Genomic DNA, 57,671 nt, shown 5'->3' with positions numbered 1-57,671 from the left:
GCGAGGCGATGAATGGCCGCGCCGGCGTGTGCCGGGATGGAGCGATCCGGCAATCGGGGGGCGGATGGCGAGTGTCGACCGGCGTCTTTTGTCCACGGTGGCGATACGGCAGGCACGCGCGGGCACGGTGCATGACATGACTGGGCCATGAGGGCGCCTGGCGAAAGCGTGCAAGCTGCTCCGTCAAACAATTCCTTGCCAAAACTCGAAGCTTGTTGTTATAGTGAACTTCACTCAAAGGACTCGATCCCATGCACCGCTTTGTTTTCTTTACCGGCTTTTTTTACTTTTGGCTCCCTGCCCCAAGGCGGTTGAGTAAAGGCCGGTGCACGTAAGCGAGAAGCAAGCGAGACCAGCAGATACGAAGAAACCGCCAGCGATGGCGGTTTTTTTTTAGCCGTACTTCTACCCGAACTTCCAGACCGAATTTTCAAGCCATTCGAGCCGCATTTTTCCAGGAGAGCACCATGCAACGCACCGACGACCTGCGCATCCGCGAGATGAAGGAACTGACTCCTCCCTCGCACCTGATCCGCGAATTCCCCTGTACCGAAGCCGCATCCGCCACGGCGTCCGGCGCGCGGGTGGCCCTGCACCGCATCCTGCATGGCCAGGATGACCGCCTGATGGTCGTCATCGGCCCGTGCTCGATCCACGATCCGAAGGCGGCGATGGAATATGCGCGGCGGCTGGTCAAGGTGCGCGAGGCGTTGAAGGATGACCTGGAAATCGTGATGCGCGTGTATTTCGAGAAGCCGCGCACGACGGTGGGCTGGAAGGGCATGATCAACGACCCGTACATGGACAACAGCTTCCGCATCAACGACGGCCTGCGCATGGCGCGCGAACTGCTGCGCGACATCAACGAACTGGGCTTGCCGGCCGGTACCGAATTCCTCGACGTGATCAGTCCGCAGTACATCGCCGACCTGATCGCCTGGGGCGCGATCGGTGCCCGCACCACCGAATCGCAGGTGCACCGCGAGCTGGCGTCGGGGCTGTCGTGCCCGGTGGGCTTCAAGAACGGCACCGATGGCAACATCAAGATCGCCGTCGAAGCGATCAAGGCCGCCTCGCAGCCGCACCACTTCCTGTCGGTCACCAAGGGCGGCCACTCGGCGATCGTGTCGACCAGCGGCAACGAGGATTGCCACGTCATCTTGCGCGGCGGCAAGGCGCCGAACTACGATGCCGCCAGCGTCGAAGAAACCAGCAAGGCCATCGCCGGCTACGGCCTGGCCGCGCGCCTGATGATCGACGCCTCCCACGCCAACAGCTCGAAGAAACCGGAAAACCAGGTGCCCGTGTGCGCCGACATCGCCGGCCAGGTGGCTGGCGGCGACACGCGCATCGTCGGCGTGATGGTGGAATCGCACCTGGTCGCCGGCCGCCAGGACCTGGTGCCGGGCAAGGAGCTGACGTACGGCCAATCCGTCACCGACGGCTGCATCGACTGGGAAGCCAGCGAGCAAGTGCTCGCCCAGCTCGCCGACGCCGTCCGCCAGCGCCGCCTGAAGGGCGAATAAACCTCGAAAGTGTTGTTAAAACTATGGGGACTGTCCCGCCCGGAGGGACTGTTCCCGTTTTCAGGAAACATTTCCTCAAAAAGGGGACTGTCCCCGTTTTTAGGAAACATTTCCCAACAAAAAAAGCGGCGCACGAGGCGCCGCTTTTTAATTGGCCACCGGGCCGCGAGGCCCGGGGTCCATCAGAACCGGTAGGAACCGGACAGGTACAGCTGCCGGCCCAGCGCGCTGGAGTAGGCAGGGTTGTAGCCCATCTGGTGCGAACCGGCGTTACGCAGCGACAGCGGCGGATTGCGGTCGAACAGGTTCAGCACGCCGGCCGAGATTTCCACGTTCGACAGCGGGCGGTAAGCCACCTGGTAGTCGAAGGTGGTGTAGCTCGGCACGTCCAGCGCGGCGGCGTGGCATTCGCCCGGCGAACCGGCGACGATCACGGTGCAGTCATCCACGGTCCATTCCTTGTCGGCGTAGCCGTTGCGGTAGCTGGCGGTCAGCGTGTGCGTGAGCTGCTTGGTCTCGAACGACGTCGAGGCGCGGATCACGTGGCGGAAGCTGACCTTGTTGTCGATGCCATAGCGGTTCAGGCTGCTGGTCCAGTCGTCGCTGGTGCCCGGCACCGTGAAGCGCGAGCGCAGCAAGTAGGTACCGGCCAGGCGGCTGGTCAGGCGGCCGCCCCAGATGTTCTGCTTGTGCGTCAGGTCGTAGTCGATGCCGCGGTTTTCGCGCTTGCCGATGTTGATCGGTGCGAAGATCACGGCCAGCTGGTCGGCGCCGGTGGCGTTGATGTGCTTCGTCGTGTACAGGTACGAGTACTTCATCGGATCGGCGAAGATCAGCGATTCGGACACTTCGTCGACCTGGTCGCGCATTTCCACGTTCCACAGGTCCAGCGCCAGCGACAGGTTGCCGGTCGGTTCCCACACGGTACCGATCGACCACTGCTTCGACTTTTCCGGCTTCAGGTTCGCGTTACCCGAGCGGAATGCCTCGAACTGCGTGCGGCCGACGCCGTTGCAGTACGATGCCAGCGGATGGCCGGTGCCGGTCAGCGGGCACTGGTACGTGCCTTCGGTGACGCCCCAGTCTTCCTGCACGCCGGCGATTTCCTGCATGTTCGCCACACGGAAGCCGGTGCCGGCCGCGGCGCGGAACATCAGGTTCTTCGTGGCCGAGTACTTGGCCGACACTTTCCAGGTGTTGGCGCTTTCGGTATCGCCGTAGGTCTTGCCGCCGACGTTGTCCTTGACGGCGCCGATCCGGTCGTAACGCGCCGAGGCGGTCATTTCCAGGGCCTTCGTCAATGGCATCATCAGCTCGGCATAGGCACCGCTGTTGGCGCGGTGGTAGCCGCTGTCGACGCCGCCGCTTTCCGTGAGGACCTCGGCGTTCTCCGAGATCGGCTCGTAGTCCATGTGGTAGTTGGTGTCGCGGTAGTCGACACCCACGCCCAGCATGGCCGCGCCACCCGGCAGCTTGAACGCTTCACGCGAACCGCGCGCATCCCAGCTCTTCATGATCACGGTCTGCGTCTGGCTCTTGCCCGAGACACCGGTGCCCAGCAGCGTGTTGCGCATCGACGCCGGCATCTCGCCCAGGCCGTAGCTGAATGGATCGATCAGGCCGGCATCCACCGCCGCGCTGAACTTGTTCGCCAGCGGGAAGCCGCTGACGTAATCCTGCGTCTGGCGGTTGCGCGACCAGGTGAACGCGGAGTTCAGGTCCCAGCCGAAGGCATTGCCGTCCACGCCGGCCACGATATGGGTGGCCTTGGTGCCGTAGTCATACGTGCGGTTGCCCATTTCCATCAGGCGGTAGTTCGCGTTCACGCTCGTCACGCCGGCCGCCTGCTCGGCGGTCAGGTACGGCAGGATGTAGCGGTTGTACAGCGACGAACCCTGGGCGATCGAGAACTGCGCCGGCACCGGGGCGATCGCCGAACGCATGCCGGCCTTCGTGAAGGCCAGGTCGTAGAACGCGCGGAAGCCGGTATTGCCCAGCTTCAGTTCGCCCGAGCTGAACACGGCGTCGCGCTTGGTTTCCGGGTTGATCTCGATGGTCGACGAGGAATCGAAGTAGCAGCTGCCGTCGCCGTAGATATCGGCGTTCATCGGCGCGCATGCGCCGTTGTGCGACAGGGCGTACGGGTTCAGGTTCAGCGAGTTCACCGAGCCGTCGGCGGCCGTGTAGCGCACCGTGGCGTTGGCCGGCAGCGCGCGGCTCGAGCCGGTCGCGAATTGCAGTGCCTTGCCGGTGGCCGGATCGGTGAAGTTGATGAAGCCGCTGTTGGCGAAGCTGCGCTGCGAAGCCTTCAGCGACTTCTGCACGTCGTGGCTGGCGGAGAAGAACACGCTGTAGCCGTCTTCGTCGATGTCGCCGAAGCCCTTCGAGATCGAGACCGAGTTCGATGCGCCACCGGAGCGTTCCGGGTTGTTGTACTTGGCATCGATCTGCCACTCGGACGCACCCTTCTTCAGGATGAAGTTGACGACGCCGGCGATGGCGTCGGCACCGTACAGCGCCGAGGCGCCGTCGGTCAGCACTTCCACGCGCTCCACGGCCGACAGCGGGATCGAATTCAGGTCGATCGTGGTGCCGGAGTTGGACGGGGCGATCCGGCGGCCGTTCAGCAGCACCAGCGTGTACTGCTCGCCGATGTCGTGGATGGAAGCCGTGGTGACGCCGCCGCCACCGCCGCCGACCGATGCGGCCGCCGCGGTGAAGCCCTGCATTGCCGGGATCTGCTGGATGAAGTCGGTCACCGTGGTGACGCCGGTCTTCTTGATGTCCTTCTGGTTGAAGGACTGCACCGGCAGCGACGCTTCGGCGGCGATGCGCTTGATGGACGAGCCGGTAATTTCGATACGCTGCATGGGCTGCTCGGCGGCTTCCTGCGCGGTCGCGGCATGCATGCCCATCGCCAGGCTGCCCGCGAACATTACGCGCAGGGAGCGAGACAATACTTTCTCAATCATGAAACTTCTTTCAGGTTATTGCGAACGACAAAGCGGCCGCCGCCCGGATAAGGCGGAGGCCGGCGCAGCCCATGCTGCAACTGGAAGTAACTGTTTTGCAGTAACCACTAGCCCCGGTGATTCTCACAAATAATCACGGGGGGCATATCAAACCATCTAAACGTGCCTGTTGTCAATTTTTGTTCGGCGGATGTAAGTAAAAGTGACGGCGCGCTGCCAAGTTTTGGCAAATGGTCAGCAAGCGGCATGACCAGGCTGGTAGCTATGAAAGTGGATTGTTCACGAATGTACATTGGCCCGCCGGCGACTCTTGCGGAAGACTCGCGGCGGCACGAAGTCCGGCCGTGATGTTGTGTCATCGCCACAAAAAATAGCCACCGTGCGCGGCGGTCCTTCGGCTGGGGCGTCGGGAAACGTCTGCATGAAGTATCCCGGCGGGACCGGATGCGGTGCCCTGGAGGGCGCGGGGCGCGACAGCGCAAAAAAAAGCGCCCCTCGCGGGGCGCCTTTCATAATTGCCGGATGCCGGCTTAGAAGAACTTGTAGCTTGCGCCGATCTTGAAGTAACGGCCGATCGCGCCCGATGCATCCATCGGGTTGTAGCTGATGCCGCCGTAGGTCAGCGGATCGAGCGGGGCGACGCGGTCGAACACGTTGTTGACCGATGCGAACAGCGTGAAGTTCTTGTTCACGTTGTAGCGGGTCGACAGGTCCAGCGTCGTGAACGAAGCGATTTCGCAATCCTTCGTGCCCGGCTGGCCGTTGGCCAGCGTGGACGCGCACGGGCCGCCTTCGAAGTAGATGTTCTTCATCTTGTCGCGCCAGTTCAGGTTGGCATTGAAGTTGAAGGCATTGATGTCCCAGGTGGCGGACAGGTTGACCTTGTTCTTCGGCGTGCCGGCGCAGTTCGACGTGTCGCAGTTGCCGTGCGTGCCGGCGAACTGGTAGACAGTCGTCGCGGACTCCTGGCGCTTCCACGAGGCCACGTGCGTGATCACCATGCCCAGCGTGGCGCGGCCGTAGTCGCCCAGGCGCAGGCGCTGCTTGATGTCCAGGTCGACGCCCGAGATCTCCGTGAAGCTGGAGTTGCGGTACGGTGCCTGGGTCAGGATCAGCGTGCCCGAGTTCGGGATCACCTGGCCGTTCTGCACCAGGTTGTTGTCGTTGCGGATCGCGGTCGGCAGGGCGGCCGCTTCGTTGTACGGCAGCGGGTTGATCTCGTTTTCACGCTTGATCTTCCAGCCGTCCAGCGCCACCGAGGTGCCTTCGAACGGATCCCACACCATGCCCAGCGTCACGCCCTTCGACGTTTCCGGCTGCAGGTTCGCATCGCCGACCTTGACGGCCGCGACCGGAATCCCGCAGTCGGTCTGCGTAGCGCCGCCGGCGGCAGGGGTGTTGTTCGGGCAACGGATCGGGTCGCGCACGGTGGAGGTACCGGTCGATTGCGACGACGAGCTGCCTTCGGCGGCGCCCGGCGCGCGGAAGCCTTCCGTGTACGTGCCGCGCAGGGCGAACGTGCGGATCGGCGTCCACTTCAGGCCGACCTTCGGCGTGGTGGAGTTGAAGTTGTCGTACTTGTCGTAGCGGACGGCGGCGGACAGTTCCAGCGACTTCAGGATCGGTGCCAGGATCTCGGCGTAGACGGCGGACACTTTCGCATCGCCGAACGCAGCCACGTAGGACGAGTTGATCGAGCCGTTCTCGGAACCGGCCAGCGACGGGTTCGTGACCTTCTCGCGGCGGTGCTCGGCGCCGATTGCCAGGCCGATGTTACCGCCCGGCAGGGCGATCGGCAGTTCGCGCGATGCCTTGAAGTCGATCACGGACAGGCTGGTCTTCGAGTGCGACATGGCGTTCACGACCATGGCCTGGTACAGCGAGGCCGGGTTGCGGTGGGCCTGGTCGCCGATGTAGTACGGGAAGTACTGCGAAGCCGGGTTGGACAGCGCCTGGGTCACCACGTTCATGTTCAGCATGTTCGTGTATTCCAGGTCCAGCTGGGAATCGGAGTACGTGAAGCCGGTGTCGTAGTCCCAGCCTGCCAGCGAGCCCTTCACGCCCACGACGAAGCGGCGGAATTCGTTGTCCGCGTTACGCTCGGACGGGCCGATGTCGGCGGCGATGTAGCGCATGCGGGCATTGGCGCCGAACGGATTCTGCGGGTGTGCCGCGGACATCAGGTTCAGGTTGCCGTAGTTGATGAAGCCCTGTGGCGTTTGCGCGTTCGGCGGGAAGGCCACGGTCGGGGTGACCGACGGCGGCGTCATCGTGAAGGCGGTCGAACGCTTCGAGTAGCCCAGTTCCACGTAGGCCTGGGTCGCTTCGTTGATCTGCAGCGTGCCCTTGGTGTACAGGTTCAGGGATTCGATCTCCGGCTGCATGTCGCGCCATTGATCCTGGTAGTACAGGCAGCCGCCGTTCGCGCCGGCCTGGTTCGTGGTGGCCGAGATGCCGGCGCAGCCCGGCAGGTTCACGTAGTTCGTGGTGACCGGGTCGCGCACCATGCCGGTCGGCGACGGGCTGACGCTGTTGGTGCCGTTGATGTAGCCGCCGGCGAACTGCGTGCCGATCGGGAAGCCATACGGACGCAGGTCGCCGCTGCCGATGTAGGCGCGGTCCTTGCGGTCGCTGTTCTTGATGCGGTCGGACTGCATGTACTCGGCGTTGACCACCCAGTTGTACTTGTCTTCGTCCAGGTCGCCCTTGCCGAACGTGACCGAAGCCTTGTTCTGCTTGCCGTCGTCATAGCGCGACCAGCCGGTGTCGGCCTTGAATTCCAGGCCTTGCACGTCCTTGCGCAGGATGATGTTGACCACGCCGGCGATCGCGTCGGCGCCGTAGGTGGACGAAGCGCCATCCTTCAGGATCTCGATGCGCTCGACGATCTGCATCGGCACGGTCGACAGGTCGGTGAAGCTCTTCTGGCCATCGTCGGCACGCGCGAACGGCGCCATGCGGCGGCCGTTCAGCAGCACCAGCGTGGAGGTGGCGCCCAGGCCGCGCAGCGAGATCGCGGTGGAGCCGGCGGCGAAGCCGTTGCCGAAGCCGGTCGGCAGCGAACCGGCGCCGTCGACGGTCAGCGTCTGCAGGTATTCGGAAACGGTGCTCTTGCCCGAGCGCAGCAGCTCTTCGCGGCCGATCACCTGCACCGGCGATGCGGTTTCCGCGGTCGCGCGCTTGATGCTCGAACCGGTGATTTCCACGCGCTGCATGTTCGTGTTGTCCTGGGCCGCGGCCGTGCCTGCCATGCCCAGCGTGGCCATCAGGCCGCCCGTGAATAACAGGCGAACCGAACGGGCCATCATTTTCTCTACCATGGGTACTACCTCCACAAATAATTTCTGATGAGCTACAAAGGCGGCGTTGTGTGCGTATCCGTTGCTCGTGTCCAGGAAGCGCTCCGCTTCCTTGAGGCTGCATGTAATCATTTCGCCTTCGTGACGGTCAAATAAAAAGTTGTCGAAGTGAATTCCCCGGCGCGCGCGACTTATCATTTTATTAATCGAAAGACAAGCAAAGCGTGACAATTTTGCTCACTTGGATATCTTCTGTAATGATCTTCGGCCAACTCTGGGTTTCCTTGTTGAATAGTCGGGAGATCACGCTTGTGGACGAATTGATACACTTCTTGTCGAAAATTTGCATGTAGCAACTTTATTCGGCGCAGGCGGCGTGCCGCCGTGCCGCCGGGTTTTACGTTACCGTTACGTTTTCGCTCCCTGGCCCTTCCATGCTCCCATTCGTCCTGCGCCGCCTGTGGCAGATGCTGCCCACCATGGCCGGCGTGGTGCTGCTGGTATTCATCCTGTTCAACTGGGTCGGCGGCGATCCCGCCTATGTGCTGGCCGGGAAGATGTCGAGCGCCGAGGCCATCGCCGGCATCCGCCGCCAGCTCGGCGTGGACGAGCCGTACCACGTGCAGCTGATGATCTTCGTGCAGCAGATCGCCACCTTCGACTTCGGCCAGAGCTGGGCCACCGGCGAACCGGTGGGGCACATCATCGCCTCGCGCCTGGGGCCATCGCTGACGGTGCTGGTGCCGCTGACGATCCTGGAAACGGCGCTGTGCATCGCGCTGGCGCTGGCGATCGCCTTCGTGCGCGGTTCGCTGACCGACCGCGCCGTGATGGTGGCGTGCACGGCCGCCATGTCGGTATCGATCCTGGTCTACATCATCGCGTTCCAGTACGGCCTGGCGTACCGGCTGGGGCTGTTTCCGGTGCAGGGCTGGGGCGACAGCCTGGCGGAGAACCTGCTGCGCTATGCGCCGCTGCCGATCCTGATCGGCCTGGCCGTCTCGGTGGCGCCCACGCTGCGGCTGTACCGCAGCTTCATGCTCGATGAAGCGAACCAGGATTACGTGCGCACGGCGCGCGCCAAGGGCTTGCCGGAGCGGCGCGTGATGTGGGTGCACGTGCTGCGCAACGCCGCGATCCCGATCATCACGCACGTGATGGCCAGCCTGCCGGCGCTGCTGATCGGCGCATTCCTGCTGGAGCGCTTCTTCGGCATTCCCGGCATCGGCCGCGAAGTGATCCTGGCCGTCGAGCGCAGCGATTTCCCCGTCATCAAGGCGATCACCGTGTACGTGGCGGTTGCCACCATGGTGTTCAACCTGCTGGCGGACGTGCTGTACCGCATCGTCGATCCGCGGGTGCAGCCGGCATAAGGCGACGATGACGATGACGATGACGACGACGACCATGACGACGGCGATGCACGCCAGCCCGGCCGGCCTGTGGAGGCTGGCCTGGCGCCGCCTGCGCGCCGACCGGCTGGCCATGGCGGCGCTGGCCGTGGTGGCCGGCTGGCTCGTGCTGGTGGCGTTGTCCGCCGCCGGGCTGGTGGCCGCCGGCTGGGAGCGCGAGGTGGGTGTCAGCTATGCGCCGCCATCGTTCCTCGGCACGCCGGCGCCGGGCGCGGCGCCGGCCGCCATGCCGGGGCAGCCCCCGCGCGCCAATCCATTCGATCCGCTCGCCGCCGAGATCGCCGCCTTGCGGGCCGGCCTGGCCGCCTCGCCGGAACCGGCACGCGGCGCCGGCGCTGGCGCTGGCGAAGAGGGCGGGCGGCGGGCCACGCTGCCGTTCGGTGCCGACAAGTGGGGCCACGACATCGTGCAAAAAACCATCAAGGGCGCCGAGACGTCCATCGTCGTCGGCCTCGTGGCCGCGTTCGTCGCGGTGGGGCTGGGCACGCTGTGCGGGGCGCTGGCCGGCTATTGCGGCGGCATCGTCGACGACCTGTTCGAGTGGCTGTACAGCGTGTTCACCGCCATCCCGGCCATCCTGATGATCCTGACCGTGGCCGCGGTGCTGCAGACCAAGGGCGTCGGCACGATCGTGCTGATCCTGGGGCTCACCGGCTGGACCGGGCCCTATCGGCTGATCCGTGCCGAATACCTGCGCCACAAGGCGCGTGAATACGTGCTGGCGGCGGAGGCGATCGGCGCTTCGGCATGGCGCAAGATGTTCGCCCATATCTTCCCGAACGTCAGCCACGTGGCGCTGGTGCAGGTCTCGATCCTGGTGGTGGGCTTCATCAAGGCCGAGGTGATCCTGTCGTTCCTCGGCTTCGGCGTGCCGGCCGGCGTGGTGTCGTGGGGCTCGATGCTGAACGAGGCGCAGAACGAGCTGTTGCTGGGGAAATGGTGGCAGTTGACGGCCGCCGCGGCGGCGATGGCGGTGCTGGTGACGGCATTCTCGCTGCTCGCCGATGCGCTGCGCGATGCGCTCGACCCGAGGGTGAAGGGATGAGCGCGCGCCTGCCCGGTGCCCTGCTGGAAGTGCGCGACCTGCGGATCGCCTTCAAGGTGGACCGGCGCACGACGGCGGAAGCGGTCAAGGGCATTTCCTTCGACGTGCCGCGCCATGCGACGGTGGCGCTGGTGGGCGAATCGGGCAGCGGCAAGTCGGTCAGCTCGCTGGCGGTGATGGGCCTGCTGCCGCCGGATACCACGCTGGTCGACCCGGCGGCCAGCATCCGCTTCGATGGCCGCGAGCTGCTGCGCCTGCCGGCGGCCGAGCGGCGCGCGCTGTGCGGGCGCGACATCGCCATGATCTTCCAGGAACCGATGTCGTCGCTGAACCCCGTATTCACGGTGGGTTTCCAGGTCGGCGAAGTGCTGCGCCGGCACCTGGGCATGAGCCGGCGCCAGGCGCGCGCCCGCACCCTGGAATTGCTGGAAGAGGTGGGCATTCCCGAACCGGCCGTGAAGATCGATGCCTATCCGGGCCAGCTGTCCGGCGGGCAGCAGCAGCGCGTGATGATCGCCATGGCGATCGCCTGCGCGCCGAAGCTGCTGATCGCCGACGAGCCGACCACCGCGCTGGACGTGACGATCCAGAAGCAGATCCTGGCCCTGATCGCCCGCTTGCAGCGGGAGCGCGGCATGGCCGTGCTGTTCATCACGCACGACCTGGGCCTGGTGGGGGAGATCGCCGACCAGGTGATCGTGATGCGCCATGGCGAGATCCGGGAGGCGGGCACGGCGGCGCAGGTGCTCGGCGCCCCGCGCGACCGGTACACGCGGGCACTGCTGCATTGCCGGCCGTCGCTGCGGGGCCGGCCGGCGCGGCTGCCGGTGATCGGCGACTATCTGGGCGAGGATGTGGAGGAGGGCGGGCAGGAGGGCGGGAATGAGGGCAATGAACAGGAGGAGAACAGGCAGAAGGAGAGCAGGCAGGAGGAGAGCGAGCGGCGGGCAGAGGCGATCCCGCAGCGCGCACGTGGTACCGCGCCCGACGATGACATCATTCTCGACGTGCGCCACCTGCGCAAGAGTTTTGTCCTCCGCGAGGGGCTGTTCGGCAAGCGCGAATTCCAGGCCGTGAAGGATGTGTCGTTCCAGCTGCCGCGTGGGAAGACGCTGGGCGTGGTGGGCGAATCCGGGTCCGGCAAGACGACGATGGGCCTGACCCTGCTGCGGCTGCACCGGCCCAGCGGCGGCAGCGCGCTGTTCGACGGGCGCGACCTGCTGGCGCTGCCGGACCGCGAATTCCACCCGTATAAACGGCGTATCCAGGTGATCTTCCAGAATCCCTACGCCTCCCTCAATCCCCGCTTCACGGTCGGGCAGATCCTGCTCGAACCGATGCGATTGCACCGGATCGGCGCCGATGACGCGCAAAGGGTGGCGATGGCGCTGGAGTTGCTGGACCGCGTGGGCATGCCGGCGCAGGCACTCCACCGCTATCCGCACGAGTTCAGCGGCGGGCAGCGCCAGCGCATCGCCATCGCCCGCTGCCTGGGGATGCGGCCGGAAATCCTCGTCTGCGACGAATCCGTGTCGGCGCTGGACGTGTCCGTGCAGGCCCAGGTGCTCAATCTGCTGCAGGACCTGCAGGATGAATTCGGCCTGTCGTACATCTTCATCTCGCACGACCTGGCCGTGGTGAAGCACATCTCCGACCGGATCATGGTGATGCAGGGCGGGGCGGTGGTCGAGACGGCCGATGCGGACGAGCTGTACCGTAATCCGCGACATCCGTACACGCGCAGCTTGTTGTCGGCGTTTCCCCGTGGCGTGGAGTAAGATGGCGGGACTATGGCGAACTTGATCTATCTGTTACAGGAATACGGCGTACTGATCGTCTTCATCGTCGTCCTGGTCGAGCAGATGGGCGCGCCGATTCCCGCTTACCCCGTGCTGATCGTGGCCGGCGCGCTGGCCATGAATGGCGGCACCCCGCTGCCCGGCGTGCTCGCGGTGGCGCTGGCCGGCTGCGTGATGGCCGACCTGTTCTGGTTCAGTGCGGGGCGCCGCTACGGCAAGCGCATCCTGAAGCTGCTGTGCCGGATCTCCCTGTCGCCCGACTATTGCGTCTCCCAGACGGAGGACAATTTCAGGAAATGGGGCGTGAAGTCGATGGTGGTGGCCAAGTTCATCCCGGGCTTCAACACGATCGCGCCGCCGATGGCCGGCGCGATGGGCACGCGCCTGTCGCTGTTCCTGGCGTTCAGCCTGGTGGGCGGCCTGCTGTGGAGCCTGACGGGCATCCTGATCGGCGTGTATTTCAACGAGAACATCGACGAGGTGCTGGAAATCCTGTCGACGATGGGCGGCACCGCGCTGGCCGTGCTCGGCATCCTGCTGGCCCTGTTCGTGCTGTTCAAGTATGTCGAGCGGCGCCGCTTCCAGCGCGCCATGCAGACCGAGCGCATCAATGTGGAACAGTTGCGCGCGCTGCTCGATGCCGGCCACGAACCGGTGATGGTCGATGCCCGCAGCGCCACGGCGCGCCAGCTGGACCCGCCGGTGCCCGGCGCGCTGCCGGTGGACGGCAACCTGGCCGCCCTGCTGGGCGCGTTGCCGCGCGACCGGCATATCGTGGTCTACTGCAGCTGCCCGAACGACGTCACCGCCGCCAGCGTGGCCAAGCAGCTGCACGACCAGGGCTATGCGCTGGCCCGGCCGCTGCATGGCGGGCTGGAAGCCTATAACTCCGCCTTCCGGGCCGGCGAGACGATCGTCGTCGGCGAGCAGGTTCCCGCGGTGGATGCACCGCGATAACTTCGGTCCACCCCAACAGCAAACTGCTGGGGTCAGGAAGGAATGCTGGCATGCATGCCAGCACCGTTGCGCAGGCGCGAAGCAGGCTTTGCGAAACCCCCGCTTCACCCCGCCGGGTCTGACCCCGGAATTTGCCGTTGGGGTGGGCTGCACTTCACGGCATCGGAGCCTGTCACCGTTTTTGGTAGTCATACTACCAGCGTGATTTTGCAGTGTTCCCACACTCATCACGCTGTTTGTACCCAAACTACAGCCAACTCTTGCGCGTTAGCCAAGAAATCCGCTAGCATTGGGGTTCATTTTTCTCTCTCGTGCCCATGAACGCCATGTCGACTCCCGCGCAGCAGATCCTCGTTACCGCATTTCCCGGTGGGCCCAGGCTGCTGGCCGACGTGGGCGGCACCAATGCCCGCTTCGCGCTGGAGTCGGCGCCCGGGCAGGTGAGCCACATCCATGTGCTGCCCGGCGCGGAATATCCGACGCTGGCCGCGGCGCTGCAAGCCTACCTGGCGCTGCCGGACGTGGCGGCCGCCGCGCCCGCGGTGCGCCATGGCGCGATCGCGATCGCCAATCCCGTCACCGGCGACTACGTGCGGATGACCAACCACCACTGGGAATTCTCGATCGAAGGAATGCGCCAGGAGTGCGGCTTCGAGGTGCTGGCGGTCGTCAACGATTTCACGGCGCTGGCCCGTTCGCTGCCGTTCCTGGGCGAACACAAGCGCCAGGTGGGCGGCGGCGCGGCGGTGGCCGATACGCCGCTGGGCCTGATCGGCGCCGGCACCGGCCTGGGCGTGTCGGGCCTGATCCCCGGCCCGTCGGGCTGGACGGCGCTGCTGTCCGAAGGCGGCCACGTCAGCTTCTCGCCCGTCAACGAGACCGAAGTGGCGATCCTGCAGTTCGCCTGGCGCGAATTCGAGCACGTGTCGGCCGAGCGGCTGATGTCGGGCGCCGGCATCGAGCTGATCTACCGTGCGCTGGCCGATCACCGCAAGCTGCCGGCCGAGGCGCTCACCCCGGCCGAGATCGCACGCCGTGCGCTGGCCGGCGATTGCGCGCTGTGCGACGAAGCCATCGAAACCTTCTGCGGCATGCTGGGCACGATCGGCGCCAACCTGGCGGTCACGCTGGGCGCGCAGGGCGGCATCTATATCGGCGGCGGCATCGTGCCCAAGCTGGGCGCGCGCTTCGACCGTTCCTGCTTCCGCGCCCGCTTCGAGGCGAAGGGCCGCTTCCGCCAGTATCTGTCGGGCATTCCCACCTTCGTCATCACGGCGGAATATCCGGCCTTCCTTGGCGTTTCCGCAATCCTCGCTGAGCGGCTGGCCGGCTGACCGGGTTATACTTGCCGGTTACCCCATAAATCCGCCTGACACCGCGAATTGCACTTCCCGCGGTTTTATGGAGTACAATGCCCGTCATTGGATGAAACGGCGCCACCCGATCCCGCAACTCTTCCGGGCAGGCCGACAAGGTTTTCAGGTCTTGAAAACACTTCGCTCCATCGTTGACCTAATTTGATAACTGACGCCCGGGTTTGATCACCGACCCAGGCGGCCCCCGGGCTTTACGCCCCGGTGTTTCCGGCAATCCGCTGAGACAATTTACTGAGAAAATTCTCTGAGGTAATCCTCTGAGGTGTTCATTGAATTATCAGCGGAATTTTCCAGCCGGACGCGGCGACCACATGTTGGTATATGGATACAGCTGAGGCGAAAAAAGTCCTCGAAACCGCATTGCTGTGCGCGCGTGAGCCGTTACCGGTGCAAAGCTTGCGACGGCTGTTTGTCGACGCCGACGATGCAGGCCGCCCGCTGGCGGACGGTATCAGCGCCGACGAAATACGGTCCCTGCTGGAGCAATTGCGGCAGGACTGGCAGGGCAGGGGTGTCGAAGTCGTCAGCCTGGCTTCCGGCTGGCGCTTCCAGAGCCGGCCCGAAATGAAGCAGTACCTGGATCGCCTGAATCCGGAAAAGCCGCAGAAGTACTCGCGGGCCACGCTCGAGACACTGGCGATCATCGCTTACCGCCAGCCCGTGACACGCGGCGATATCGAGGAGATTCGCGGCGTGGCGGTGAATTCGCAGACGATCCGGATGCTGGAAGAACGCGGCTGGGTCGATACGATTGGCCACCGCGATGTGCCGGGCCGTCCGGCACTCCTCGGCACCACGAAACAGTTCCTGGATGACCTGGGCTTACAGTCGCTGTCCCAGCTGCCGCCTCTGCAGCAAATCAGCGATACGCAGAACGCCAATTCGATCGAGATGCTCGAAGCCGCGCTGCAGGAGAATTTCGAGAAGGCGGCACATGCCGCCGATGTCACTGACAATGTAGCGCCCGGGGAAGCATCCGCCACCGATGCGGTGCAGGCGCCTGACGCTGAGCCCACGCAAGAAAACACGCATGAACAATACTGAGAACATTATCGAGACCGGCACGCCGGCTGAACCGGCCGTGAAGCCGAAGCGCCGCACCAAGGCGCAGATCGCCGCCGAAGCGGCAGCCGCACCAGTGGCAGCCGAATCCGTGGCAGCCGCCGCGCCGGCGGAATCGGCCGATGCGCCGGCCAAGCCGAAGCGCACCCGCAAGAAGGTCGAAGCCGCCCCCGCCGCGGAAGCGCCAGTTGCTTCTGCTCCGGCCCCTGCTGCTCCGGCCGCTGCTTCCACCCCTGCCGCGGCCGCGGAAGACGCAGCGCCCGTGAAGAAGCCCCGGGCCCGCAAGCCGAAGGCGGAAACCCCGAGCGAAGCCGCCACCGTGGCCGCGCCGGCCCCGGCGGTAGCGCAACCGGCCGCCGAAGTCGCCAGCGCGGCTCCCGAAGCGGCAGGCCACGCGGAAGCGGCGCCGAAAAAGCCCCGCGCGCCGCGCGGTCCGCGCCAGATGCGCGAAGAGCGCGCCGTGCGCGAGGCATTGAAGGCCGAGCAGGCGCCGGCGGCCGAAGCGCAGCCGGCCGAACAGCCGGCCCAGCCGGCCGCCCAGTCCGCCGCTCAGTCCGCAGAGAATGCGGGCACTCCGGTGCAGGCCGAAGCCGCGCCGCAGGAACGCGCCGCGCGCGATGAGGCGCCGCGCCGCGAAGGTGGCCGCAACAAGGGCAGGAACAGGAACGACGGCAATCGCGGCGAAGGCGTCCGTGCCGAAGGCAACCGTCCCGAGGGGAATCGTCCTGAAGGTACTCGTCCAGAAGGTACTCGTACTGAAGGCAGCCGTCCCGAGGGTAATCGTCCAGAAGGTGGCCGCAACGACAGGAATGCGCAGAATCCCCGCGGCAAGGGCCAGGGCCCGCGCCAGGGCGCGCAAGGCCAGCGCCAGGGTAACGGCAAGCTGAGCGAAGCCGATGCCGTGTTCTCGTTCGTCACCTCCGAAGCGTTCGACAAGGAAGACGGCGCCCGCGGCAAGGGCCAGCAAAAGCCGGTGCGCCGCGACCTGACGGCCGAAGACGACGCGCCGAAGCTGCACAAGGTGCTGGCCGAGGCGGGCCTCGGTTCGCGCCGCGACATGGAAGACCTGATCGTCGCCGGCCGCGTGTCGGTGAACGGCGAGCCGGCCCACATCGGCCAGCGCATCCTGCCGACCGATGCGGTGCGCATCAACGGCAAGCTGATCCAGCGGAAAGTGTCCAAGAAGCCGCCGCGCGTGCTGGTGTACCACAAGCCGGCCGGCGAGATCGTGTCGCATGACGATCCGGATGGCCGTCCGTCCGTGTTCGACCGCCTGCCGCAGATGAAGGTCGGCAAGTGGCTGGCCGTGGGCCGCCTGGACTTCAATACCGAAGGCCTGCTGCTGTTCACCACGTCCGGCGACCTGGCGAACCGCCTGATGCACCCGCGTTACAACATCGACCGCGAATATGCCGTGCGCACGCTCGGCGAGCTGGAAGAAGGCATGCGCCAGAAGCTGCTGGCCGGCGTGGAGCTGGAAGACGGCCTGGCGCAGTTCTCCAAGATCGCTGACGGTGGCGGCGAAGGCGTCAACAAGTGGTACCGCGTGGTGATCGGCGAAGGCCGCAACCGCGAAGTGCGCCGCATGTTCGAAGCCGTCGGCCTGACCGTGTCGCGCCTGATCCGCACCCGCTACGGCGCGCTGACGCTGCCGTCGAACCTGAAGCGCGGCCGCTGGGAAGAGATGGAAGAAAACACCGTGCGCGACCTGATGGCCTTCGTGGGCGTCGAGAAGAAGGCCGCCCCCGGTGACAAGAAGGCCGGTCCGGTGGGCGAACGCAGTGGTGGCGAACGCAATGCCGGCGAGCGTAATGGCGGCGAACGCAATGGCAATGGCGGCGAGCGCGGTGAAAAGCGCGGTGGTGGCGGTGGCCGTGGCCGCGAGCGCGACAGCGAGCCGAACTTCAACCGGATGGATATCTCGAACAAGAATGCCGATCCGTTCCCCCAGGCGCCACGTGGCGGCCGTCCGGGCGGCCAGGGTGCCGGCAGCTACTTCGGCGCCGGTTCCGGCCTCGGTCGTGCCGGCCGTGGCCAGGGCGGCGTCGGCCGTGCCGGCCTGGGCGAGCAGGGCAGTGGCCGTCCGCAGCAGGGCAAGAGCGGGCGCCCGCGCCAGCCGGACCCGCTGCAGACCACGTTCGGCTTCGGCGGCCAGCCGCAGCGCCGTGGCGGCGGGCAACCTCGCGGCGGCGCGACCGACCACGGCATGCCGCGGCGCAGAAAGGGGTAAGCCAGGGGTTTCGTGGAGCCTGCTCCACGCCTGGCGAACGGCCCGGCCTTGCAAGGCCGGGACTGGGATAGGGTTTCGGATTGGCTCCTTGATATTTCGCACAGTGTCCGTATATAGGACATCTGCCGGTCCGTGGCGTTGCGAGCAGCGCCACGCGTCCTCCGTTTCTCCGGTTTGCCGCCACCCGGCGGTATAAAAACCAACCTTGACTCTGTTGTAACGGCGTCCGCTTTGCCTATGCGGCATTGCAGCGAAATGGATATGCCGTTATAATAAGCGGCCTAGTAAAAGTTCTCCAAAAGGATAGTTTCCTTAAGGGATTGTTCCCTTGAAGAGCCTGTTCCTCAAAAAGATGCTTTCAACTGGCCAGTAGGACAAGAAGATGGGCAGTTGCCCATTTTTTTTTTGCTCACGGAAAAGTAAGCGCCCAGCCGGCGCCTGGTGAGCGGAAAACAAGCTGTTATTTGAACTGTTTTTTAGCGGGTTCCCGGCGAGTTTGCCGACGGGCCCCGATCTGGAGATTTTCCTTTGCAACTGCCGGAACTGATTGAGAAGACCGTCGCGGGTCTCGGCTACGAACTGGTCGATTTTGAACGGGCCGAGCGCGGCCTGCTGCGCGTGTATATCGATTTCCTCCCTGCGGACGCAGAGGAAAAGGGCCCGATCACGGTGGAAGACTGTGCCACGGTGAGCCACCAGCTGTCGCACGTGCTGACGGTGGAAAACGTGCCGTACGAACGGCTCGAGATTTCCTCGCCCGGCCTGGACCGGCCGCTGCGCAAGCTGACCGATTTCGAGCGTTTCGCCGGCCACGAGGCCATCGTCAAGCTGCGCATGGCGCTGCCGGGCACGGCCAACCGCAAGTCCTACCAGGGCATCCTGCAGGCACCGGAAGGTGACCAGCTGGGTATTGAATTTGAAAGTAAAGATGGTCCTGCGGTGCTGAATTTCACGCTCGCGGATATGGATAAGGCACGCTTGGTGCCACAGGTGGATTTTAGGAGCCGCAAAGCATGAGTCGCGAAGTTTTGTTATTGGTGGACGCGCTTGCGCGCGAAAAGAACGTCGACAAGGACGTGGTATTCGGCGCGCTCGAATTCGCATTGGCGCAAGCCACGAAGAAACGCTATGAAGGCGAAGTCGACATCCGCGTTTCGATCGACCGTGATTCCGGTGAATTCGAGTCCTTCCGCCGCTGGCACGTGGTGCCCGACGAAGCCGGCCTGCAATTGCCCGACCAGGAAGTGCTGCTGTTCGAAGCCAAAGAGCAAATCCCCGATATCGAAGTCGACGAATACATCGAAGAACCGATCGAATCGGTGGAATTCGGCCGCCGCTTCGCGCAGGACACCAAGCAGGTCGTATTGCAGCGCGTGCGCGATGCCGAACGCGAGCAGATCCTGCAGGACTTCCTCGAGCGCGGCGACGCGCTGGTGACCGGCACGATCAAGCGCATGGAACGCGGCGATGCGATCGTCGAATCCGGCAAGATCGAAGCCCGCCTGCCGCGCGACCAGATGATCCCGAAGGAAAACCTGCGTATCGGCGACCGCGTGCGTGCCTATATCCTGCGCGTGGACCGCAACATGCGCGGCCCGCAGGTGATCCTGTCGCGCACCGCGCCGGAATTCATCATGAAGCTGTTCGAGCTGGAAGTGCCGGAAATCGAGCAGGGCATGCTGGAAATTAAATCGGCTGCCCGCGATGCCGGCGTGCGCGCCAAGATCGCCGTGTTCACGGCCGACAAGCGCATCGACCCGATCGGTACCTGCGTGGGCATGCGCGGTTCGCGCGTGCAGGCGGTCACCGGTGAACTGGGCGGCGAGCGCGTGGACATCGTGCTGTGGTCGGAAGACCCGGCGCAATTCGTGATCGGCGCGCTGGCCCCGGCCAACGTGTCGTCGATCATGGTCGATGAAGACAAGCACGCGATGGATGTCGTCGTCGACGAGGAAAACCTGGCGATCGCGATCGGCCGCTCCGGCCAGAACGTGCGCCTGGCTTCCGAGCTGACCGGCTGGAAGATCAACATCATGACGGCCGAGGAATCGGCCGACAAGGCGGCCCAGGAAACGGCGGCGGTACGCTCGCTGTTCATGGAGAAGCTCGATGTGGACCAGGAAGTGGCCGACATCCTGGTCGAGGAAGGCTTCAGCAGCCTGGAAGAAATCGCCTACGTGCCGATCTCCGAAATGCTGGACATCGAAGCGTTCGACGAAGACACCGTCAACGAACTGCGTACCCGCGCACGCGATGCGCTGGTGACGGAGGCGATCGCTTCGGAAGAAGGGCTGGAAGGGATGGACGAAGGCCTGGTCGGCCTCGAAGGCATGGACCGCATCACGGCAGGCAAGCTGGGACTGGCGGGCATCAAGACGCTGGAACAGTTCGCCGGCCTGGCGTACGACGAATTCGGTGCCATCCTGGCGCTGTCGACGGACCGTGCAACTGAACTGATTAAAAATGAATTTGAAGATGTGACCGACGATGAAATGAAGCTGGTCGACGGAAAGTACGACGATCGTGCCAAGGCCCTGCAGGCCAAGGCATGGTCGCTGGCCGAGGCGGCCAAGGCCTGAGCGCCCTGGACACCCCAACCAGCCAAGCTTGTAATTATTCATCTACGCGACACATAGAAAAGAGGACTGAATGGCGAGTAACAACGTAGCCCAATTTGCCACCGAACTGAAGATGCCTGCAGACCTGCTGCTGACGCAGCTGCGATCCGCCGGCGTCGAGAAGAGCTCGGCGTCAGATCCATTGTCGAAAGATGATAAGGACAAGCTGCTGGAGCACCTGCGCCGCACGCACGGCGCGGCAGGTCAGAGCGAGAAGAAGAAGATCACGGTCACGCGCAAGGAAACCAACGAGATCAAGCAGGCCGATGCCTCTGGCAAGACCCGCACGATCCAGGTCGAAGTGCGCAAGAAGCGTACCTTCGTGCAGCGCGACGACCTGCCCGCGACCACCACGCCCGCCCCGGCGGCACCGGTGGTCGACGAAGCCGAGAACGCCCGCCGCGAGGAAGAGGCACGCCGCCAGGCCGAGCTGATCGCCCGCCAGGAAGCGGACCTGCGTGAAAAGCAGGAGGCACTGGCGCGCCTGGACGCCGAGAAGGAAGCGCAAGCCAAGGCCACCGCTGCTGCAGAAGCGGAAGCCAAGCGCCGTGCCGAAGAGGAAGCCGCGAAAGCGGCCGCCGAGAAGGCAGCCGCCGACAAGGCCGGTGCACGCGATGCGCAGAAGCAGGCCGACACGGAAGCCGCCGACAAGAAACGCGCGGCCGACGCCGAGGAAGCGAAGAAAAAAGCCGAGCAGGCCACCAAGGAAGCCGCCGAACGCGCCGCGGCAACCGAGCGTGCCCGCAAGGCCGTGGCCGACGAAGTGGCCCAGATCAAGGCCATGATGGCGCAGCCGCGCCGCGTCATCAAGGCGCCGGAACCGGCACCCGTGGCCGCCAAGCCGGCCGCGCCGGCTGGCACGCTGCACAAGCCGGCCGACAAGAAGCCGGGCACCACCACGCCGGCAACGACCGACAAGAAAGACGATAAAAAGCCGGGCGATCGCAAGTCGATCAAGTCGGCCAACGTGTCGTCGACCTGGTCGGACGACGCCAAGAAGCGCGGCGCACCGGGCGGCGGCAAGGGCCGTGGCACGAGCGCCGGCCCGGCCAGCCGCGATGGCTGGCGTGCCGGCGGCGGCCGCGGTGGCCGTGGCCGCAATTCGCACCACGATGACCGCGAATCGAACTTCCAGGCACCGACGGAAGCGGTGGTCAAGGAAGTGCACGTGCCGGAAACCATCACCGTGGCCGAACTGGCCCACAAGATGGCTGTCAAGGCATCCGAGGTGATCAAGCAGCTGATGAAGCTGGGCCAGATGTGCACGATCAACCAGGTGCTGGACCAGGAAACGGCGATGATCGTCGTCGAGGAAATGGGCCACAAGGCGCATGCCGCCGCCGAGGACGATCCGGAAGCGATCCTGGCCGACCAGGGCGAACAGACGCATCACGAAGCGAAGCCGCGTGCTCCGGTCGTGACCGTCATGGGCCACGTCGACCACGGTAAAACGTCGCTGCTGGACTACATCCGCCGCGCGAAAGTCGCGTCGGGCGAAGCCGGCGGCATCACGCAGCACATCGGCGCTTACCACGTCGACACGCCGCGCGGCATGATCACCTTCCTGGACACCCCGGGCCACGAAGCCTTCACGGCAATGCGTGCCCGCGGTGCCAAGGCCACCGACATCGTCATCCTGGTGGTGGCGGCGGACGACGGCGTGATGCCGCAAACGAAGGAAGCGATCGCCCACGCGAAAGCGGCCGGCGTGCCGCTGGTGGTGGCGATCAACAAGATCGACAAGCCGGGCGGCAACCTGGAACGCGTGACGCAGGAACTGATCACCGAAGGCGTGGTGCCGGAAGAATACGGCGGCGAATCGCCGTTCGTGCCGGTGTCCGCGAAGACGGGCCAGGGCATCGATGCGCTGCTGGAAAACGTGCTGCTGCAAGCCGAAGTGCTGGAACTGAAGGCACCGGTGGAAAGCCTGGCGCGCGGCCTGGTGGTCGAAGCACGCCTGGACAAGGGCCGCGGCCCGGTCGCCACGATCCTGGTGCAGTCCGGTACGCTGAAGCGCGGCGACGTGGTGCTGGCCGGTTCGTCGTACGGCCGTGTGCGTGCGATGCTGGACGAGAACGGCAAGTCGGTGACCGAAGCCGGTCCGTCGATCCCGGTCGAGATCCAGGGCCTGACCGAAGTGCCGGCCGCCGGCGAGGAAGTCATGGTCATGGCAGACGAGCGCAAGGCGCGCGAAATCGGCCTGTTCCGTCAAGGGAAATACCGCGACGTGAAGCTGGCCAAGCAGCAGGCCGCCAAGCTGGAGAACCTGTTCGACCAGATGGCCGAAGGCGAAGTGCAGAACGTGCCGCTGATCGTCAAGACCGACGTGCAGGGTTCGCAGGAAGCGCTGGTGGGCTCGCTGCAAAAACTGTCGACCTCCGAAGTGCGGGTGCAGATCGTGCACGCGGCCGTCGGCGGCATCACGGAATCGGACGTCAACCTGGCGACCGCGTCGAAGGCAGTCATCATCGGCTTCAACGCCCGTGCCGACGCCCAGGCGCGCAAGCTGGCCGAGACCAACGGCGTGGACATCCGCTACTACAACATCATCTACGACGCGATCGAAGAGGTGAAGGCGGCGATGTCGGGCATGCTGGCACCGGAGAAGCGCGAGCACATCACCGGCCAGGTGGAAATCCGCCAGGTCATCCTGGTGTCGAAGGTCGGCGCCATCGCCGGCTGCCTGGTCACCGATGGCGTGGTCAAGCGTTCCTCGTCGGTACGCCTGCTGCGCAACAACATCGTCGTGTGGACCGGCGAGATCGACTCGCTGAAGCGCTTCAAGGACGATGCGAAGGAAGTGCGCGCCGGCCTCGAGTGCGGCCTGTCGCTGAAGAACTACAACGACATCCAGGTTGGCGACACCCTGGAAGTGTTCGAGATTCAGGAAGTGGCACGTACGCTGTAATCGCAGCACCAAGCGCAGCGCTCGGCGCAGCACGCGGTATCCAGGCGGGTGCCGTCCGTCCCGAAAGGGGCGGGCGCCACCCGCCATATTTTTATTGGTAAGACATCATGGCTAAACACAGCAAATCGATCCCCGCGCGCGGCCTGCGCGTGGCGGACCAGATCCAGAAAGACCTTTCCGAACTGATCGCCTTCGAGCTGAAGGACCCGCGCGTGGGCATGCTCACGCTCGCCGAAGTGCAGCTCACGCCCGACTATGCGCACGCGAAGGTGTACTTCACGATGCTCAAGGACGATCCCGACACGGTGAAGAACACATTGGCCGGCCTGCAGGCCGCCGCCGGCTACCTTCGCAACCAGCTGGGCAAGCGCCTGCACATCCACACGCTGCCGCAGCTGCACTTCGTGCACGACACGTCGGCGTCGCGCGGCATGGCGATGTCGGCCCTGATCGACAAGGCCAACGCCTCGCGCGCGGCGGACTACGAAGAAGATACCGGCAAAGAAAATACGGGCGAAGAAAAAGAATGACGGAGGAAGTCAAGGCTGCCCGCGTGAAGCGGGTACGCGACCTGGTCGACGGCGTCCTGCTGCTCGACAAGCCGGTCGGCCTGTCGTCGAACGATGCGCTGATCAAGACCAAGCGCGTGCTGAACGCGAAGAAGGCCGGCCACACCGGCACGCTCGACCCGTTCGCCACCGGCCTGCTGCCGCTGTGCTTCGGCGAGGCCACCAAGTTCTCGCAAGATCTGCTGGAAGCGGACAAGACCTACGTGACGACCGTGCACCTGGGCGTGCGCACCGACACGGGCGACACGGAGGGCCTGGTGCTGGACGCCGATCCCGCGCTGGCGCGCGATCCCGCCACCATCACCGCCGAGGACATCGAGGCGGTGCTGGCGCGCTTCCGTGGCCCGATCGCGCAGGTGCCGCCGATGTACTCGGCCCTGAAGCGCGACGGCAAGCCGCTGTACGAATATGCCCGCGCCGGCATCACGCTCGAGCGCGAGGCGCGCAACGTCGTCATCCACAAGCTGGAACTGCTGTCGTATGAGGCGCCGTTCCTGCGCCTGGAAGCCACGGTCAGCAAGGGGACCTACATCCGCGTGCTGGGCGAGGACATCGGCGCGGCGCTGGGCTGCGGCGCGCACCTGAACGCCTTGCGGCGCACCGGCGTCGGCGCGCTGGTGGCATCGAACATGGTGACGCTGGAGGAAGTGCAGGGGCACGCCGCGCCCCTGTCCCTGCTGGCACCGGTGGATGCGCTGCTGTCGACGTTCCCGCGCATCGAACTGAGCGCCGAACTGGCGAAACGCTTCCTGCAAGGCCAGCGGCTCCCGCTCGGCAAGGAGCCGGAAGTGCAAACGCCGGCACCCTACGAAGGCCGCGTGCGCGTGTACGCGGAAGGGAAACTGCTCGGCACCGGGCTGTTCGAGCAGTGGGCCATCCTGAAGCCCGAGCGCCTGATCGCCGCCGCGCAGGCCTGAGCCGGCGCCGTCACCGGCCCGCGGTCGCCGCGGGCCGGTGTTCCCGTCACCCGTTGCGCCGCCGGCGCGCCATCACTCCCATCACCCCCAGGCCCAGGGCCAGCATGCCGTAGGTGGCCGGTTCCGGCACGGGCGCGGCGACCGACAGGTGCAGGTCGTTGACCGTCCCATAGATGCCACCGCCATCCAGGCCGTCCTGGCCGCCGGACGTGACCGACAGCGACACGATCACGCCATCGGAAACGAAGCCGAGGAACGACGTGGGCGTCGGATGCTCGACCGTGTAGGTGAGCGTGGCGCCGGTGCTGTCGGTCGCCGCGACGATGATGTACGGCGCATCGACGGTGAAGCCGGCGATGTCGCCGCCGAAGAAGAAGCCGCCGGCGCCGGCGATCGGCGTGCCGAAGCTGGAGAACGTCAGCGTGTCTTCGCGCTGCGCGGTGCTCAGGTACCAGTCGATGTCGTTGTCGCTGGCGCCGTAGGCGTTCGTGCTGGTCGGTCCCGTGGTGGCGACATAGGTATAGTCCCCGGCCTCGCGGTGAAACGGCGTGGCGTAGGCTTCGATGTCGAGGTCGTCGTAGGTATCGACGCCGGTGTCGCCGACCGCGGCAAGGTAGGCCGACTGGCTGGTGTACGTGGTGAGCGCGGCATGGGCTGCCGGGCCGGTGATCAGCAGGGCGGCGGTGGCCGCGGCGAGGGTGACTGAACGGTACGTCTTGCGCACAATGTGCTCCTTGTGGAAGTGGATGAGGAAGACTCGGTTACGCCAGTGATGGCTTACTAATGTAGCGCTATCATCGACGGCCGCTCAACAGGAATGTCAAAAAAGATAATAATGATCACAAGAGGGGCGAGCGACCGTTGCAAACGCATGACCGTCCCGGCTCGCTGAGGCGCCAGGGCGGCTGGTGTCGAACACCGGTTTTCGCATGAGGCATCGACGGCCCGACGAAACACCGGTGTCCGACACTTCTTCCGAGTTCACCCCAAGAGCAGACCCCGGGGTCAGACCCGGCGGGTCTGACCCCAGCCTTTCGCTGTTGGGGTGAATGCATGCGCTTTCAATGTGCCGAATGACGCTTGATGTAACGGTATCAGTGTCCGACACCTTTTCCGGATAAAGCGCCCGGAAAAAATGTCCGACACCAGGCCGCGCCGGCTACACGGCCTGCAACGCCAGCAGCAGCTCGGCCGGATCGGCGGGCTTGACGAGGTGCCGGTTGAAGCCGGCGGCGTGCGACTGGGCGCGGTCGCTGGGCTGGCCGTAGCCGGTCAGCGCGATCAGCGTGGCGCCGGCCGTGGCGGGATCGGCGCGCAGGTGCCGCGCCAGCGTGTAGCCATCCATGCCGGGCAGGCCGATGTCGAGGATGAAGGCGTCGGTCGCCGCCAGGTCGGCGCGGCGCAGCGCCGCTTCCGCATCCTCGGCCACGGCCACGTCGTGCCCCTCGGAGCGCAGCAGTTCGGCCAGCACGCCGGCAGCATCCGGATTGTCTTCCACGACCAATAGCCGCAGCGCCCGTGCCGCCGGCCGCCGCGTCTCGGCAGGGGCGCGCGGCGCCGGCGCCGGCACGCCTTCGAGCAGTGGCAGGTGAATCGCGAATTCGCTGCCCCGGCCCGGGCCATCGCTGTGCGCCGTCACGAAGCCGTCATGCAGCATGGTGATGCTCTTCACCAGCGTCAATCCCAGCCCCAGTCCACCCTGTGCCCGGTCGGGGTTGCGTTCACCCTGGATGAACAGGTCGAAGATGTGCGGCAGCAGCGTGGGGGCGATACCGTTGCCGTTGTCGCGCACCGTCACGCGGGCGTGGCTGTCCACCACGTCCAGGTGCAGCGCGATCCGGCCGCTGTGCGGCGTGTACTTGGCCGCGTTGTTGAGCAGGTTGGCGATCACCTGCACCAGGCGCGTGCGGTCGCCGTGCACCCTTGCCGGGGTGTCGGGCAAGTCCAGGTCGAGGGCGTGGCGCCGTTCGTCGATCAGCGGCATGGCCTGCTCGACGGCGCTGGCCACCACCTCGGCCAGGTCGAGGTCCGCCATGTTCAGCTGGACCAGGCCGCGCGTGACGCGCGACACGTCGAGCAGGTCGTCCACCAGGTGCGCCATGTGCCGCACCTGCCGCGAGATGATGTTGCTGGCGGCGATGCGCGTCTTCTCGTCCGCCAGCCCGCCCTGCAGCAGTTGCGCGGCGGTGCCGATCGGCGCCAGCGGGTTGCGCAGCTCGTGCGCCAGCATGGCCAGGAACTCGTCCTTGCGCGCCGCCGCTTCGCGCAGCGCATCCTCGGCCAGCTTCTGCGAATGGATGTCGGTGCAGGTGCCCATCCAGCGGATGATGCGGCCGGTGTCGTCACGCACCGGCAGTGCACGGCCCAGCGTCCAGCGGTACTCGCCGGAGCGGTGCCGCAGCCGGTACTGGATCTCGTACACATCGCCCGTGTCCAGGCTGTGCTGCCATGCGGCCCAGGCGCGTTCGCGGTCGTCCGGATGGAACATCTCGTTCCAGCGCACGCCATCGGTGGAGCCGGGCGGCATGCCCGTGTAGTCGTACCACTGCGCGTTGAAGTAATCGTGCCAGCCATCCGGCAGCGTCGACCACACCATCTGCGGCATGGCGTTCGTGATGCTGCGGAATTTCGCCTCGCTGGTGGCCAGCGCTTCCATGCTGCGCGCCCGCTCGCTGGCCGTGCGGATACGCTCGGCGAATTCGCGCATCAGCGTGACGTCTTCGCCGGCCCACTGGCGCGGCACCGTATCGCTGACGACCAGGATGCTCTTCAGCCGGCCCTGTTCGATCACGGGAATGTCGACGAACGACTGGGCGTGGTGGCGCCTGAATGGCCCCGCGTGCGCCGCCGTGCGGGGATCCTGCGCCACGTCGTGCACCACCACCGCCTCGCCGCGGAGCATTTCGTCCACGAACGAGCCGAAGTCGCGCAGGTGCACTGTGCCCTCCAGCGACGGGATGCCGGGCGTGCACCAGTCGGGCCCCACGTAGAGTGTATCGGTGGCGTCGTTGTAGCGGCCGAAGGAGACCCGGCTCACGCCCAGCACTTCACCCAGGATCTCCAGCGCCGTGCGCACGATCTCGCGCGGCGCGCGTACGTCGCGCCATGCATCGGCCAGGCTGCGCAAGGCATCGCGCCGCGCCGTGCCGCGCATGCGCGCCGTCACGTCCTTCACGTAGTGCACGATATACGCGACATCGCCGGCATCGTCGAGCACCGGCGAATTGACGGCGCTCCAGTACTTCTGCTGGAACAGGGCCGGCTGGCCGGGCAGGGGGATGTCGTAGCGCTGCACCGCCATCTCGTCCGGCGCCCTGGTGTCGAGCACCCTGGCCAGCGAGGCGCGCAGGTTGGCCATGGTGCGCGCGTTGGCCTGCGGATCGGTGGGAAGGGCGGCGAACACGGCGAACACGTCCCGGCCGATCAGCTGCTCGCGCTGCCAGCCATTGGCGCGCAGGAAGGCATCGCTGGCCAGCACGATCGTGAAGTCGGGGGTCAGCAGCACGTAGGGTGCGGGCAGGGCGCCGAACACGGCGGCCGGATCAGGCGTTCGATCGCTCATCGGTATCCAAGGAAGAATCTGGGCATGATGCCAGTCTGGCAACCGCCGGTCGGTGGGCCAGGTCACACAACGCCGGCTGTCTTTGAGCTGTCACAAGCCCATGCTATACTAGTGGGTTCAGTGCATCCGCATTTGCCGGGGCGCCTGCTCAGCAGACGTCAGCTTATGAGTAACTTCACGAGTAACTTCGCGAGTAACTTCACGAATAGCTTCGTGAGTAACTCTACGAGTAACTTCGCGAGTAACTTGACGAGTCAACCGCAGCTTCGGCGTCCCACCCGTTTTTACAAACACAATGACCATGTCTAATACTAAACGCGCAATTCGCAACATCGCCATCATCGCACACGTCGACCACGGCAAGACGACCCTCGTGGACCAGCTGCTGCGCCAGTCTGGCACCTTCCGTGAAAACCAGCAGGTCGATACCCGCGTCATGGACTCGAACGACCTCGAAAAGGAACGCGGCATCACGATCCTGTCGAAGAACTGCGCGGTTGAGTACGAAGGCACGCACATCAATATCGTCGACACCCCGGGCCACGCCGACTTCGGCGGCGAAGTGGAGCGCGTGCTGTCGATGGTCGACTCGGTGCTGCTGTTGGTCGATGCCCAGGAAGGCCCGATGCCGCAGACCCGTTTCGTCACGCGCAAGGCGCTGGCGCTGGGCCTGAAGCCGATCGTGGTGGTCAACAAGATCGACCGTCCGGGCGCGCGCGCCGACTGGGCGATCAACGCCACGTTCGAACTGTTCGACAAGCTGGGCGCCAACGACGAGCAGCTGGACTTCCCGATCGTTTACGCGTCGGGCCTGAACGGCTATGCCGGCCTGACCGAAGACGTGCGCGGCGGCGACATGAAGCCGCTGTTCGAAGCGATCCTGAAGCACGTGCCGGTGCGTGACGACAATCCGGACGGCCCGCTGCAGATGCAGATCACGTCGCTGGACTACTCGTCCTACGTGGGCAAGATCGGCATCGGCCGCATCTCCCGTGGCCGCGTCAAGGCCGGCCAGGATGTCGTCGTGGTCGACGGCCCCGGCGCCACCCCGATCAAGGGCCGCATCAACCAGGTGCTGAACTTCAAGGGCCTGGAGCGCGTGCTGGTCGACGAAGCCGTCGCCGGCGACATCGTGCTGATCAACGGTATCGAGGAAATCGGCATCGGTTCGACCGTGTGCGCACCGGACACCGTGGACCCGCTGCCGATGCTGACCGTCGACGAGCCGACCCTGACGATGAACTTCATGGTCAACAACTCGCCGCTGGCCGGCCGCGAAGGCAAGTTCGTTACCTCGCGCCAGCTGCGCGACCGCCTGGACAAGGAACTGAAGGCCAACGTGGCACTGCGCGTGGCACCGACCGACGACGACACGATCTTCGAAGTGTCCGGCCGCGGCGAACTGCACCTGACGATCCTGATCGAAAACATGCGCCGCGAAGGCTTCGAGCTGGCCGTGTCCCGTCCGCGCGTGGTGTTCAAGATGGTCGATGGCGTGCGCCACGAGCCGTATGAAAACCTGTCCGTCGACGTGGAAGAAGTCAACCAGGGTGGCGTGATGGAAGAACTGGGCCGCCGCCGTGGCGACCTGCAGAACATGGAATCGGACGGCAAGGGCCGCGTGCGCCTCGAGTACCGCATTCCTGCCCGTGGCCTGATCGGCTTCCAGGGCGAGTTCATGACGCTGACGCGCGGCACCGGCCTGATGAGCCACGTGTTCGATGCCTACGCTCCGGTCGACAACACCCGTGGCGAGCTGGCTGGCCGCCGCAACGGCGTGCTGATCTCGCAGGATGACGGCGCCGCCGTCGCCTACGCGATCTGGAAACTGCAGGATCGCGGCCGCATGTTCGTGTCGCACAACGACCCGGTGTACGAAGGCATGATCATCGGCATCCACTCGCGCGACAACGACCTGGTGGTCAACCCGATCAAGGGCAAGCAGCTGACCAACGTGCGTTCGTCCGGTACCGACGAAGCGGTGCGCCTGGTGCCGCCGATCCAGATGTCGCTGGAATACGCGGTGGAATTCATCGAGGACGACGAGCTGGTCGAGATCACGCCGAAGTCGATCCGCCTGCGCAAGCGCTTCCTGAAAGAGCACGAGCGCAAGAAGGCATCGCGCGAAGCGTAATCCTGCCGGCCTGGCCGACATGAAAAAACCCGCCGTGGCGCAAGCCCGGCGGGTTTTTGTTTTTTGTTTTCCTGTCCCGTGGCGCCTTCGCGCAAGTCGCTGAGCGATGCATGGACGCGCCGTGCCATTGGCGGTATAACGATGGCTCACCGCATCGCACCGATAACACAATGACGAGACAAGCCATATGCGCAGGCGCGGCCGCCCTGGCGGCGCTTCTGCTTGCCGGCGCCCCCGCCGCCGCTTCCGCTTCCGCTTCCGCCGCCGTGCCGGCATTCCACAACCCGCTGGTGAAACAGCGCGCCGATCCGCACGTGACCCTGCAGCCGGACGGCTGGTACTACTACACCGCCACCGTGCCGGAATACGACCGCATCGAAGTACGGCGCGCCCGTTCGCTCGATGAACTGGGCAAGGCCGAGGTGCATACGGTGTGGCGCAAGCATGCCAAGGGAGAGATGGGCGCGCATGTCTGGGCACCCGAGATGCACCGGATCGACGGCAAGTGGTACATCTACTTCACCGCCGGCCGCGCGGAAGCGATCTGGGAAATCCGCCTGTACGTGCTCGAATGCGAGTCGGACGATCCGCTGCGCGGGCCATGGAAGGAACGCGGCCAGCTGAAGACGGGCTGGGAGTCGTTCGCGCTCGATGCCACCACCTTCGCGCTGGACGGCAAGCGCTACCTGCTGTGGACCCAGCGCCCGAAGGAAAGCGGCAAGAAGCAGACCGACATCTATATCGCGCCGATGGACACGCCGCTGTCGATCGCCGGGCCGGCCGTGCTGCTGACCGAGCCGGAATACGCATGGGAGCAGGTGGGCCACCACGTGAACGAGGCGCCGGCCGTGCTGGTGAAGAACGGCCGCGTGTTCATGACCTATTCGGCCTCCGCCACCGATGCCAACTACGCGCTGGGCATGCTGACCGCGCCCGTCGGAGCCAACCTGCTGGACCGCAAGTCGTGGACCAAGTCGCCCCGGCCCGTATTCGCCAGCAGCGTGGAAAACAGCCAGTACGGCCCGGGCCACAACTCGTTCACCACCACGGCGGATGGCAAGACCGACATCCTCGTCTACCATGCGCGCAACTACCGCGACATCGCCGGCGACCCGCTGCGCAACCCAGACCGGCACACGCGGGCACAGGTGATCAACTGGAAGGCGGATGGGATGCCGGAGTTCGGCGTGCCTGTGGCGGACAAGTTGCGCTGAGAAGGCTGTGACAGGCACCGTTACGGCTTGCCTGGTGTCTCGTATGATGTCCCTGTCGATTCTTTGGCAAAATTACCGCTGAAGGAAACGGCCAGGCAGAGTGACGTCGATGGTGTCTGAGGCCCCGAGCCTGTGTGTCAGATTGGCGCCTCTGCCTGTTTTTCATTGTTAAGTCCGGACGGTATCTTAGGCTTCGAGCCTGCATACGAGGGTGGTCGACAAATGAATGAGGTAGGTACGCCAGTTGTAGGAATTGATGTCAGCAAAAGCAAGCTTGATATTGCATTGCTGGTGAATGGAAAGCTCAAAAGCAAGGTATTCCCGAACAGCCGGGATGGTTATGCAGAGCTAGGAAAATGGCTGAAGAATCAGGGTGTTACGCTGGATTTGGTCCATGTTTGCATGGAGTCGACGGGAGTGTACAGCGAGCCAGCCGCACTAGCGCTAGTAGACTTGGGGCTGAAGGTCAGCGTGGTCAACCCGGCCAGCGTCAAGGGATTTGGCCAGAGTTTGATCATCCGGAACAAAAACGACAAAGCCGATGCTGCTGTTATTGCGCGTTATTGTGCAGCGATACAGCCAGCGCTGTGGCAGGCCCCGTCGCCTGAGCAGCGGCAGTTGAGAGCGTGGAACGAACACCTGGCGTCGTTGAAGGACATTCGACAGCAACAGGCCAATCGTATTGAAGCGCTCGAGTTCGCTAACCAAGGCGAGGTCGCAGCTCATGCGAAGACGCATTTGAAATGGCTAGACAAGGAAATCAAGCAGCTCGAGAACGACATCGATGATCACATCGATCGCCACCCCGATCTGCAACGCGACGCCGAGTTGATCGAATCCATTCCAGGCCTTGGCCGCGGTACCGCGGCCAAGGTACTCGGTCGTGTGGGTGACCTACGACGCTTTGGAAGCGCCAAAGAATTGGCTGCCTACATCGGTGTAACGCCACGCCAAAGGCAATCTGGCAGCTCGATCAGAGGCAGAACTACGATCAGTCGAATGGGGTGCCGAGACCTGCGAGCGGCTCTCTACATGCCAGCAATGACCGCGATTAGGAAGAATCCACTGCTAAGTGAGTTTGCCAACCGGCTGGAATCTTCTGGCATGGCAAAGATGGCGGTGATCGCTGCCGTCATGCGCAAACTCGTGCACCAAATGTACGGCGTTGTCCGCTCGGGCAAGCCATTTGATCCGAACCATCTGAACAAACAGCTTGAGCTCCAACACGGTATCTGACACTATTTTCGGACGATTCACCCGGAAATAGTGTCAGACACCGGTTTTCCCCGGCGTTCCCGGTCAGCGCACACGAAAACCGATTCCACCCAAGTGCATATTCCGGGTCAGAGAGGAGTACTGGCCTGCAGGCCAGTACCGTTGCGCAGGCGCGAAGCATGCTTCGCGAAACCCCTGCTTCACCCCGGCGGGTCTGACCCCAGCCCTTCGCTGTTGGGGTGAATGCATGCATTGAATGTGGCGGATGACGCTTAACCTAACGGCATGCCGGTCCATTCCTGATCTTCAGCCCAGCTGCGCGAGCCACCGTTCCCGGTATTGCGCCCAGCCCTGCAGCGCGATGGGATCGGCGGCGTGCGAGCGCACGGCGGGGGCGGTGCCCCAGTGCGCCAGCATCCAGCCGCCGCACGTGGTGCCGCTGGCATCGTCGGTGACGGTAACCTGCTGGCCGCGCCGCAGTGCGGCCAGCAGCGGCGCGAAGTGCGGGTTGTTGGTGAAGCTGCCTTCGACGACGATGTCGCCCGCCGAGCCCAGCGCGGTCAGGCACCAGTCGCTCATCAGCACGCAGTACAGCGTGGCCAGCGCGGTGCGTTCGGCATCGGTGGGCAGGGCGGGGCCGACGACGGTGCCCTTGCGCCCGGCGAACGGGCCGCCCGCTTCGGCGAACGCGGGCAGGGCATACGTGCCCTGGTCGATGATCTGCTGCAGGTCGGCCACGCTGCACGGCACCGCGTCCGTGCCGGCCAGCGCGCCGAACTCGCGGCCGCCCATGAAGCGGATGCACGGCACCGGCTGCCCCAGCGCGCTGCAGTTGGCCAGCATGTCCGAGGCTTCCTGCAAGCCGTCGAGCTGGCCGCCGGGCAGGGCGGCGATCACCCACGTGCCGGTCGACAGGATGGCCGGCGGCGCCGCATGGCTGCCCGTCGCATCCAGGTGCCGCAGCAGCGAGGCATTGCTGTCGTGGATGCCGCACACGACCTGGCAATCGGCCGGCAAGCCGAGGCGCTCGCGCAGCGCGGGCAGCACGGGCCCCAGCGCATCCCACGCATTGCGCAGTGGCGGCATCAGCGGGTTCCAGCCCGACTGCTCGACCAGCTGCGAATACTGCTGGCGCGAAGGCTGCCACAAGTCGGTATGGCAGCCGAGCGACGTCACCTCGCCGGCGGCCACGCCGGAAAGGCGCCATGCCCAGTACTGCGGATACATCAGGATGTGCTTCGTGCGCGCGAAGTCGGCAGGGAAGGCCGATGCCAGCCACGCCAGCTGCCGGCCCAGGTTCAGGCCCGCCGGCAGCGACGGTGAATACGTCGTGTCGTAGGCGGGGCGGGCCGCCAGGTACTCGGCACGCTGCGCGGCCGGCGGCTCGAACTCGTAGTCGAGCACCGGCAGTACCAGCCCGGAATCATCGACCAGCGCCGCCGTGGCGCCATGCGTCACCGGCACGATCGCCCGCACCGGCGCGGTGGCCGCGAACTCCGCGATCGTGTCGAGCATCCAGTTCCAGATGCCTTCCGTGTCATGGTGCGGATATGGTCCGTCGCGCAGCACGGTGTTGGCCTTGCGGCGCTCGGCCAGCTGCTCGCCGGCCGCGTCGATCAGCGCCAGCTTGACGTTGGTCTTGCCGATATCGAGGACGATGATTGCCGAAGTTGATTGATCAACGGTCATTTGGCTACTTTCTTTCCACGCAAGAGACGGGGCAGCGCGATCGTCACCAGCAACAGCAGCCCGATCACGATCGTCATGTAGATGCCCGGGATATTGGCCATCGACAGGCCATACGTCACGGTCCCCAGCGTCAGCACGGCCAGCATCACGCCGCCGATGGTGCCGGCGCCGCCGGCGATCGATACGCCGCCCAGGATCACCATCGTGATCACTTCCAGCTCCCAGCCCATGGCGATGTTCGGGCGCGTGCTGCCGATACGGCCCGTCAGCAGGAAGGCCGCCAGGCCGGCCATCGCGCCGGTGAGCATGAACAGCACCATCCGGTAGCGGTCCACCTCGATGCCGGAAAAGCGCGCGGCGACCGGGTTGTTGCCGATCGCGTAGATGCGCCGGCCCCAGCGCGTGGCGTGCAGCACGAACGCGAACAGCGCCGCGAACACCAGCAGGATCACGAATTCGCGCGGGATGAAGTCGAAGAAGTAGCCCTGGCCCCAGTCCGTCATCACCTGGGGGTAGCCGGTGAAGGCTTTATCGCCCAGCACCACGGATGCCAGGCCGCGGAACAGCGACACGGTACCGATCGTGACGACGATGGCCGGCAGGCCGAAGCGCGTCACCAGCACGCCGTTCAGCGTGCCGCATGCCACGCCAGTGGCCAGCGCCACGAACAGCAGCGAGGCGGGCGGGAAGCCGGCGTTCATCGCCAGCCCCATCGCCACCGACGACAGTGCCAGGATGCCGGCCACCGAGATATCGATCTCGCGGCAGATGATCAGCAGCGCCATCGGCAGCGCGATCAGCGCCTTCTCGCTGAAGTTGAAGGTGCCGTCCGCCAGGTTATACGGATCGAGGAAGTGCGGCAGCAGCATGCCGTTGGTGACGAAGGCCAGCAGGAACAGCAGCGCCAGCAGGGTTTCCCATTTGCCCAGCACGCCCTTGATGCCCAGCTTCGGCTGGTCGAGGATGGTGTACCGGGATTTGCCGGCGGCCGGCGGGTTCGCGGGTTCGGTCGTATTGGTGGTGGCGGTCATGGTGTTCACGCGGCGCTCCGGACAGGTGCGGTTGGCGAGGAGTGATTGTCGAGGTGCAGCGGCAGGATCTGCCGGCCTTCCTTCTTGCGGTCGCGGGCGTTGATCAGCACGGCGACCAGGATCACGGCGCCGGTCAGCGCGCTTTGCCAGAACGGCGATACCTTCACCACCGGCAGCGCGTTGCCGATCACGGCCAGGAACAGCGCGCCCAGCACGGCGCCGGCCACGGAACCGGTGCCGCCGGCGATGTTGATGCCGCCGATCACGCACGCGGCGATCACGGTGAATTCGAAGCCGTAGGCGATCTCGGTGTAGGCCACCGCGTAGCGCGCCACCCACAGGTAGCCGCACACGCCGGCCACCAGTCCGGAAATCCCGTAGGTCCACAGCAGCCGCTGCGCCATCGGGATGCCGACATAGCGGGCGCACGACGGCGCGTTACCCACCGCGTACAGGTCGCGGCCGAAGCGGCTGTGGCTGGCCAGGTACCAGGCGGCCAACACCACGATGAACGCGATCCACACCAGGTTCGTCACGCCCAGGAACTTCGTGAGCGGGAAGGCGATGAACGCTTCCGGCATCTGGTGCGACGACACCCACGCGCCGCCGGACAGCACGAACACCAGCCCGCGGTACACGCTCATCGTACCCAGCGTGACGACGATGGCCGGCAAGTCCAGGTAGCCGATAAGGTAGCCGTTGACGAGCCCCAGCACGAGGCCGAGCGCGGCGGCGGCCAGCACGATCACGGGCAGCGGCAGGCCAGGATTGTTGGCGGCCAGCAGGGCGGCGGCCATGCCCGACAAGGCGAGGTTCGACGCCACCGACAGGTCGACGCCGCGCGTGACGATCACCAGCATCTGCGCCAGCGCCAGCATGACCAGCAGCGTGCTGTCCGTCAGCAGGTTGGCCAGGCTGGCACCGGTGATGAACACGGGTGCGCGCATGCCCACGCCGATGATCAATACCACGATGGACGCGGCCAGCAGCATTTCCCTTTTCATTGCTTTCACGCCGCTTCCTCCAGCACGGCGCCCGAGGCGGCCGCGCAAACATTCTCCGGTGTCGCCTCGCCGCGCGCATACACGCGCTCGACGCGGCCCTGGTGCATCACCACGATGCGGTCCGACAGCCCCAGCACTTCCGGCAGTTCGGACGAGACGAGGATCACCGACAGGCCCTGCTGCACCAGTTCGCCGACGAAGCGGTGCACCGCCGCCTTCGAGCCGATGTCGATGCCCTTGGTCGGTTCATCGAGGATGATCACTTTCGGATTGGTGGCCAGCCACTTGCCCAGCACGACCTTCTGCTGGTTGCCGCCGGAAAGTTCGGACACGTTCTGGCGCAGGTGGTGCGCCTTCAGTTCCAGCTGCTCGCTGTACAGCCGCGCCACCCCCAGCGACTCGCGTTTGGCTTTCCCGCCGCGCAGGAACCAGCCCATCTTGTCCAGGATCGGCAGCGTGATGTTGTGCAGGATCGGCATCGTCAGGTGCGCGCCCTGGTGCTGGCGGTCTTCCGGCACGTAGGCGATGCCGTGCGCGATGCCCTCGGCGGCGCAGCCGATCTTGACTTCCTTGCCGTCGATGAGCACCGTGCCGCGCGATGGTTTCGTCAGCCCGAACAGGGCCTGCATCACTTCCGAGCGGCCGGCGCCCACCAGGCCGTAGAAGCCCAGGATCTCGCCCTTCTTCAGCGAGAAGGAGACGTCGTCGAATTCGGTGGGATGGCAGAAATTCCTTACTTCGAGCAGCGTGGCGCCCGGCGTCACGTCCGCCTTCGGATACGCCTGCGTCACGGCGCGGCCCACCATCAGCGACACCAGTTCGCCTTCGGTGATGTCGGCCAGCACGCCTTCGGTGATGTAGTGGCCATCGCGCAGCACCGTGTAGCGGTCCGCCACGGCGTAGATCTCGTCGAACTTGTGGGTGATGAAGATGATGGCCGTGCCGGCCGCCTTCAACTGATTGATGATGCGGTACAGCTCACCGATCTCGCGCTGCGACAGCGCGGCGGTCGGCTCGTCGAGGATCACCACGCGGGCATCCTGCGACAGGGCGCGGGCGATCTCGACGAAGTGGCGCTGCGCCACCGACAGGTCTTTCACCTTCGTGCGCACAGGTAGCGGTACCTCGAGCCGCGCGAACAGCTGCTCGGCCTCGCGTTCGATGCGGCCCCAGTCGATGCGGCCACCCTTTTGCGGCTGGCGGCCCACGTAGATGTTCTCGGCCACGGTCAGCTCGTCGAACATCACGCTTTCCTGGTGCACCGCCGTGATCCCGGCATGCATCGCATCCTGCGCGTTGGCGAACTGCACGCGCTGGCCATTGAGCGTGATGGTGCCTTCGTCCGGCTGGTAGATGCCGGTCAGCGTCTTCACCAGGGTGGACTTGCCCGCGCCGTTCTCGCCCAGCAGGGCCATGACTTCGCCGGCGCGCACCGTGAGTGCCATTTTATTGAGCGCGGTGATGCCGCCGAAGCGCTTGCAGATGCCCTCGAGGCGCAGCACGGCCTCGCCCGCCGGGATGGCACTCCCGGCAGGTGTGTTCGTTGTCTGTTGCATGGCTTAGAAGATCTTGGCGAATTTGTCGACGTTGTCGCGGTTGTACGTGAACGGTTCGGCCATCGCGGCCTCGCCTTTCGCGTCGATCGCGATATTGCCCATCCGGCCCGCGGCGAACTTGCCGCCCGCCTTGGCATCGGGCGCGCCCTTGACGAAGTCATACGCGGCATAGGTGGCCGCGTAGCCCAGGTCGATCGGATTCCAGATCGCGAATTCCTTCACGGCGCCGCTCTTCACGTGGCCGGCCATCTCGGAGGGCAGGCCCAGGCCCGTGACGAACACCTTGCCGACCACGTTCTCGTCGACCACGGCCTTCGATGCCGCCACGATACCGACCGTGGTCGGCGCGATGATCGCCTTCAGGTTCGGGTAGCTGCGCAGCAGGCCGATCGCCTCGCGGTAGCTCTTGTCGGACTGGTCGTCGCCATAGGTGGTGGCCACCAGCTTGAGCTTGGAGAATTCGGGCGTGGCCAACTGCGACTTCATCACGTCGATCCAGATATTCTGGTTGGTGGCCTGCGCCGAAGCGGACAGGATCGCGATCTCGCCGGCGCCGCCAATCGAGCCGGCCGCCATCTGCAGCTGCTTGCGGGCGATCAGTTCGGCGTTGGAAGGATTCAGCTGCATCAGCCGGCCTTCCTGCGCCAGGCCGCTGTCGAACGACACCACCTTGATGCCGCGCTGCATGGCCTTCTTGGCGATCGGCACCAGCGCATTCGGATCGTTGGCGGAAATCACGATCGCATCGACCTTCTGGCTGATCAGCGAGTTGACGATTTCGATCTGCCCTTCGGCCGACGGCGTGGTCGGGCCGGTGTAGATGATTTCCACGTCCTTCAGCTGGCCGGCAGCTTCCTTGGCGCCCGTGTGGGCCGCATCGAAGAAGCCGTTGCCCAGGCTTTTCACGACCATCGCAATGCGGATTTTTTCACCATTCGCGCCACCGGCACCGGCGGCGGCGTTGTCGCTCTTCTGGCCGCAGCCCGTCATGCAGGCCGCGCTGACCGCGGCGGCCAGCGCCGCGTAGATAAAAGTCTTGCGTTTCAATGTGCAGCCTCCGGATGGAACAGCGATGATGCGGGGAAGTCGTAGCCGTGCGAGAACTGCAGCGACGCCACCTGGGTCGGCACGGGCTCCGGCTGCACGGTCACGACTTTCACGCCGGACTGCTCGAGCAGCTGGACGGCGGCATCCGACGCATTGGTATCGGTGATCACGCACGACACCCGATCGAGGCCGCACAGGATCAGGCCGGCCTTCTTGGCGAACTTGGAGCTGTCCGCCAGCACGATCAGTTCCTCGGCCTGGCCGATCAGGCGCTTCTCGGCCTGGATCAGCAGCGGGTCCGCTTCCATCAGGCCCAGCAGCGACAGGCCATACACGCTCATGAACATCTTCGCCGCGTAGTGGTGCTGCGTGATGTCGTTGTCGAACGGCGAAAGAATCACGTTCTGCTCACGGTACACCTTGCCGCCCGGGAGGATCACTTCGTTTTCCGACGACAGCAGCAGGCGCTCGGCCATCAGGAACGAGTTGGTGAGGATCTTCAGGTGCTTGTCGACCAGGAAGTCCGCCATCATGAACGTGGTGGTGCCGCCGTTGATGACGATGGTTTCGCCTTCCTCGCACATGCCGGCCGCGTAGCGGGCAATGGCGCGCTTGCGGTCGGCAAAGCACTGGATGTTGTGTTCGAAGGTTTCGCTCGTGAGCGTGAGGTTGCGCTTCTTCTGCGCCAGGTTCGCCGCGCCGCCGCGGGTGCGGGTCAGCAGGTTGCGCGCGGCCAGCCAGCTGATGTCGCGGCGCACGGTGGCGGGGGAAGCGCTCAGCCATTCGACCAGCTGGGGAACGCTGGCATTCTGGTGCTCGGCGAGCAGTTTGAGCAAACGTTTACGGCGCTTGTGATTCACCATGTTTCCGTCTCCTTGTCGTGATCCTACTTCGCGGCGGATGCCGGGAGTGGTCTATTTATTAAGGGCAAGCCTAAACCCATTCAAAGTGACCGGTCAATCATCCTGCGCTCAAATGTATGATTTTTTCCAAAATGCCTTGTCACGTTCTGATCATTTCGCTCAAGTAAATGATTAATTCATTCTTGGTCACGATGTTGATCGCTTGTGCATTGACACCCCCGAGGGCTCTGATTTCTACTGACTCCGCTTGCTTGACCGGCCGGAAAATGAGCGGAAACGGGGGCAAAACCGAATGCAAATCAACGATGGAGACCACATGAACCAACCGAAGCAGAAACAGCCCATCACGTCGCTGTGGGATGACGCGAAGGCCGCAACGATGAGCGAACCGGAGCTGCTGCTGTACCGCTCCAATTTGCTGGGCTCGGACCTGCGCATCACCAACTTCGGCGGCGGCAACACATCGGCCAAGGTGATGATGGAAGACCCGCTGACGGGTGAACAAGTCGAGGTACTGTGGGTCAAGGGCTCGGGCGGCGACCTGGGCAGCATCAAACTGGATGGCTTCTCGACGCTGTACCTGGACAAGCTGCATGCGCTGAAGAAGCGCTACCGCGGCCTGGAGCACGAAGATGAAATGGTCGGCTACCTGCCGCACGCCACGTTCAACCTGAACCCGCGCGCCGCATCGATCGATACGCCGCTGCATGCCTACATCAACAAGAAGCATGTCGACCACATGCACCCGGATTCCGTGATCGCGATCGCCGCGACCGCCAACAGCCGCGCGCTGACGGAAAAGATCTTCGAAGGCGTGCTGGGCTGGCTGCCATGGAAGCGCCCCGGCTTCGACCTGGGCCTGGACCTGGAAAAACTGTCGACCGAACAGCCGCAGCTGAAAGGCATCATCCTGGAAGGCCACGGCCTGTTCACCTGGGGCGACACCGCCAAGGAAGCCTACGAAACCACGCTGGCGATCATCAAGCGCGCCGAGGAATGGCTGGAAGCGAATATCGCGCAACCGGTGTTCGGCGGCCAGAAGCACCAGTCCCTGCCGCCGGCCGAGCGCGCCGCGTTCGCCGCGAAACTGATGCCCCTGCTGCGCGGCAAGATCAGCAAGACCGAATACAAGCTGGGCCACTTCGAGGATTCCGACACGATCCTGGAATTCGTCAACAGCGCCGACCTGGCACCGCTGGCGGCGCTGGGCACCTCGTGCCCGGACCACTTCCTGCGCACCAAGATCCGCCCGTTCGTGGTCGACTTCGACCCGACCAAGCCGGACTTCGATGCCGTGGCCGCCGGCCTGGACGACGCGCTGGAAGCCTACCGCGCCGACTACACCGCGTACTACAACCGCTGCAAGCGCGACAACTCGCCAGCGGTGCGTGACGCCAACCCGATCATCTACCTGATCCCGGGCGTGGGCATGCTGTCGTTCGCGAAGGACAAGGCCACCGCGCGCATCGCCGGCGAGTTCTATGTCAACGCGATCAACGTGATGCGCGGCGCGAACGGCGTCGACAAGTATGTCGGCCTGCCGGAGCAGGAAGCGTTCGACATCGAATACTGGCTGCTGGAAGAAGCAAAGCTGCAGCGCATGCCGAAGCCGAAATCGCTGGCCGGCCGCATCGCGGTCGTCACCGGCGGCGCCGGCGGCATCGGCCAGGCGGTGGCGAAGCAGCTGCTGTCCGAAGGCGCCTGCGTGCTGCTGACCGACATCGACGGCGGCGCGCTGGAAGAGGCGAAAAGCTCGCTGGCCAAGGTGGCCGGCAAGGACAACGTGGCCACGATCACCGGCAATATCACCAGCGAAGAGCAGGTGGAAGCCGTGTTCACCGAGTCGGCGCTGCGCTTCGGCGGTGTCGACCTGCTGATCTCGAACGCCGGCATCGCTTCCTCGGCACCGCTGGAAGACACCACGCTGGAAGTGTGGGACCGCAACCAGGACATCCTGGTAAAAGGCTACTTCCTGGCCAGCCGCGCCGCCTTCCGCATGATGAAGACGCAGAAGCTGGGCGGTTCGATGGTGTTCGTCGCCTCGAAGAACGGCCTGGTCGCCTCGGCCGGCGCATCGGCCTACTGCACCGCGAAAGCCGCCGAGATCCACCTGGCGCGCTGCGTGGCGCTGGAAGGCGCACCGCTGGGCATCCGCGTCAACGTGGTCAACCCGGACGCCGTGATCAAGGGCTCGAAGATCTGGGACGGCAAGTGGAAGCAGGAACGCGCCCAGTCGAACAAGATCGAGGCGGACGACGTGGAAGCCTTCTACCGCGACCGCAGCATGCTGAAGCGCTCGGTGCTGCCGGAAGATATCGCCGAAGCCGTGTACTTCCTGTCCAGCGACAAGGCCGCGAAGAGCACCGGCAACGTGCTGAACGTGGATGCCGGCAACGCCGGTGCGTTCACGCGCTGATCGCTGTTCAGCCGACGCATCCAGCAGACGCATTTAGCAAGATAATACCAATAGCCAAACGCAAGCCGCCGCGCCCCGTCGCGGCGGCGGTACTTGAAGGAGACGAACATGACCGACATTAAGAATCCCGTGATCGACGCTAATATGGTGGCCGAGCACAACGCGCAGCAGCAGGCGGACCTGCAGGCGGACTACGACGCGCTGGGCGGCATGCTGGCGCGCCGCGGCGTCGACATCGAGAAGCTGACGGCGCTGGCCGGCACCTTCGCCGTGGCCGTGCCGAGCTGGGGCGCCGGTACCGGCGGCACCCGCTTCGCCCGCTTCCCGGGCCGCGGCGAACCGCGCAACGTGTTCGAGAAGATGGAAGACTGCGCCGTGATCAACCAGCTGACGCGCGCCACGCCGGCCGTGTCGCTGCACTTCCCGTGGGACCGCACCGACGACCCGGCAGCGCTGAAGGAAATCGCCGACGGCTATGGCCTGGGCTTTGACGCCGTGAATTCGAACACCTTCCAGGACCAGCAGGGCCAGGACCACACCTACAAGTACGGCAGCCTGTCCGCGCAATCGGGTGCGGCGCGCGCGCAAGCCGTGCAGCACAACATCGACTGCATCGAACTGGGCCAGAAGCTGGGCTCGAAGGCGCTGACCGTGTGGGTGGGCGACGGTGCCAACTTCCCCGGCCAGAACAACCTGCGCGGCTCGCTGGAGCGCTACCTGGACAGCATGCGCGACATCTACGGCGCGCTGCCGGCCGACTGGAACGTGTTCATCGAGCATAAACTGTTCGAGCCGGCGTTCTACGCCACCGTGATCGCCGACTGGGGCACCAGCTTCGCCTGCGCCACGGAACTGGGCCCGAAGGCGAAATGCCTGGTCGACCTGGGACACCACGCGCCGAACACGAACATCGAGATGATCGTGGCGCGCCTGGCGCAGTTCGGCAAACTGGGCGGCTTCCACTTCAACGACAGCAAGTACGGCGACGACGACCTGGATTCCGGCTCGATCAACCCGTTCCAGCTGTTCCTGGTGTTCAACGAGCTGGCTGACGCGGCGGAACGCGCGAAGAGCGGCGCCACGGACTTCAACCCGGCCTACATGCTGGACCAGTCGCACAACGTGACCGATCCGATCGAAAGCCTGATGTCGTCCGCCGTGGAAGTGCAGCGTGCCTTCGTGCAGGCCGCGCTGGTGGACCGCAACGCGCTGCGCGGTTTCCAGGAATCGAACGACGTGCTGAACGCCGCGCAAACGCTGAAGAAAGCCTACCGTACCGACGTGTCGGCGATCCTCGCAATGGCCCGCGTGCGTGCCGGCGGTGCCGCCGACCCGGTCGCCGCGTACCGCTCTTCCGGCTACCGGGACGGCGCCGCCGAGCGGCGCCCGGCCAAGGCCGGCGCCAGCAGCAGCGGGATCGTTTAAGCCTTGACGTTCATGCCTGCCCACGCTTCGGCCGTGGGCGGGCTTTTGCACGTCCGGATGGTGGATTACGGTACCAGGAGCCTGCGCGCCGACAGCGCATGCGTTCACCCCAGAAGCGAAAGGCTGGGGTCAGACCCGCCGGGTCTGACCCCGGATTTTGCACTTGGGTCTGGCATGCAATCCGCCTCCTTGCCATAAAAACACAGGAGGAGACCCATGATTCACTGGCTACGCGCGCTCGCAGCACTCATGCTGTCCGCCGCGTTCAGCATGATGTCCAATGCAACCCACGCCGCTGATTTCAGCGTCGCCAAATACGGCGCGAAACCCGACGGCAAGACCATGAACACGAAGGCCATCCAGGCCGCCATCGATGCCGCGGCGAAGCAGGGCGGCACCGTCACATTCCCCGCCGGTACCTACCTGACCGGCTCGATCTTCGTGAAGAGCAATGTCACGCTGAAGGTCGGCAAGGGCGTCACGCTGCTGGGATCGCAAAACATCAAGGATTACCCGGTGCTGCCCACCCGCATCGCCGGCATCGAGATGAAATGGCCGGCGGCGCTAGTCAACGTCTACCAGCAAACCAACGCGAAGATCGAAGGCGAAGGCACCATCGATGGCGACGGCAAGGTGTTCTGGGACAGCTACTGGACCTTGCGCAAGCAGTACGAGCCGCGCGGCCTGCGCTGGGCTTCCGACTACGATGCGCAGCGCCCGCGCCTGATCCAGGTATTCGACTCGAAGGACGTCAAGCTGGGCGGCGGCCTGCTGCTCAAGCGCGCCGGCTTCTGGACCGTGCACATCTGCTACTCGGAAGGCGTGACCGTCGACGGCGTCATCATCCGCAACAACCAGGATGGCCTGGGCCCGTCCACCGACGGCATCGACATCGATTCCTCGAAGAAGATCCTGGTGCAGAACGCCGATATCGACGTCAACGACGACGCCCTGTGCATGAAGGCCGGCCGCGATTCGGATGGCCTGCGCGTGGCGCGCCGCACGGAAGACGTGGTGGTGCGCGACTCGATCGTCCGCTCCGGCGCGGCTGGTTTCACGTTCGGCAGCGAGACCTCGGGCGGCTTCCGCAACGTCGAGGCCTACAACATCACGGTGCTCGACAAGGTACCGGTCGGCATCCTGTTCAAGTCGGCCCACACGCGCGGCGGCTTCGGCGAGAACATCCGCCTGCATGACTTCACGATGAAGGGCACGCCCGTGGTGCTGCGCGTGACGATGAACTGGAACCCCAGCTACAGCTACGCGAAGATCCCTGACGACGTGAAGGACGTGCCGCCGTACTGGAAGGTGCTGGCCACGCAGGTGCCGAAGGAGCAGGGCATGACCCAGTTGCGCGACGTGCAGATCTGGAACATCACGGCGACCGGTGCGAAGACCGCCTTCGAAGTGGACAGCTACAAGGAAAAGCCGGCCACGCGCTTCACGCTGAAGAACCTGGATATCCAGGCCGAGCAGGGTGGCCACATCTACGATATCGCCGACTGGACATTCGAGAACGCGAAGCTGGCGCTGGGCAAGCCAGTCGAGCTGGAAGACGGCCGGGCCGTGCGCGGCCTCGCCGCAGGCAGCTTCGTCGTGCAGCCTCGCCCGATCAAGGAAGACCCCTCCAAGAAGAGCTTTGAAGAACAGGACAAGTCATGAAACAACGCATGAATCGACTCATGAAGCAACCCATGAAGCAACGCCTTGGCACGCTGGCCGTTGCCGTTCTGACCCTGTGCGCCAGCAGCGCGCTGTATGCCCAGTCGCCGAAGGTCGACTATCCGCAGCCGACCGCCGCGATGCAGGCGATCATCGACAAGGATATCCGCCGCAAGTTCGGCGACGCGCCGGAGGATGCCGGCCCGCTGGCCAAGGACCTGTCGCCGGCCATCACGAAGAAGGATATCGACAAGGTGCTGCGCAAGGTGGCCGACTGGCAGCTGCGCCGCACCATGGAATACACCGACCAGATCTGGACCGCCAGCGTCACCTATGCCGGTTTCATGGATGCGTCGAAGGCGACCGGCGATCCGAAATACCGCGATGCGATGCTGAAGCTGGCCAAGGGCTTCGACTGGTCGCTGCGTGCCGGCCAGTACCCGAACGCGGACGACATCAGCATCGGCCAGATGTACCTGGAGCTGTACCTGCAGGAGCCCAGCCCGGAGAAGATCGCCACGCTGAAGAAGTACCTGGACGTGCTGATCGACCTGGATACGCTGCGCCCGAACGATCCGCGCCTGCCGTGGTGGTGGTGCGACGCGCTGTTCATGGCGCCGCCCGTGTGGCTGAAGATGGCGCAGGCCACCGGCGAGCAGCGCTACGCCGACTACGTGCATGAACAGTGGAAGAAAACCTACGACCTGCTGTACGACAAGGAAGAACACCTGTTCGCCCGCGACACGGCTTACGAGGACCCGAACAAGCGCGAGCCGAACGGCAAGAAGATCTTCTGGTCGCGCGGCGAAGGCTGGGTGATGGCCGGCCTGGCCAAGGTGCTGGAACTGACTCCGAAGGATGATCCGAACCGGCAGTTCTATGTGCAGCAGTTGCAGGAGATGTCGGCCAAGCTGGCCTCCATCCAGGACGAGAACGGCGAATGGCATGCCGGCCTGCTCGATCCGCAGGCGTGGCCGCTGGCGGAAACGTCGGGTGCGGCGATGTTCATCCACGGCATGGCCTATGGCGTGAACAACGGCTACCTGGACGAGAAGACCTACCGCCCCGTGATCGAGAAAGCGTGGACGGCGCTGGTGACGAAGCACATCTACGCGGACGGGCGCCTGGGCGGCATCCAGCAGACCGGCGCCGAGCCGGCTCACTACCGGCCGGCGTCGAGCTACAACTATGGCGTGGGCGGCTTCATGCAGGCTGCCGCCGAACTGAAGAAGATGGCGACCAAATGACGGGATTCAAATGACAGGATTCAAATGACGGGATTTACTACGAAAGCCTTCAAGATGCAGCTGAAACCCGGCGTCGTGGAAGAGTACAAGCGCCGGCACGACGAACTGTGGCCCGACCTGGCCGCGGCGCTCGATGGCGCCGGCATCTTCGATTACTCCATCTTCCTCGACGAGGACACGCTGTCGCTGTTCGCCGTGCTGAAGGTTCGCGACGGCGCGCCGATCGCGGAGCTGCCGCTGCAGCCGGTGATGAAGCGGTGGTGGGACTACATGGCGGAGTTGATGGAGGTGGAACCTGGCAATCGACCCAAGGAGTGGGCGCTGCCGCAGCTGTTCCACTTTGCGGGACGCTCGGTGTGATACGCCTGCCGATTGCTGGCCCATGCTTTCGCCCCAACTGCAAAACCAGGGGTCAGACCCGACGGGTCTGACCCCGGCCCTTCGCTGTTGGGGTAAACGCATGCTCCGTCGGCTTGCAGGCGAGATGAATGCCGTTCGCGCCGCCTACTTCACGTCGTTGTAGGCGGTCGCCCGCGAAATCCCCAGATGCGCGGCCGCGATCTCCATCGCCCGCCGCACTTCGAGAAAACCGGCAGCCTTCAGCTCTCGCATCAGTGCGCGCCGGTCCTCGGCCTTCAGCAGTTGCGGCGACGCCGCCAGGCCGGCCGCGTACTGGTCGATGCGGCGGCGGATCGCCTCGGCATTGGCCGGGTCCAGCGATTCCTGGAAGGGCGCCGCACCGGTGGCGGCGAACTGCTGCAACGCGTTCTGCATCGAGCGGAACAGCGACATGTCCACGTTCAGGCACAGCGCTGCGACATAGTTGCCCTGCGCATCCCTGATCCCGATCGACGTGCTCTTGGCCGGCCGGCCATCGGCGAACCGGTTGGCGTAGTTGGCCACCACCTGCGGATACGCGCTGTCCGCGATGCGTGCCAGCCCCAGTTCGGTGGCCGGATCGCCGGGCGCCCGGCCGGACAGGTTGTTGTGGATGGCGAGGATCGCGTGGTCCGGGTCGCGCAGGTCGTGCACGACCACTTCGCAAAAGGGCGCGAAGGTTTGCGCCAGGCCTGCGGCGATCTGGTCGAGCTGGGCGACCAGCGCGGCGGCGTCGGATTCACTGGGAGACTTGGACATGCCTGACATTGTATCCGCTGGCCGCCGGCTCACCGGCGGCATACTTCGGCCGCTTACTTGGCCGCCGGCGCGGCCGGTGTCAGCAGCCCGCGGGCGCGCAGCCATTCCTCGGCGCGGCGCGGCCATTGCGAGGCGTTGCCCAGGCCGTCGCGCATGCCCATGCCGTGCGAACCCTTCTCGAACAGGTACATCTCGGCCGGCACCTTGTGCTTCGTGAGCGCCTGGTAGAACAGGATACTGTTCTCGACCGGCACCGTGGCATCGGCCTGGGTGTGGATCAGCAGGGTAGGGGGCGTTTGCGCCGTGACCTGGCGGTCGACGGACAGCAGCTGCAACAGCTCGGGCGACGGACTGGCGCCCAACAGTGCCTTGCGCGAACCGATGTGCGCGGCCGGCGCTCCTTCCATTGCGATCACCGGATACATCAGCACGAGGAAATCGGGGCGGGCGCTCACCTTGTCCAGCTCCGCGCCGGTGCGGCCGGCCGGGTTGTCGAACAGCGTGCCGGCGCTGGCGGCGAGGTGGCCGCCGGCCGAACTGCCCATCACGCCGATGCGGTTCGGGTCGATGCCGAATTCCGCCGCGCGCGAACGGAGCAGGCGCACCGCGCGCAGCACGTCCTGCAGCGGGGCGGGGTGGCCGAATTCCTGCATCCGGTAGTTCAGCACGAATGTCGTCACGCCCAGGGTGCTGAGCCAGTTGGCATACTGGGTCCCTTCGCGGTCGACCGCCTGGCGCACGTAGCCGCCGCCCGGCGCCACGATGATGGCCGTGCCGTTCGGCCGGTCGACGGCGGGGCCGACCAGCGTGAGGGTGGGGTTCGACGTGTTCTGGATATAGCCCTTGCCGTTCTGCTCGGGGCCGATATCCTTCATGCCGGGCACCCCTTCGGGCCACAGGGGGAAGACGGTGGGGGCGGAGTATGCGGACGACATGGACATGGCAAGCAGGATCGGAACGACGAATTTTTTCATGACGGGGGAAGTGTAATGATCAAGAAGGTATTGTGCACGGGACTGCTGGCTTTGTGTGTTCCGGCTGGCGCGGCCGAACCACCCGCCAGAAGCTGCAGCACAGCCGAGCCCGTGTCATGGGGTCAGGCACGCTGACACGAGCTGAACGGGACAATAATGCCGAGCCCGTGTCACGGGGTCAGGCACGCTGACACGGGCTGAACGGGACAATAATGCCGAGCCCGTGTCATGGGGTCAGGCACGCTGACACGGACTCGGCAGTAAAGTTCACTTCCGCTTCAGCCAATCCTCCGGCACCGGCACCACCACGATATTCATCGCCTTGCCGTCGGCCGACAGCATGGCCGACTGGATCTGGATCTTCGTGCCGTCGGCATTAAAGGTGGGGTGGGGATGGTCGGCCGCGGTGTCCTTGTGGCCGGTGGTGAGCAGCTTCATCTCGCGCGTCTTGCGGTCGATTAGCCACAGCGAGCGGGAGAAATCGTCGCCGACGGCGAAGCGGCCGTCGGGGGACCCGTGCACGTGCCACAAGCCGCTGCCGGACGGCGTCTGGCCGGCGATCGTCATCTCGCGGGTGCGCAGGTTGACGATGGCCAGGCCGGTCGGCTTTTCGCGCGTGCCGGCATCGCCCCATGCGGCATCCTGCCCGGGGTTCGCGCCGTAGACGCCCGTCGCCGGCGCCGCGACACCGCCGCCGCCATCCTTCACCGGCCGGTGGCCCATCAGCGCCATCGCCACTTCATCCTTGCTGATCACCGCCTCGTGCGTCACCCATTCGTACGGCGCTTCCGGGTACAGCGGGCGCAGGCCGGTGCCGTCCGAACGGACGGTCCAGGTGCGCTGCGGTGACTTGCCCCCGGTCTCCCAGCAGAACACGATCTCGCCCGGATTCCACAGGTTGGCCTGGATATGCCCGATCTGGAAGCCGACCGATACCACGTGCCGGATTTCGCCTGTCTTCACGTTCATCCGTGCGATGCCGTTCGGCCCTGCGCCCATATTGCGCGGGCCGAAGTTAGCCTCGATCTTCGCGCCCGCCGGCAGGTGCTTCGCCGCCGCGTTGCGGCCCACGCGGAAGTACACCCATTCCTCGTCGGCGTCGAGCGCCATGTCGCCGCCTGCTTCCAGCTCGGCCGAAGTGGTGCCGGCGATGCGCTGGTACTCGGCGGCCGGCTTCATCTTGCCGGCGGCGCTGTCGCGGAACACGGCCGCCAGGTCCACCTCCACGATCTGCAGCACGCCTTTGTCGGAGCCCTGCCGCATGAAGAGCAGCTTCATCGACTTCTGCGCCAGGTTCAGCATGCCCGTGTAGCCGCCTTCCGTTACCTGCACCAGGTCGCCGGTGGTTTCGTTGACGGCCATCGCCTCGCCCTTGACACGGTTCGAGCGGAACACCAGCCACTTGCCGTCCGAGGTCCATTGCGGATGCGTCGGATAGATCTTCGAATCTCCCTGCGGCGTGCTGGTAAGGAAGGTCAGCATGGTCCCCGTCACCGGGTCCTTGACGACCTTGCGTTCGGACGGAAAGCGCTGGCCGATGCCGGCATGGGCGGCGGTGCTGAAGCAGAGCGCCACGCACACGGCGGCGCGCAGCAGGGAGGAGGTGTTCATGTGTGTGCCCCGGATCGAAAGGGCCGATTGTGCGCTTGTTCGCTGCGGGGCTTTACTCATCTTCCTGATCGTTTGAAAGGCTGCCGGGCTGCCGCGAAAACCGCTGCCGTAGAATGAGTCCATGAAACGCTACCTCCAATCCCTCTTCCTTTTCCTGCTCTTCCAGTCAGTCGTCCATGCCCAGGCGCCCCTGCCGCCAGCCGCGAATACCGATCCGGCCAAGGCACAAGTCGTGCTGCCGGAACCGGCCAATCCCGCCTTGCCATCGTTAATCCTGATCGGCGATTCCACGGTGCGCAACGGCCACGACGACGGGCAGGGCAAGGGTCCGGCCGGCCAGTGGGGCTGGGGCAACCCGATCGCGAACTACGTCGACACATCGAAGATCAACGTCGTCAACCGCGCCGTCGGCGGCCTGTCGAGCCGCACCTACGTGACCAGCGGCCATTGGCAGCGCACGCTCGCGCTGGTCAAGCGGGGCGACGTGGTGCTGATGCAGTTCGGGCACAACGACGCCAGCGCCATCAACGACACCAGCCGCGCGCGCGGCACGATCCGCGGCACCGGCAACGAGACCGAGGAAATCGACAACCTGCTGACGAAACGGCGCGAGACAGTGCGCAGCTACGGCTGGTACCTGGGTGACTACATCGCCCAGATCCGCGCGAAGGGCGCGACGCCGGTCGTCGTGTCGCTGATTCCCCGCAAGCGCTGGGACGACCACGGCAAAGTGCTCCGCAACGCCGGCGATTACGCGGGCTGGGCGAAGGAAGTGGCGCGCCGCGAGAACGCCGGCTTCATCGACCTGAACGAACTGGCGGCACGCCGCTACGACCAGATCGGCCGCGATGAAGTGATGAAGCTGTTCCCCCAGGTGGCGCCGGACGAAACGGTGCACACCAACTGGGCCGGTGCCGACCTGAACGCGCGGATCGTCGTCGGTGGCATCAAGGCGCTGGGCCTGCAGCCGCTGGTCGGCGCATTGAACGAACGGGGCAAGGCCATTCCTGCCAGCCCCGCCAGCGAGGATGAGCGCCCGGTCGTCGATGCAAAGTCCGTGAAGGCCGAGCAGGCCGCGAACACCGCGCTGCCCACGCTGCACCTGGTCGGCGATTCCACCGTGAAGAGCGGCGGTGCGGGCGGCCATGTGGGCTGGGGCGAGCGCATCGCGCCGTATTTCGACACCGGAAAGGTGAACGTCGTCAACCATGCCATCGGCGGCCGCAGCAGCCGCACCTTCTTCACCGAAGGGCGCTGGAACAGGGTGCTGGAGCAGCTGAAGGCCGGCGACGTGGTGCTGATCCAGTTCGGCCACAACGATGGCGGCAGGATCGGCGACCCGGCCATGAAAGGCCGCGCCTCCGGCCCCGGCACCGGCCCGGAAACCGTGGAAGACAAAAAGCCCGACGGCACGGTGGAGCAGGTGCACACCTTCGGCTGGTACATGGCGCGCTACGTGCAGGATGCGAAAGCAAAGGGCGCGACGGTGGTGCTGCTGTCGCCGGTCCCGCACCGCGACGCCTGGCAGGACCGCCGCGACTTCGAGAACTTCGCCCAGTGGGACCGCGAAGTCGCGCAGCGCCACGGCGCCCGGTTCGCCGACCTGACGATGGCGATCACCGACGGCTACCGGCGCGCCGGCGCCAGCATCGTCGACACGTATTTTTCCGATGCGCGCACGCATACCAACGATGCCGGCGCCGCGTTCAACGCGCAGCGCGTGGTCGCCGCGTTGAAGGGCCTGCCGGGTGGGCTGGTGGATCAATGGCTGTCGGCACAGGGGCGAGCAGCCGGTATTGCAGAAAACCGGTGACAGGCTCCATTTGTTTTTGAAACATTTCTAGGATATCGGAGCCTTGTCACAGTCTTTGTGCGTGTCAGTAGCGCATGCTTCAACCCAGATGCAAGACCAGGGGTCAGACCCGGCGGGTCTGACCCCGGCAGTTTGCTTTTGGGGTGCTATTTTGCTTTCGGCATCCCCTCGCCGATGTAGTACGAGGGCCAGGGCGGCTGGTTGTAGGCGGTGTTCTGCCAGGCGATGGCGGCGCGGTATTGCGGGTCGTGCATCAGCGTGGTCAATTTGTGCGTGGTGGGGATGTCCGTCGAGTAGATGCGCAGGCTGTTGTTGTCGGCGGCGCGCCAGATGACCTCCTCGCGCCAGTCGCCGAACAGGTCCGCCGACAGCGCGGGATTGGCCTTGGTGCCGTTGTTCGAAGCGGCGCCTTCCGCATCGAGCAGCAGGTCGGACTGGCTGCTTTGCCAGTTCCACTTGAAGACCCTGGTACCGTCCAGCAGTTCGCGCTGCAGGTCGCCGTCCCACCACACCATGAAGTTCGCTTGCTGCGGGCGCGCCGGCGCGATCACGTTGCCCTTTGCATCGAACAGGTTCGGCGAGGCGAACGACCACGCCTCGTCGCCCGGGAAGCGGGGATCGATGTCGCCGGCCGCGCCGCGGCCCGTGTCCTTGGTGGCCGGGGTGGACCACAGCACTTCGCCGCTGCGCGCATCGACCATCGCCGCGCCGCGGCCCTGCGCCATCGCCATGTTCTCGTGCACGCCCCACTTTTCCAGGCCGGGCCGGGCCGGATCCAGGTCGCCCACGTGCATCGCATCGCCATGGCCCATCCCGGTGGTCCACAGCGGCTTGCCGTCGTCGTCCAGCGCCATCGCGCCGTACAGGATTTCATGCCGGCCGTCGCCATCCAGGTCGGCCACGCTGAGCTGGTGGTTGCCCTGGCCCGAATAGCCCTTCGGCACGCCGGCCGCCTCCGAATCGAAGTACCAGCGCTGTTTCAGCTTGCCGCCCGCGAAATCGACGGCGGCGATCGTGGTGCGCGCATAGTAGCCGCGCGCGAAGATGGCGCTCGGGCGCTTGCCGTCCAGCCAGGCCGTGCCGGCCAGGTAGCGGTCGGAGCGATTGGCGTAGGCATCGCCCCAGCGCGCTTTCAGTTCGTCGCCGGACGGGTTGTCGCCGTCCTCGCCCCGATTCGATGGATACGGGATGGTGTCCAGCACGCGCCCGGTGGCACCCTCGAACACGGACAGGTATTCAGGGCCCTTCAGGATGCGGCCCATGAAGCCGGCCATCAGCTTGCCGTCGTCGGTGCGGCGCGCGCCGGTGCGGTCGGTCTGCTCGATTTCACCGCTGCCGCTCACCCAGTTGGCGCGCGCGTCGCCGATCACCTTGCCGGCGCCGTCGAGCGTGCCGTCGGCGGTCTTGACGACCAGTTCGGCCTTGCCATCGCCATCGTAGTCGGCCACCTGGAATTGCGTGTAGTGCGCGCCGGCGCGGATGTTCGGGCCCAGGTTCACGCGCCACAGCAGCGTGCCGTCGAGCCGGTAGGCGTCCAGCAGCACGTTGCCGGTGAAGCCCGCGCAGCAGTTGTCCTTCGATTCGCTCGGGTCCCATTTCAGCACGATCTCGTAGCGGCCATCGCCATCGAGGTCGGCCACCGAGGCATCGTTGGCGTTGTAGGTGTATGCCTTGTCGTCCGCGGTGGTACCGCCGGCCGGGCGCTGCAGCGGAACGGTCAGGTAGCCATCGATGGCAAGCGCCTTGCTCGCCGCGCCCTCCGCGCCGTTGCGTACTTCGCGCACTTCATAGCCGCCCGCGCCAGCGGCCTTGTCGTTGAAGTTGGTGGACGTGGCGATGGGTTCCGCGTTCAGCTTCGTGCCATCGCGGTAGACGTTGAAGGCCAGGCCCGGCGCATCGCTCGCCAGGGCGCGCCAGCTCACCAGCGTGCCGGCCTTGCCGCGCACGGCCACGGCGCCGCGGTCGAGTTTTTCCAGCTGCATGGCGGTTTTCGCCGGCGCCATCGCGGTGGCGATCGTTGCCGCTTCAGGGTGGGCGGCCAGTTTTCCCGTGCCGCAGCCGGCGGCCATCGCCGCCAGCGCGACGGCGGCCGCGCAGCGTGTCATCGTTGTCTTCACTGATCTGTCTCCTGCGAGATGAAAGCGGCCGCGGTCCCTCGGAGGGAGCGCAGCCGCATGGTCGTCGAGCGCCGAATGCCGGACGCTTATGGCTTATGGCTCAGGGCTCAAGGTTCAGGGTTGCTGGCCCTGGTACATGAAGCCGCTGTCGTTCAGGCCGAACTTGAATTTCCTGTTCATGTCGATGATCTCGGCGCCGGCCAGCAGCAGCGGGCCGTAGCCATGCGCGGCGCGCGTGCTGGTCGGGCGGTAGTAATAGAACGCCGGGTCGAACGCCATGCCGGTCCCCACGCAGATGCCTTCGATCTCGCCCTTGGCGTTGACCTTCGAGGCCACCGCGTTCCAGGCCAGGTTGGCCATCGGGCCGTACATTTCCTTGTCCAGGTAGCCCCGGTTCACGCCGCGCGCGATCGCATACGCATAGATCGCCGTGGCCGACGTTTCCAGGTACGAGTCGTTACGGTCGATCAGCTGGTGCCACAGGCCGTCCTTGTGCTGGAACTTGGCCAGGCCCTTGGCGTGCGCGCGCAGCTGGGTTTCCACCGCCTTGTAGCCCTTGTGGTTCTTCGGCAGCACTTCCAGCACTTCGACCATTGCCATGATGGCCCAGCCGTTGGCGCGCGCCCAGTGCAGTTCAGGATGGTCGCGCATGCCTTCCACGTAGCCGTGCATGTAGATGCCCAGCTGCGGATTGAACATGCGCTTCGAGAACTGCAGCACCTGCTTCACGGCGTCATCATAGTATTTCGTGTTGCCGGTATCCTTGCCCAGCAGCGCGATGGTCGGCACGCCCATGAACATGTCGTCCAGCCACAGCGTGTTGGTCAGCGGGCGCTGCTTGTTGCCGCCCTTGCCATCCGGGCCGCCGCGCGCCAGCGTGCCGTCCGGCAGCCGGTATTCCTTCTCGGTGACGAACTTGCCGCAGACGTCGACCATCTGGCCGTAGTTCACCGTGGAACCCATCTGCTTCGCCTTCAGGAAGCTCATGCACAGCGCGCCGGCATCGTCCAGCGCGTGCGGATTCAGGAAGCTCTTGATCGGCGCCTGCGCATTCGCCGGATCGGCCTTCACGCCGGGCAGGTAGAGGCGCGTGAGGTCGGCCAGCAGCTGGTGGCGCTTCGTGGTGTATTCGGTATAGCGCTTGTCGCCGGTGGCCGCGCCGGCGGCCAGCATGCCGGCGTACGTGACACCCCATTCATAGCTGGTCAGGCGGAAGTCGCCGGGTTTCAGCACGGCTTCCGGATCGGCCTTGTCCAGCTTCGCGATGGGCGCGCGCGAAGTCTTGTTGATCAACTCGGCCGGCGTGGTGGCATCGAGGTATGCGAACACGCGGTCCATCACGGCCTTCACTTCGGCCGTTTCCATCGCGCGGTACGGGTTCGGGTATTTCACGACGAGCGCGTGCAGCATCGCATCCGCGGCGGCCGGGCCTTTTTCCTGCGGCGGCGGGGCTTCCTGCGCCATCAGTTGCAGGGAAGTGCAGGCGAGCAGCGTGCCGATCAACAGCCGGCCAGCCTTCATCTTGAACGGGGTCTTCTTCACTTGAACAAATGTCTCCGAGGTTAATGGTGGCCGCGCTTGCGATCCATGGTGACAGTAGCCGATATGAAGGGACGGTGCAATGCGGTGAGCGCCGCGGGGCGCTATTGCTCGCATTGTTGATTGGAGAGGGAGAGGGCGTGTTCAGAGGGACTTGGGGGCAATCCCCCGGCGGCGCATGCATTCACCCCGACAGCGAAGGGCTGGGGTCAGACCCCCGTTACCGCCAACGGCAAGCACTGTCGGTAGCGGCGATGGGGGTCTGACCCCGGAATGTGCGTTCGGGGTAGGCTTATCCAAGCGGCATCAGGGGCAGACTCCGGCTGCGCATCGGTGATACGCAACCCCGCGAACAGCCTGGTGCCTACATGCCCGGGCCGAAGCCGCCAGGGGCGAAGCCGCCCGGGCCGGGGCCGCGCGGGCCGTCGCCCTGCGGGCCGCGGAACATGCCGGGATTGTTGCGCAAACCCGGGTCGCCGGACACGCCGCCGAACCGGTAGCTGAGGGCGACGGTCAGCATGCGGCCCTGCTGTTCGCTGTAGCTGACCTGGCGCACGGTGTCGGACACCTGCGTGAACTGGTTCACGTTGCTGTCGAAGACGTCGCGCAGGCTGGTGCGCAGCGACCACTCGCGCGACAGGTTCCAGCTCCACGACAGGTGTACCTGCCAGTTCGGTTCCGTCTCGAACAGGCCGTTCAGCGCGCGGCCCGTGTAGTTGCCGTTCACCTGGAACTGGTGGTCCGGGATGCCGGAATACTGGGCCCGCAACTGCACGGTCGGGGTGTTCTGCGTGCGCTCCGCTTCCACCGAGTAGCGCGCGCCGTCTTCGTTGGTCAGCGTGGCCAGGTAGGACTGGGCGATGCGCCGGAAGCCCAGCGTGGCGCCCAGGTTCACTTCGCGCGACGGGCGGCCCTGCAGGTTCAGGCTGACGCCGTCGTTGGTGCGCGCCCCGAAGTTCACCGATTCGCTGATCACGGCCGTGCTTCCCGGCACCGGCGTGAGGAAGCGGCCCAGCAGCGGGCTGTCCTTCTCGCGGTACACCGACAGGTTGGTGTTCAGCCACGTCAGCCAGGTGTCGGTGTATTTCAGCTCGTACTTGTCGTTCTTCGTGGGCGCCAGGCGCGGGTCGCCCTGCGTATAGTTCTGGTCATCCACGTATTGCAGGTTCGGATTGATGTCGTTCAGCGTTGGCCGGCTGATGCGCCGCGCATAGCCGCCCGTCAGCGAGGCGCCCCGTTCGCCCCAGCCGTACTGCACGTGCAGGCTGGGCAGCAGCTCCTTCGTCGCGTCGCTGGCCGAGTTGTTCTGGTTGATGTAGTCGATGTGGCGGTCCACGCGCTCGTAGCGCAGGCCCGGCAGCACGGCCCAGTTCTCGTCGATCCGGAAGTTCGGCGACACGTAGACGGCATAGGTACGCTCGGTATAGCGGAAGGCGCTGGCACGGTTCTCGTCGATCACCTCCTCGCCGGTCAGCGAATCGATGTTGAAGTAATCGGCGTCGGACTGGCCCGTGGAACGGCCCAGTTTCACGCCGGTCTTCAGGTTGAACATGGGCGAGATGCGCTTCTGGTAGTCGACACTGAACTCCGTCAGGCGATTGCGCGTGTCGTTGCCGTTGGTGCTTTCCGGGCGCGCGCCGGACGGTGGCGCGATCACATAGGTGTTGCGGTTGCGGCTGTCGGCATCGGACAGGTTGCCCGAGGTGCGCAGTTCGGCGTTCAGCT

Annotated in this window: 38 protein-coding genes (1 of these 38 only partly in view); 22 read left to right on the top strand and 16 right to left on the bottom strand. The window is 65.3% G+C overall.

Translation table 11 applies throughout. The annotated features are described in order from the left end of the window. Positions 1–467: 467 nt before the first annotated feature. Complete coding sequence (aroG, locus tag EYF70_RS22865) at positions 468–1,526, top strand: 3-deoxy-7-phosphoheptulonate synthase AroG (RefSeq protein ID WP_131147450.1); 1,059 nt, start codon at positions 468–470, stop codon at positions 1,524–1,526. Between the two features lie 182 nt (positions 1,527–1,708). Here the strand turns inward: aroG and EYF70_RS22860 are convergent, their stop codons facing one another. Together EYF70_RS22860 and EYF70_RS22855 are read right to left on the bottom strand one after the other, a co-directional pair. Beyond that, the gene (locus EYF70_RS22860) at positions 1,709–4,483 is read right to left on the bottom strand and encodes a TonB-dependent receptor domain-containing protein (protein WP_165497777.1); all 2,775 of its coding nucleotides are present in this window, start codon (positions 4,481–4,483) and stop codon (positions 1,709–1,711) included. Positions 4,484–5,028: 545 nt separating this feature from the next. Further along, the gene (locus EYF70_RS22855; RefSeq protein ID WP_229420517.1) at positions 5,029–7,818 is read right to left on the bottom strand and encodes a TonB-dependent receptor; all 2,790 of its coding nucleotides are present in this window, start codon (positions 7,816–7,818) and stop codon (positions 5,029–5,031) included. A gap of 413 nt (positions 7,819–8,231) precedes the next feature. Between EYF70_RS22855 and EYF70_RS22850 the strand changes: the two genes are divergently transcribed. The 12 genes from EYF70_RS22850 (at position 8,232) to truB (ending at position 24,690) form a co-directional block, all read left to right on the top strand. Then, positions 8,232–9,170 carry an ABC transporter permease gene (locus EYF70_RS22850; RefSeq protein ID WP_131147448.1) on the top strand — a complete coding sequence of 313 codons (939 nt, stop codon included), beginning with the start codon at positions 8,232–8,234 and terminating at the stop codon, positions 9,168–9,170. A gap of 19 nt (positions 9,171–9,189) precedes the next feature. Further along, the gene (locus EYF70_RS22845; protein ID WP_229420516.1) at positions 9,190–10,254 is read left to right on the top strand and encodes an ABC transporter permease; all 1,065 of its coding nucleotides are present in this window, start codon (positions 9,190–9,192) and stop codon (positions 10,252–10,254) included. Then, positions 10,251–12,032 (top strand): ABC transporter ATP-binding protein, encoded by a 1,782-nt coding sequence (locus EYF70_RS22840; protein WP_131147447.1) that lies wholly within the window; start codon positions 10,251–10,253, stop codon positions 12,030–12,032. The genes EYF70_RS22845 and EYF70_RS22840 overlap by 4 nt, the downstream gene beginning before the upstream one ends. Positions 12,033–12,044: 12 nt before the next feature. Next, positions 12,045–13,010 (top strand): VTT domain-containing protein, encoded by a 966-nt coding sequence (locus EYF70_RS22835; RefSeq protein WP_131147446.1) that lies wholly within the window; start codon positions 12,045–12,047, stop codon positions 13,008–13,010. A 317-nt stretch (positions 13,011–13,327) separates the two neighbouring features. Further along, positions 13,328–14,344 carry a glucokinase gene (locus tag EYF70_RS22830; RefSeq protein ID WP_131147445.1) on the top strand — a complete coding sequence of 339 codons (1,017 nt, stop codon included), beginning with the start codon at positions 13,328–13,330 and terminating at the stop codon, positions 14,342–14,344. A gap of 363 nt (positions 14,345–14,707) precedes the next feature. Continuing rightward, positions 14,708–15,430 carry an SMC-Scp complex subunit ScpB gene (gene scpB, locus EYF70_RS22825; protein WP_131147444.1) on the top strand — a complete coding sequence of 241 codons (723 nt, stop codon included), beginning with the start codon at positions 14,708–14,710 and terminating at the stop codon, positions 15,428–15,430. Beyond that, entirely contained in the window at positions 15,417–17,678 is a 2,262-nt protein-coding gene (gene rluB, locus EYF70_RS22820) for a 23S rRNA pseudouridine(2605) synthase RluB (RefSeq protein ID WP_131147443.1), read from the top strand. Before scpB ends, rluB begins: the two co-directional genes overlap by 14 nt. Before the next feature lie 528 nt (positions 17,679–18,206). After that, positions 18,207–18,695, top strand: coding sequence for a ribosome maturation factor RimP (rimP, locus tag EYF70_RS22815; protein ID WP_131147442.1), 489 nt, complete (start codon positions 18,207–18,209; stop codon positions 18,693–18,695). After that, positions 18,692–20,257, top strand: a complete 1,566-nt coding sequence (gene nusA / locus EYF70_RS22810; RefSeq protein WP_131147441.1) for a transcription termination factor NusA — start codon at positions 18,692–18,694, stop codon at positions 20,255–20,257. Before rimP ends, nusA begins: the two co-directional genes overlap by 4 nt. 70 nt (positions 20,258–20,327) lie before the next feature. Continuing rightward, entirely contained in the window at positions 20,328–23,204 is a 2,877-nt protein-coding gene (gene infB, locus EYF70_RS22805) for a translation initiation factor IF-2 (protein WP_131147440.1), read from the top strand. Positions 23,205–23,311: 107 nt separating this feature from the next. Next, positions 23,312–23,734 carry a 30S ribosome-binding factor RbfA gene (gene rbfA / locus EYF70_RS22800; protein ID WP_131147439.1) on the top strand — a complete coding sequence of 141 codons (423 nt, stop codon included), beginning with the start codon at positions 23,312–23,314 and terminating at the stop codon, positions 23,732–23,734. Continuing rightward, on the top strand, positions 23,731–24,690 hold the full coding sequence (truB, locus tag EYF70_RS22795) for a tRNA pseudouridine(55) synthase TruB (RefSeq protein ID WP_131147438.1): 960 nt from the start codon (positions 23,731–23,733) through the stop codon (positions 24,688–24,690). The genes rbfA and truB overlap by 4 nt, the downstream gene beginning before the upstream one ends. A 46-nt stretch (positions 24,691–24,736) precedes the next feature. Here truB and EYF70_RS22790 read toward each other — a convergent pair whose 3' ends face one another. Together EYF70_RS22790 and EYF70_RS22785 are read right to left on the bottom strand one after the other, a co-directional pair. Then, entirely contained in the window at positions 24,737–25,414 is a 678-nt protein-coding gene (locus EYF70_RS22790) for a PEP-CTERM sorting domain-containing protein (protein WP_165497776.1), read from the bottom strand. Positions 25,415–25,849: 435 nt separating this feature from the next. Next, positions 25,850–28,252: an ATP-binding protein gene (locus EYF70_RS22785; RefSeq protein WP_131147436.1), complete on the bottom strand. Its 2,403-nt coding sequence runs from the start codon at positions 28,250–28,252 to the stop codon at positions 25,850–25,852. A gap of 301 nt (positions 28,253–28,553) precedes the next feature. Here EYF70_RS22785 and typA point away from each other — a divergent pair, with 301 nt between their 5' ends. The 3 genes from typA (at position 28,554) to EYF70_RS22770 (ending at position 32,836) form a co-directional block, all read left to right on the top strand. Continuing rightward, the gene (gene typA / locus EYF70_RS22780; protein ID WP_131147435.1) at positions 28,554–30,386 is read left to right on the top strand and encodes a translational GTPase TypA; all 1,833 of its coding nucleotides are present in this window, start codon (positions 28,554–28,556) and stop codon (positions 30,384–30,386) included. Positions 30,387–30,556: 170 nt separating this feature from the next. Next, positions 30,557–31,600 (top strand): glycoside hydrolase family 43 protein, encoded by a 1,044-nt coding sequence (locus EYF70_RS22775; RefSeq protein ID WP_131147434.1) that lies wholly within the window; start codon positions 30,557–30,559, stop codon positions 31,598–31,600. A gap of 222 nt (positions 31,601–31,822) precedes the next feature. Continuing rightward, positions 31,823–32,836 (top strand): IS110 family RNA-guided transposase, encoded by a 1,014-nt coding sequence (locus tag EYF70_RS22770; protein ID WP_131147433.1) that lies wholly within the window; start codon positions 31,823–31,825, stop codon positions 32,834–32,836. 285 nt (positions 32,837–33,121) lie between these two features. Here EYF70_RS22770 and EYF70_RS22765 read toward each other — a convergent pair whose 3' ends face one another. Genes EYF70_RS22765 through EYF70_RS22740 form a run of 6 tightly spaced genes read right to left on the bottom strand, consistent with a single transcriptional unit; the run spans position 33,122 to position 40,005 of the window. Then, complete coding sequence (locus EYF70_RS22765) at positions 33,122–34,504, bottom strand: FGGY-family carbohydrate kinase (protein ID WP_131147432.1); 1,383 nt, start codon at positions 34,502–34,504, stop codon at positions 33,122–33,124. After that, positions 34,501–35,535, bottom strand: a complete 1,035-nt coding sequence (locus tag EYF70_RS22760; RefSeq protein WP_131149287.1) for an ABC transporter permease — start codon at positions 35,533–35,535, stop codon at positions 34,501–34,503. Before EYF70_RS22760 ends, EYF70_RS22765 begins: the two co-directional genes overlap by 4 nt. Before the next feature lie 5 nt (positions 35,536–35,540). Further along, positions 35,541–36,539 carry an ABC transporter permease gene (locus EYF70_RS22755; RefSeq protein ID WP_131149286.1) on the bottom strand — a complete coding sequence of 333 codons (999 nt, stop codon included), beginning with the start codon at positions 36,537–36,539 and terminating at the stop codon, positions 35,541–35,543. Between the two features lie 5 nt (positions 36,540–36,544). Next, positions 36,545–38,095, bottom strand: a complete 1,551-nt coding sequence (locus EYF70_RS22750) for a sugar ABC transporter ATP-binding protein (RefSeq protein ID WP_131147431.1) — start codon at positions 38,093–38,095, stop codon at positions 36,545–36,547. Positions 38,096–38,098: 3 nt separating this feature from the next. Next, the gene (rhaS, locus tag EYF70_RS22745; protein ID WP_131149285.1) at positions 38,099–39,085 is read right to left on the bottom strand and encodes a rhamnose ABC transporter substrate-binding protein; all 987 of its coding nucleotides are present in this window, start codon (positions 39,083–39,085) and stop codon (positions 38,099–38,101) included. A gap of 53 nt (positions 39,086–39,138) precedes the next feature. Next, positions 39,139–40,005: a DeoR/GlpR family DNA-binding transcription regulator gene (locus tag EYF70_RS22740; RefSeq protein ID WP_131147430.1), complete on the bottom strand. Its 867-nt coding sequence runs from the start codon at positions 40,003–40,005 to the stop codon at positions 39,139–39,141. Positions 40,006–40,321: 316 nt separating this feature from the next. Here EYF70_RS22740 and EYF70_RS22735 point away from each other — a divergent pair, with 316 nt between their 5' ends. From EYF70_RS22735 to EYF70_RS22715, 5 genes are all read left to right on the top strand, one after another. After that, complete coding sequence (locus EYF70_RS22735; protein WP_131147429.1) at positions 40,322–42,421, top strand: bifunctional rhamnulose-1-phosphate aldolase/short-chain dehydrogenase; 2,100 nt, start codon at positions 40,322–40,324, stop codon at positions 42,419–42,421. Positions 42,422–42,529: 108 nt separating this feature from the next. After that, a complete protein-coding gene (gene rhaI, locus EYF70_RS22730; RefSeq protein ID WP_131147428.1) occupies positions 42,530–43,846 on the top strand; it encodes an L-rhamnose catabolism isomerase in 1,317 nt (438 codons plus the stop codon). A 216-nt stretch (positions 43,847–44,062) separates the two neighbouring features. Beyond that, a complete protein-coding gene (locus EYF70_RS22725; protein WP_165497773.1) occupies positions 44,063–45,508 on the top strand; it encodes a glycoside hydrolase family 28 protein in 1,446 nt (481 codons plus the stop codon). A gap of 32 nt (positions 45,509–45,540) precedes the next feature. Continuing rightward, a complete protein-coding gene (locus EYF70_RS22720; protein WP_131147427.1) occupies positions 45,541–46,755 on the top strand; it encodes a glycoside hydrolase family 88/105 protein in 1,215 nt (404 codons plus the stop codon). A gap of 24 nt (positions 46,756–46,779) precedes the next feature. Further along, positions 46,780–47,115, top strand: coding sequence for an L-rhamnose mutarotase (locus tag EYF70_RS22715; protein ID WP_218943715.1), 336 nt, complete (start codon positions 46,780–46,782; stop codon positions 47,113–47,115). 144 nt (positions 47,116–47,259) lie between these two features. Here EYF70_RS22715 and EYF70_RS22710 read toward each other — a convergent pair whose 3' ends face one another. From EYF70_RS22710 to EYF70_RS22700, 3 genes are all read right to left on the bottom strand, one after another. After that, positions 47,260–47,892 carry a helix-turn-helix transcriptional regulator gene (locus tag EYF70_RS22710; RefSeq protein WP_131147426.1) on the bottom strand — a complete coding sequence of 211 codons (633 nt, stop codon included), beginning with the start codon at positions 47,890–47,892 and terminating at the stop codon, positions 47,260–47,262. Positions 47,893–47,945: 53 nt separating this feature from the next. Then, positions 47,946–48,827, bottom strand: a complete 882-nt coding sequence (locus tag EYF70_RS22705; protein ID WP_131147425.1) for an alpha/beta hydrolase — start codon at positions 48,825–48,827, stop codon at positions 47,946–47,948. Positions 48,828–49,133: 306 nt separating this feature from the next. Next, positions 49,134–50,477, bottom strand: coding sequence for a TolB-like translocation protein (locus EYF70_RS22700; protein ID WP_131147424.1), 1,344 nt, complete (start codon positions 50,475–50,477; stop codon positions 49,134–49,136). 121 nt (positions 50,478–50,598) lie between these two features. Between EYF70_RS22700 and EYF70_RS22695 the strand changes: the two genes are divergently transcribed. Continuing rightward, on the top strand, positions 50,599–52,290 hold the full coding sequence (locus EYF70_RS22695; RefSeq protein WP_131147423.1) for a GDSL-type esterase/lipase family protein: 1,692 nt from the start codon (positions 50,599–50,601) through the stop codon (positions 52,288–52,290). Between the two features lie 146 nt (positions 52,291–52,436). Here EYF70_RS22695 and EYF70_RS22690 read toward each other — a convergent pair whose 3' ends face one another. From EYF70_RS22690 to EYF70_RS22680, 3 genes are all read right to left on the bottom strand, one after another. Beyond that, positions 52,437–54,407, bottom strand: a complete 1,971-nt coding sequence (locus EYF70_RS22690) for a rhamnogalacturonan lyase (RefSeq protein ID WP_229420514.1) — start codon at positions 54,405–54,407, stop codon at positions 52,437–52,439. Positions 54,408–54,521: 114 nt separating this feature from the next. Then, positions 54,522–55,949, bottom strand: coding sequence for a glycoside hydrolase family 88/105 protein (locus tag EYF70_RS22685; protein ID WP_229420513.1), 1,428 nt, complete (start codon positions 55,947–55,949; stop codon positions 54,522–54,524). 361 nt (positions 55,950–56,310) lie between these two features. Continuing rightward, positions 56,311–57,671, bottom strand: partial view of an outer membrane beta-barrel family protein gene (locus EYF70_RS22680; protein ID WP_165497772.1) — the 3' portion only. It continues 1,054 nt past the right edge of the window; the window shows 1,361 of its 2,415 coding nt (coding positions 1,055–2,415); its start codon lies beyond the right edge, outside the window; the stop codon is at positions 56,311–56,313.

It is taken from the genome of Pseudoduganella albidiflava, from assembly GCF_004322755.1.
Classification (GTDB): domain Bacteria; phylum Pseudomonadota; class Gammaproteobacteria; order Burkholderiales; family Burkholderiaceae_D; genus Rugamonas; species Rugamonas albidiflava.
Note: the sequence above shows the minus strand (reverse complement) of the source record. Positions and strands in the feature narration are given on the sequence as shown.

Bases quoted from the DNA above. Each gene is read 5' to 3' on its own strand.
- aroG (WP_131147450.1), top strand. From the start codon at position 468: ATGCAACGCACCGACGACCTGCGCATCCGCGAGATGAAGGAACTGACT.
- EYF70_RS22855 (WP_229420517.1), bottom strand. From the start codon at position 7,818: ATGGTAGAGAAAATGATGGCCCGTTCGGTTCGCCTGTTATTCACGGGC.
- EYF70_RS22850 (WP_131147448.1), top strand. From the start codon at position 8,232: ATGCTCCCATTCGTCCTGCGCCGCCTGTGGCAGATGCTGCCCACCATG.
- EYF70_RS22845 (WP_229420516.1), top strand. From the start codon at position 9,190: ATGACGACGACGACCATGACGACGGCGATGCACGCCAGCCCGGCCGGC.
- EYF70_RS22840 (WP_131147447.1), top strand. From the start codon at position 10,251: ATGAGCGCGCGCCTGCCCGGTGCCCTGCTGGAAGTGCGCGACCTGCGG.
- EYF70_RS22835 (WP_131147446.1), top strand. From the start codon at position 12,045: ATGGCGAACTTGATCTATCTGTTACAGGAATACGGCGTACTGATCGTC.
- EYF70_RS22830 (WP_131147445.1), top strand. From the start codon at position 13,328: ATGAACGCCATGTCGACTCCCGCGCAGCAGATCCTCGTTACCGCATTT.
- scpB (WP_131147444.1), top strand. From the start codon at position 14,708: ATGGATACAGCTGAGGCGAAAAAAGTCCTCGAAACCGCATTGCTGTGC.
- rluB (WP_131147443.1), top strand. From the start codon at position 15,417: ATGAACAATACTGAGAACATTATCGAGACCGGCACGCCGGCTGAACCG.
- nusA (WP_131147441.1), top strand. From the start codon at position 18,692: ATGAGTCGCGAAGTTTTGTTATTGGTGGACGCGCTTGCGCGCGAAAAG.
- infB (WP_131147440.1), top strand. From the start codon at position 20,328: ATGGCGAGTAACAACGTAGCCCAATTTGCCACCGAACTGAAGATGCCT.
- rbfA (WP_131147439.1), top strand. From the start codon at position 23,312: ATGGCTAAACACAGCAAATCGATCCCCGCGCGCGGCCTGCGCGTGGCG.
- truB (WP_131147438.1), top strand. From the start codon at position 23,731: ATGACGGAGGAAGTCAAGGCTGCCCGCGTGAAGCGGGTACGCGACCTG.
- EYF70_RS22785 (WP_131147436.1), bottom strand. From the start codon at position 28,252: ATGAGCGATCGAACGCCTGATCCGGCCGCCGTGTTCGGCGCCCTGCCC.
- typA (WP_131147435.1), top strand. From the start codon at position 28,554: ATGTCTAATACTAAACGCGCAATTCGCAACATCGCCATCATCGCACAC.
- EYF70_RS22775 (WP_131147434.1), top strand. From the start codon at position 30,557: ATGACGAGACAAGCCATATGCGCAGGCGCGGCCGCCCTGGCGGCGCTT.
- EYF70_RS22770 (WP_131147433.1), top strand. From the start codon at position 31,823: ATGAATGAGGTAGGTACGCCAGTTGTAGGAATTGATGTCAGCAAAAGC.
- EYF70_RS22765 (WP_131147432.1), bottom strand. From the start codon at position 34,504: ATGACCGTTGATCAATCAACTTCGGCAATCATCGTCCTCGATATCGGC.
- EYF70_RS22760 (WP_131149287.1), bottom strand. From the start codon at position 35,535: ATGACCGCCACCACCAATACGACCGAACCCGCGAACCCGCCGGCCGCC.
- EYF70_RS22755 (WP_131149286.1), bottom strand. From the start codon at position 36,539: ATGAAAAGGGAAATGCTGCTGGCCGCGTCCATCGTGGTATTGATCATC.
- EYF70_RS22750 (WP_131147431.1), bottom strand. From the start codon at position 38,095: ATGCAACAGACAACGAACACACCTGCCGGGAGTGCCATCCCGGCGGGC.
- rhaS (WP_131149285.1), bottom strand. From the start codon at position 39,085: ATGACGGGCTGCGGCCAGAAGAGCGACAACGCCGCCGCCGGTGCCGGT.
- EYF70_RS22740 (WP_131147430.1), bottom strand. From the start codon at position 40,005: ATGGTGAATCACAAGCGCCGTAAACGTTTGCTCAAACTGCTCGCCGAG.
- EYF70_RS22735 (WP_131147429.1), top strand. From the start codon at position 40,322: ATGAACCAACCGAAGCAGAAACAGCCCATCACGTCGCTGTGGGATGAC.
- rhaI (WP_131147428.1), top strand. From the start codon at position 42,530: ATGACCGACATTAAGAATCCCGTGATCGACGCTAATATGGTGGCCGAG.
- EYF70_RS22725 (WP_165497773.1), top strand. From the start codon at position 44,063: ATGATTCACTGGCTACGCGCGCTCGCAGCACTCATGCTGTCCGCCGCG.
- EYF70_RS22720 (WP_131147427.1), top strand. From the start codon at position 45,541: ATGAAGCAACGCCTTGGCACGCTGGCCGTTGCCGTTCTGACCCTGTGC.
- EYF70_RS22715 (WP_218943715.1), top strand. From the start codon at position 46,780: ATGACGGGATTTACTACGAAAGCCTTCAAGATGCAGCTGAAACCCGGC.
- EYF70_RS22710 (WP_131147426.1), bottom strand. From the start codon at position 47,892: ATGTCCAAGTCTCCCAGTGAATCCGACGCCGCCGCGCTGGTCGCCCAG.
- EYF70_RS22705 (WP_131147425.1), bottom strand. From the start codon at position 48,827: ATGTCGTCCGCATACTCCGCCCCCACCGTCTTCCCCCTGTGGCCCGAA.
- EYF70_RS22700 (WP_131147424.1), bottom strand. From the start codon at position 50,477: ATGAACACCTCCTCCCTGCTGCGCGCCGCCGTGTGCGTGGCGCTCTGC.
- EYF70_RS22695 (WP_131147423.1), top strand. From the start codon at position 50,599: ATGAAACGCTACCTCCAATCCCTCTTCCTTTTCCTGCTCTTCCAGTCA.